Genomic DNA, 56,468 nt, shown 5'->3' with positions numbered 1-56,468 from the left:
TGGGTCGCCCTGGCCGCCATTGGCTTCTTCTTTGGGCGGGATTTCTTCGAGCGGGCGCTGCAGGGCAGGCCCATCCTCGAAGACCAGTTTGCGGGCCGGGCGCCCATCCTGCTCGCCGGGGGCGGCGTGCTGCTGCTCATCGCGGTGCTGAGCTTCATCCTCACCTGGTACTTCACCAAGTACCAGGTGTCGGGAGGCTACGTCCGGGTCAACACCGGTTTCATCTTCCGGCAGCAGCGGCAGGCGCGGCTGGACCGCGTCCAGGCCATCGACATCGTCCAGCCACTGCTGGCCCGGATTTTCGGCCTGGCCGAGCTCAAGTTCGAGGTGGCCGATGCCGGGGAGTCGGCCGTCCGGCTGGCCTACCTGAAGATGGACGACGCGCGGCAGCTCCGCGCCACCATCCTGGCCCGGGCGGCAGGGGTAACCCTGGACCCGTCCCGCCCTGAGGAGCCGGCACCCGAGGCGCCGGAATATCCGGTACTGTCCGTGCCGCCGTCGCGCCTTGTCGGTTCCCTGCTGCTCAGCGAGCAGAGCATTTTCGTGGTGGCCGGCGGGGTAGCTTCAGTGGTCCTTTCCGCCACCACCGGCAACGCCGCGTTCTACCTTTACCTGATACCGGCCGCCCTCGGCCTGGCAGCCAGCTACTGGGGCCTTTTCAACAAGGGGTACAACTTCACCGCCGCCATCTCGCCCGATGGCATCCGGCTGCGGTACGGACTGCTGGATACGCAGGCGCAAACACTTCCGCCCGGCCGGATCCAGGCACTGAAAGTGGCCCAGCCGCCGATGTGGCGGGCGCTGGGCTGGTACCGGATCCACGTGAATGTGGCCGGTTACGGCGCCCTGGAGGGTGCCGGCGAGGGCTCCGGCCGGACCACGCTCCTGCCGGTGGGCCGGCTCGAGGATGTGATGTCGATCCTCGCCCTGGTGCTTCCGGACCCGGGCACGCAGCAGCCCGCCGTCGTATTCGGTGCCGGGCTCCACGGGCTGGATGCCGACGGTGGATTCGTCACCACTCCGCGCAGTGCCCGCCTCCTGGCACCGCTGGGATGGCGCCGGAACGCATTCGGTGCCACGGACACCGCCCTGCTGATCCGCTCCGGCCGCTGGTGGCGCGAGCTTGTGGTGGTGCCCCACCAGCGGACCCAGTCCATGGCACTGCACCAGGGCCCGCTGGCGCGCCGGTTCCAAGTCGCAGACCTGGTGCTCCACACCACCGCCGGGCCCGTCGTGCCGCGTCTCCGGCAGGCAGGCGTGGAACAGGCGCTGGCGCTCTTTGACGAACAGTCCGCCCGGGCCCGGCGGGCGCGGAAGCGTCAGACCACCGAACAGTGGCTGGCCCAGGTGGCACCCGGCGCTCCGGAGCTGATGCCCGGGGACACCCCGGCTCACACGCAGGAAAGCCCGGCCCCAATGCAGGAAACCACGGCTCCAACCCAGGAAGGCCAGCAGCATGGCTAAACCCGGACGCCTCGGCGTCGGAATCATCGGTGCCGGAAAGGTGGGGGCGGTGCTCGGTGCGGCCCTGCGCGCGGCCGAACACGCCGTCGTCGGAGTGTCAGCTGTTTCCGAAGCAAGCCGTGAACGGGCAGAGACCCTGCTCCCCGGCGTGCCCGTTTTGGAGGTCCAGGAGATTGTGGAGCGCTCCGCGCTGGTGCTGCTGGCGGTGCCGGACGACGCCCTGCCGGGCCTGGTGGATGGCCTTGCAAAACTGGGCTCCTGGCAGCCGGGCCAACTGGTGGCGCACACGTCCGGCCGGTTTGGGGTGGGAGTGCTGCATCCGGTGCGTGCCGCGGGGGCGGTCCCGCTGGCCCTGCATCCGGCGATGACGTTCACCGGGATGAGCCTGGACCTGACCCGACTGCTGGACTGCACGTTCGGTGTCACCGCGGATGCGGCCATGCTGCCCATCGCCCAGGCACTGGTGGTGGAGATGGGTGCGGAGCCGGTGGCCATCGCCGAAGCTGACAGGACGCTCTATCATGCAGCCCTGGCTCACGGCTCCAACCACCTCGTGACCCTCGTGGCGCAGGCTTCCGAGCTGCTCCGTGAGGTTGGGGTGGAGGCGCCGGAGCGGATGCTGGGTCCCCTGCTGCGGGCAACGCTTGAGAACGCGCTGGCCTCCGGGGAATCGGCCCTGACCGGACCCGTGGCCCGCGGCGATACGGGAACCGTTAAGGCCCACGCCCAGGCACTGCGGGAATTCGACGCCGGCGGGCAGGGGGACGTCCTCGCTGCCTACCTGGCGATGGCGAGTGCCACGGCCCTGCGCGCCGAGGGCCGCGGGCTGCTGAAACCGAACCAGCTGGGGGAGCTGCGCAAGGCCCTGGACCCGGAGGAAGACTGACAATGGCCATCAAAACCGTCACTACCGTTGCCGAGCTGCAGGCAGAAAGCGCGCGGCTCCTGACGTCAAAAGGCGGCACTTCCCAGGGCCTCGTCCCCACCATGGGTGCGCTGCACCAGGGGCACGCAGCACTGGCCCGCACCGCCGTCAAGCATAATGACGTTGTGGTGGCCACGATCTTCGTCAACCCGCTGCAGTTCGGCGACGCCACGGACCTGGACCGCTACCCGCGGACCCTGGACGCGGATATTGCCCTGTTGGAAGAGCAGGGCGTGGACCTGGTCTTTGCCCCCACGGTGGACGAGGTTTACCCGGACGGAGAGCCGCTGGTGCGGGTCACATCCGGGGTCCTTGGTGAGAAGTGGGAGGGTGCTTCGCGGCCCGGCCACTTCGACGGCGCCCTCACCGTTGTGGCCAAGCTGCTGCACTATGGAATCCCGGGGGCCGGACTGCCGGCTTCCGGAAAGTCACAGGGCGGGTTGCCTGCCTACCGGGCCTACTTCGGCCAGAAGGACGCCCAGCAGCTGGCGCTTGTGCGGCGGATGGTGGCCGACCTGAACTTCCCGGTGAAAATCGAGGCGGTGCCCACCGTCCGTGCGGCGGACGGGCTGGCCCTCTCCAGCCGCAACCGCTTCCTCGACGAGGCCGAGCGGGAGGCTGCGCTGGTGCTGTCCCGCGCCCTGCGTTTGCTGGAGGAGCGTGCAATGTCCCGCCAACCGCTTGACTTGGACTCTGCACGGGCGATGGTTGAATCCCAGCCGCTGGTGGCATTGGACTACTTTGACGTGGTGGATCCGGGCACGCTGGATCCGCTGGCCGAAAACTGCCGCGAGACCCCGTTCCGCGGGGAAGCCCTGGCGATAATAGCTGCCAAGGTGGGGCCGGTGCGGTTGATCGACAACATGCCTCTAGCTTCATAGCCTGCGGGAGACCGTGGGCCCCTGGGCGTTGACTGCAGCGGACGCTCAACATGGGGTGCTGATGGAACAGGCGAAGAAAGCCATCGCGAACACCGCAGGGATGGACATGAACGAGGCTCTCCGGCTCCTGCGGGATCACGCCCGTATGCACAACGAGGGACTGCACCCTACCGCTGGCCGCATCGGTGGCTCAGCCTGATCTTTCAACCAGGCTCATCGAATCGGCCCTCCAGCCGACCTTATCCGCGGTGGGATTCTGGATCCGGCTCGCGCCTTGGGCACTGGAATCTTTAGGCTGGCAGATCCCGGTTGTACGAGAGCTGCTCCAACAACGCCTGCTCCGGCTCACCCGGATGCCTTGCTACGCAGCGGCGCAGCCTTGCCCGTGCCAGCTCTTCGCCGGGGGACTTGTCACAGAGGACCTCGTCAATGATTTCCTGTGCTTGCCACCGCAGTGACTCGAGGGCGAGCTGGCGAATTTCGGCAGGCGTATCGCTGGACATCCAGGGGTCCGGGTCCGAGGGCACACTCTGGAACATCCGCTCTGCTGACATAGGGGCCTCCTTGCACCAATCCGATGCGGCCCTTTCGGACCGCTGCGGCGTCGTAAGCACTGCTCTAGGAGAAACATTACAGGGGGAAAGACCGGTCTGTCTCTCCCGGCGGCGGTAAACTGGAGTTGCAATGAGTTCAGAAGCGGAATTTCCACCGGCCCCGGTGCGTCTTGAACCTTCAGCCCCGCCCTCCGCGGTGGCTCCTTCACCCATGGTTTCCGAAGCGCCCGCGTCGGAAACCATGGCAGCCAAATCCGTCGCCAGGATTATGGCCGTTGCCTACGAGCTCTTCTCGCGCCGCGGCGTGCGTGACGTTGGCGTCAATGAGTTGATTGAACGGTCCGGCGTGGCCAAGGCAACTTTTTACCGGCACTTCCCGTCCAAGGACTCCCTGGTCCTGGCCTTCCTGGAACAGCGGGACAAGCAGTGGACGGTTGATGCGATCGTCTCGGAGGCGCGCCGTCGGGGAGAGACGCCCACTGAACAGCTGCTGGCCATCTTCGACGTCTTCGGGGACTGGTTCCTGCGCGAGGATTTCGAAGCCTGTTCCTTCATCAATGTCCTCCTTGAGATGGGGCCGGCCCATCCTCTGGGCCAGGCGAGCATCGATTACCTGGCCAGGATCCGTGGGCACGTCCAGGCTCTGGCTGAAGAAGCAGGGCTCGAGCGGCCGGAGGAGTTTGCCCGGTCCTGGCACATCCTCATGAAGGGCTCGATCATTTCTGCCACGGAGGGCGACATGCAGGCGGCCAAGCGGGCCCAACGGATGGCCGGCTGGCTGATCGAGCACCACCGGAGCTAGTCAGCCGAACTTCCTGGCACCACATCCTGCCCGCAGGGCTCCGCATCTCAGCCGGTAAACAGGTCCACGAGAGCGACTTCCAGAAGGCTCTTTTTCCGTTGGCTTGAACCGCGGCGCTGGGGCGCCAACACCCCGCCCGGTACGGCCCAACAGTTTCGAGCGCACAACAGCAATCTCAGCCGGATAGGTACTCCACGAGGACCTCTTCAACGAGACTCCTTTCCGCCGGTAAGGACCCGGCTGGCCAGTGGGGTGGTTCCCAGTGGTGGTGTTCGGCTTTGTAGTGTCTGCCGGTGGGTGAGGTCCAGCCGGGTGGTTCGTTCCGGGTGGCTGGTGTGGGTTTCCAGCCGCTGTGGTGTTTGAGGTGGTGGTGTTTGGGGCAGAGTTGGGCCAGGTTGCTGATGCCTGTGGTCCCGCCGTGTTGCCAGGCTTTGAGGTGGTCGGTGTCGTTGTCGGGGGAGTGGTTGTTGCATCCGGGGAAGGTGCATTTGCCGTCCCGAAGGTGCAACGCCTTTTTCATGGCGGTGGTGAGGCGGTAGTTGGTTCTTCCGATTTCCAGTGGTGCGCCGTCGCGGGGGTCGACGAGTACCCGGTAGAACGAGCTTGCGCCGTCCGCGACGAGTTTGCGGGCCATGGAGGCCGGGATGGGTCCGTAGCCGTCGAGGAGGGCGGGTTCGTCGGTGCGGCCGAGGAGTGCGAAGACCGGGACGGTGACGAGCACGTCGGCCTTGGGCGCCGGGATGTTTCCCAGGGTTGCGATTCCGTCGGTTGCCGGGGTCCGTTGGCCGCCGCCCTCTCTGCACTTTCCCCTTCGGCACTGTCCCTTTCCGGATTGTTCCTTGCTGCGGTGGCGCCTGTGTCCGTGTCGCCGACGCCGTCTCCGGTCCCGGTGCCGGCGCTACCTGCGGCCGGTGCGCTAAGGAGGAGCCTGGCGGCGATGTCGGGGCGTAGTTGGGTCATGGTCCGGGGCTCGTTCGGGCTTTGGAGGCCGCGGGCGAGGGCGGTGGTGCGGTTCCAGATGGCGCAGGCGGTGTCGCCGGGCAGGTGGAGCGAGATCCAGGCCATGCCGTCGCGGTCGGGGGTGTATTCCATCCGCCGGTCGGCGGCGCTTTTGGTGTGGCGTTTTTCGAGGGTTTCGGGGTGGTGGCGTTCGCGCCAGGTGCGGACTTTGGCGCGGAACCGGGCGGGGACGAGTTCCCCGGCCGCGGCTCCGCGGGCCGGGTTGGGTGCGTCCGGGTCGAAGAAGTGCGCTACCAGGGCCTTGGCGCCGGCGGGGTCGAGGGATTCGGTTTCGTCGGCGATGATTTTGGCGTGCTGCCAGGTGATGGTCCCGGCCGACAGGGCGGCCCTGGCCAGGGGCAGTGCGCAGAGTTGGCGGGATTGGCTGATGAACGCGCTGGCGGCGCCGGAACTGATGGTGAGGACCCCGGCGATTTCCTCGACCGCTGACATCTCGGCGTAGGTGCGCTCGTGCACGGGCGCGTCCGGTGGGGTGATGGCGTGCTGGATGTCGAGGGCCTCTGCCGCGTCCCGGGCCTTGGCCGCGGCGAGTTGTGCTTCCAGCTGCTTCACTGCCGTCATCCGTTCCAGGCGGATCTCGTACTGGCGCTGCAGCACATCCACCGCGTCACCGGCACCGGAATCCAGGGCGGCCTCTTCGAGGAACAGCACATCGAGGCCCGCGACAGAAGCATGTATGCCCTCCATCGCTGCCGGTGCGCCTCCGCCGTTTCCCATACCAACATCATCCATCGAGGCACTGACAATCTGAGTGGTTCGGTTGAGCCAGGCGAAGGCGTCGCCCAGCTACACCAGAAAAAGGCCGTGCCGGCCAGGCGAGCGGGAAGGAACAGATTCTCCGCCATCGTCGGGGGCTGCGTCCTGCGCACTCCTTTGCCCGGGAACCCAAGGTTCGCAGGCGCCGTTGTAGGCTGCCCTCCCTGCCCTCCCTGCCCTCCCTGCCCTGCCTGCGCTGCCCGCCCTGTCCTGCCCGCCTTCCGCGGAGGGCACGCCAAATAATACTCAGCTTGCTTATTACTTTCCGCTTTCCTAGGCTGGAAGCTGCCAGGCAAACAACTCCAAGCGGTCCCGGCGTGCGCCACAGGCGACGCGCGGGAATCCGTTTCAAGCGAGGAGGAAGAATGTCAGAACACAGCATCGCAGGCAAGAAGGTCGCATTCCTTTTGACCGACGGCGTCGAGCAGGTCGAGCTCACCAGCCCGTGGCAGGCAGTCAAAGATGCCGGCGGCCAACCCACCCTGGTTGCCCTCAAGAGCGGCAAGTTGCAGGGATTCAAAGGGAGTGAAAAGGGCGACACGTTCGACGTCGACCTGACAGTCGCAGAAGCAAATGCCTCGGACTTTGACGCACTGGTGCTCCCCGGCGGCGTCGTGAACGCCGACCACCTCCGCGTGGATAAGGAAGCCCAGAGCTTCACCAGGAGCTTCTTCGAACAGCACAAGCCGGTGGCTTCCATCTGCCACGGACCGTGGCTGCTCATCGAAGCCGGCGTGGTTCGGGGGCGGAACCTCACGTCCTACCACACGCTCCAAACGGACCTGAAGAATGCCGGCGCCAACTGGACGGACGAGGAAGTGGTGGTGGACCAGGGCCTGGTCACCAGCCGCAACCCGGACGATCTCCCTGCCTTTAATAACAAGCTGGTGGAAGAAATTTCCGAGGGCGAGCACGCCGGCCAAACGGCCTAGACAGCTTCGAGGGGCGGCCCGGGCTGCCCCTCCTGGCACCCACTGTTCCCTCAGGGTTAAAGAAAAATCCCGCGCGGAGGAATTACTCCAAGCGGTAGAGTGTTGGAGTCTGCAGCGGCACTGACCGCGCACCACTCACTTACACAACTCCCTGAGGGAACACGCATGTCTACAGAAGTCTCTCCGAACGCCAGCGGCCAGTCCGTGCAAGCTCCCGGAACCAAGCCCGCCGCACCGGAGAAGATGTCCCGCGAGTCGGTGACCGTCATCAGCACGCTGCTGGTGGCGACGTTTGTGGTGATCCTCAACGAAACCATCATGAACGTCGCCCTGCAGCGCCTCATGGTGGAACTCCAGGTGGACGCGCCCACGGTCCAGTGGCTCTCCACCGGCTTTATGCTCACCATGGCAGTGGTCATTCCCACCACCGGCTTCATCCTGCAGAGCCTGTCCACGCGTGCCGTGTTTATGCTGGCCATGGGCCTCTTTGCCGGCGGTACAGCCCTCGCGGCAGTGGCTCCCGGGTTTGAGATCCTGTTGCTGGCCCGCATCGTCCAGGCCGCCGGCACCGCCATCATGCTGCCATTGCTGATGACCACCATCCTCACGCTGGTGCCTTTGGCCAAACGCGGTGCCGTGATGGGCAATGTCAGCATCGCCATTTCCGTAGCGCCGGCCATGGGCCCCACGGTCTCCGGACTGATCCTCGAGCACTTCACGTGGCGCTTTATGTTTGTGTTCGTCCTCCCGGTGGCCCTCGCAGCCCTCGCCATCGGCGCGAAGTACCTCACCAACATCGGCGAGGCGGAGAAGACAAAACTTGATGCGCTCTCCGTGGTCCTCACCGTCCCGGCGTTCGGCGGCCTGGTCTACGGCCTGAGCCAGATCGGCGGCGGCCACGGCGGCCAGGCCGGCCCGGGTGCCACCGCGATTACCGCGCTGGTCATCGGCGTTGCCGGTCTCACGGCCTTTGTCCTGCGCCAGTTGCGGCTGCAGAAGGCCGAGGCCCCGCTGCTGGACCTGCGCGCGTTCAACTTCCGCATGTTCACAGTCTCAGTGCTGCTGATGGTGGTGGCCATGATGGCGCTGTTCGGCGGCGTCATCCTGTTGCCCCTCTACCTGCAGGAAGTGCGCGGCCTGGGCTCCCTGGAGACCGGCCTGGCGCTCCTTCCCGGCGGCCTGGCGATGGGCCTGCTGGGCCCGGTGATCGGCCGGCTGTTCGACAAGGTAGGTCCCTTGCCTCTTACCGTCACCGGCTCCATCCTGATGGTGGCGGCGCTCTGGCAGTTTTCAATGCTGGACGCCGGCACCTCCGTGGCATGGATCGTCACCCTTCACGTGGGCTTGAGCTTCGGCCTGGCGTTGCTGTTCACTCCGGCGTTCACCACTGGCCTGAACCCGCTTCCGCCGCACCTCTACTCGCACGGGTCTGCGATCATGAGCACCACGCAGCAGGTTGCCGGCGCCGCCGGCACCGCACTCCTGGTGTCCATCTTCGCGGTTGTTTCCGCGACGTCCGGACTTGTCGCCGGGATGAGCGCCGCGTTCCTGACGGCGACAGTCATAGCCCTCGCCGCCGTCGTACTTTCAGCGATGATGCGCAAGACCGAAGGCGACGCCGCCGCCCTCGGCGGTCACTAGCCCAACTGACTGGCAGTTAACGTCGTGAAAAACCCTTTTCGCGACGTTAACTGCGGGCTACATTCTGGGTTCAGCCAGCGTAAAAGTCCGCGAGCTCCTTGATGAGCCGGTCCGGGGCTTTGATGACGCCGTCATGTCCGTACCCGGGCAGGATGGTGTAGCTGGAGCCGGAGAGGACATCGTGGATCTGGCCGCAGGCCACCCCGAAGTAGGCCGGGCTCTTTTCGCCCACCACAATCAGGGTTTCGAGCGGCAGTTCCAGGAAGGGCTCCGCCGGCATGTCCGCGGCAATGATGGCCTTGATTTCCCGGACCCCGGTCCTCATCAGTTCGCGCTGCTGCTTGCCCTCTGATGTGCCGGCTGTGAGTTTGTTGGCAAGGGTCAGCATCGAAAGCGGCATGCGGGACGAGAAGGCACCGCCTGCTTCGAGGCCACGCTGCAGGACTGCCAGGGCGCGGTCGTCATCGCCGGCAGCGGTGGCGCGCTCGTACTCGGTGGTCCAGTCGGCTTTGACGCTGTGGTTCACGGAGACGGCAGGATCGTAGACAGCGAGCCGCTCCACCGGAAGCGTGCGGGCGGCATGGAGGGCGACGGCGCCGCCGAAGCTGTGACCGAAGACGTCCGTGCTGGACGTGTGTTTCATGACGGTGTCCAGGTCGCGGATGTCCACGTCGAGGGTGTAGTCCTCCGGCTGGGGGGAAGAAGATCCGCGGCCCCGCCGGTTGAACGTGTGGACCGGGCGGCCCAGCGCGGCGCTGAGCTTTTGGGCGAACCTGGTGTAGTCCGCAGCGGTCACCAAGGAGGGCGGCACAATAACAACGCCCGAACCGGCGGGAGCGAATTCCGCACCCGTGGAAAAGAGCTCCAGAGTGCCGCCGTCGGGGGTCCTGATGTTCTCACGCGTCATGTTCCGAGCCTAGCCGAGCAACCTGAACACGGGCACCATGACGCCGCCTGCGGCCGTGGCTGTGCGCGGTGGTTCAGCTGAGGTTCTTGATGAGCGCCGCGCTTTGTTCGCGGATGGCTTGGAGTCCGGCACCAAGACCGCACAGGATAAGCCCGGCATCCGCCGCCTGCAGCGGCGAGCCGGGTGTGGCCATCCCGTCCGCCCGAAGGTTGATCAGGGATTCGACAAGGCGGAAGGCCAGGTCGCCGGGGTTGGCTCCCAACGCGGCTGCCGGGCCGGAGGCAGGCAGCTCCGCGCCGAGCCTTCCGTACAGGTTGCGCAGGTCCTGCCGGCCCGCGAGGAAACGGGCAAAGCGTTCGCTGCGCGCTTCCGGCAGGTGGTACAGAACGCCGAGGTTCCAGCGTGCGCTGCATAGCTGCGTTCCGTCATAGAGGGCGACGGCGTGAAGCCGGCTCCCGGCCGGCCCTTCAGCTGGGGGCAGGGCTGCTACCGCCCGCGCAAAGGTCAGCCCGCTGGCCACCGTGCCCTCAAGGAGGTCTTCGAGGATGTCGTCCTTGGTCCTGAAGTGGTGATAAAGCGATGACTGCCGGATCCCCACGGCATCAGCAATGGAGCGGGTGGAGGTGTTGGCGAAGCCCTGGGTGGTAAAAAGCTCGGCAGCTGCGTCCAAAATTTCGTCGCGGGCGGTGGCGCCCGGCCGTGAGGGCTGCTGGCTGCGGGGTCGCCCTGGTCCGGCTGAAGTCACCGGTTCATTCTTGCACTCTCCGCAGAGCCGCTAATGCCTCACCGGCACGGTGAGGGGACGGAAATGAAGCCGAAACAAGATGTCTATGTGCCTTTTACAGAGGCGAAACGGTTTGGGGACATGGCGCTGGAAAACTATCACTTGACCGGTATTCCGCAGCAGGTGCTGCATTATCGGCAGGCTCCACCCCAATGCCGTTCCAGCCCCCGGAGAATCCGATGTCCTCAACCGTTCTTCCCACCGTCCATGCGGACGATGCAGACCTGACGTCCCTTGGCTACGAGCCAACCCTCCACCGGAAGCTCGGCCGCTACGCTTCCTTTGCCGCGGGCTTTTCCTTCGTCTCCATCCTCACCACCATCTTCCAGTTGTTCGCCTTCGGCTACTCGTTTGCCGGGCCTGCCTTCTTCTGGACTTGGCCGGTAGTGCTGGTGGGCCAGCTGCTTGTGGCCCTGAACTTCGCCGAACTCGCGGCCCGCTACCCGCTTTCCGGAGCGGTATACCAGTGGGCGCGGCGCGTCGGGGGCGAGGGTGTGGGCTGGTTCGCAGGATGGTTCATGGCCATCGCCCAAGTGGTCACCGCCGCTGCCGCCGCCATTGCCCTTCAGGTGGTGCTGCCCCAACTGTGGGACGGCTTCCAGGTCATGGGCGGTGACCCGGCGCTGAACACCGTCACTGGAGCGGGCAACGCGGTGATCCTCGGTGCTGTGCTCCTGGTGGCCACCACCATCATCAACTCGCTCGGTGTGAAGCTGATGGCCCACGTGAATTCGGTGGGGGTCACCTGCGAGATCGTGGGCGTTGTGGCTGTCATCCTGGCACTTATCAGCGCCGCCCAGCGTGGGCCGGAGGTTGTTGCGGACATTACGGTGCTGCAGTCTTCGGACCTCGGTGCCGTGGGAGCGTTCCTGGTGTCCGGGCTGATGGCCGCCTACGTCATGGTGGGCTTCAACTCCGCCGGTGAGCTGTCCGAAGAAACCAAGGACCCCCGCCGGACCGCCCCCCGCACCATCCTGTCCGCCCTGCTCATCTCCGGCATCGGCGGGGCGCTGATGATCATCACCGCCCTGATGGCCGCACCCAGCCTCGACGACGGCCGGCTCGCCGCCGAGGGCCTGCCCTACGTCCTTACCGCCGTCCTGGGTACCTTCTGGGGCAAGGTCCTGCTGGTGGACGTTGCCATCGCCATCTTCGTCTGCACCCTGGCCATCCAGACGGCCGGTTCACGGCTGGTGTTCTCGATGGCGCGGGACGGCAAGCTTCCTGCTTCCGCCTTACTGTCCTCTGTGCACCCCACCCGCGGCACGCCCATGTGGCCCTCGATTGTTATCGGCGCATTGGCTGTAGGCGTTCTCGCCATCAACGTGGGCAACGCGGCCCTGTTCACCACCCTGACCAGCGTCTGCATCGTGATGGTCTACCTCGCCTACCTCCTGGTCACGGTGCCGCAGCTGCTCAACCGGCTCCGGGGGGACTGGAACCGGGTTGGGCAGACCCTTCCGGCCGGACTCTTTTCGCTGGGGCGGTGGGGCTTGCCGGTCAACGTCCTGGCCGTTCTTTACGGAGCCGTGATGGTGGTCAACCTCGCGTGGCCGCGGCCCGAGGTCTATGACCCGTCCGGCGAAAACGGAATCCTCCTCTACTCCGCCCCGCTCATGGTCACCGTGGTCCTGCTCGTTGGCCTCTGGGTCCGGCGCCGGAACCTCGCAGCCAACGCCTGAGCTACTACCGCACAACAGCTTCGAAAACCCCGCTTCCGAAACAACACAGGATCGACATGACTCAAGTAACCGAGAGCCCAGTAACAGCCGGTACCGCCACGACGGCGGGCGCCCGTGCCCACGCCAGGGAGCAGCACGGCAGGACGGTGGACACCATGCGTTACGTCATGGTCGCCTCCGCCCCGGCGCACCTCACGGCAGGCCTCACTGAAAACGCCATCGCCCAGCTCACCTGGGCTGAATCCCTCGCCTTCGGCCGGTACACCACACTGAATCTGTCCCGCGGGACCAGGCTCAGGCTCACGGATACTTCCGGCGATGCCTGTGTCCACACCCTCCTCTACCGCGCCGGGTCGCTGCACGAGCGGCTCAACATCGCGGACACCGTCAAGGTCCCCTGGCAGGCATACCCAGCCGCCGGGCACCCGCTGATTTCCGACGCCGGACGCCTGATGGCCACGATCGTCGCCGACACGTCCTCCCGCCACGACGCCCTGACCGGTGCCACCACCCTCGAGGGAAATGCGGCGAAGTACGGTGCCGGCACCGCGCACAGCGGATCACCTGCTGCCCGCGAACTGCTCACTCTCGGAGCACTGAAGAGCGGCCTGGGGCCCCGTGACGTGGCGCCGTCGCTGTCTTTGTTCAAGGGCATCAATGTTGACCCGGCCGGAAGCATCACCTTCACCGGGAGCGCAGGGCCGGGTGCCGCCGTCGAGCTCCTCCTCCAGATGGACACCGTGCTGGTCCTCGCCAACACAGCGCACCCGCTGGACCTCCGCGCAGGCTTCACCGGCACCGCTGTTGACATCGTTGCCTGGCAGGCTCCGGAGGACCTCGCCGCACTGGAAGCTGGCGCCCACACGGGCCCCCTGGCTCCGGAACACCTGCAGGCGCTGAAAAACACCGAACACGACCTCACCGCTAGGAACGCCCGATGAACACCGCCATGTACACCCCGCCTGCGGCGGACGCCCGCACACTTGCCCTGGCCCCCGGCGAGGTGGTCCTTGACGAATTCGTCGAGGCCCGCGGCCCATGGTCCGCCGTCGTGGCCGCCGGAGAGGTGCTGACCATCGTGGACCTCGAAGGCAACCAGGCCGTGGACTGCCTGCTGTACGCCGCGGGCGACACCGCCGTGCGCTACTCGGCAGCCGTCACCATCGCCCGGCAGCAGTCGATCGTCCTGACCACCGGTTCCATCCTGCGGGCGGAAACGGGGGCTCCCCTGATGACAGTGGTGGCCGACGAGGTGGGCGTGCACGACACCATCGGCGGGGCCTGCTCGCAGGAGTCCAACACCCTCCGCTACGGACAGCACACCCGGGAACAGCACGCCTGCGTGGAGAACTTCCTGATCGAGGGCTCGCGCTGGGGCCTCGGCAAGCGGGACCTGGTGTCCAACATCAACTGGTTCATGAACGTCCCCGTGGACCCGGACGGCGCCCTGGGGATCGTGGACGGCCTCTCCGCGCCCGGCAAGCGCGTGGCACTGCGGGCCGAGGTGGACACCCTGGTGCTCGTCTCCAACTGCCCGCAGATCAACAACCCCTGCAACGGCTTCAACCCCACCCCCGTTCGTATGATCATCACCCGGCCGGAGGCTGACCAGTGAGCACTTTTGAAACGCAGAACCGCTTCGACACCCTGCTGATCGCCAACCGCGGCGAGATCGCCTGCCGCATCATCGAATCGGCCAGGAAGGTTGGCCTGCGCACGGTTGCCGTGTTCTCCGAAGCGGACCGGGGCGCCAAGCACGTCCGGCTGGCAGATGAGGCCGTGCTGCTGGGACCCGCTCCGGCGAAGGAGTCCTACCTCCGCGTTGAAGCGCTGTTGGAGGCGGCGAAATCCACCGGCGCGGGCGCCATCCACCCCGGCTACGGCTTCCTGTCCGAGGACGCCGCCTTCGCCGAGGCCGTCGAGGCCGCCGGGCTGGTCTTTGTGGGGCCCACCGCCGGGCAGCTGCGCATCTTCGGCACCAAGCACACAGCGCGCGACGCCGCCCGGGCGGCCGGGGTGCCGATGATCGCCGGTTCCGGGCTGCTTGAGGACGTGGACGACGCCGTTGCGGCCAGCACAGCGATCGGCTTCCCGCTGATGCTCAAAGCCACCGGCGGTGGCGGCGGCATCGGCATGACGGTCTGCCGCACCGAGGCCGAACTCGTGGAAAGCTTCCCCCGCGTTGCCCGCCTGGCAGGGGCCAGCTTCGGCACTGCCGGTGTCTTCGCCGAGCGGTATGTCGAGAACGCCCGTCACATCGAAGTCCAGATCTTCGGCGACGGCGAAGGCCGCGTTGTCAGCCTCGGCGACCGGGACTGCTCCCTTCAGCGCCGCCACCAGAAGGTGCTCGAAGAGGCGCCTGCTCCGGACCTGCCGGACGGGCTCCGCGAAGAGCTTCACCGCAGCTCCCGCGCCCTCTGCGCATCACTGAACTACCGCTCCGCCGGCACCGTCGAGTTCGTTTACGACTCCGCCCGCCAGGAAGCCTCCTTCCTCGAGGTCAACGCCCGGCTCCAGGTGGAGCACCCCGTCACCGAGGCCGTCACCGGTGTGGACCTGGTGGAGTGGATGCTCCGCCTGGCCCAGGGCGGCAGCGAAGCCGGCAGTGTTCTCACGGGAGTACCTGACAGCCTGCCGGTTTCGGGCCACGCCGTGGAAGCGCGCGTTTACGCCGAGGACCCTGCCCGCGGCTTCCAGCCCAGCGCCGGCACCATCACCAACGCCGCGTACCCGTCCGCGGAGGATGTCCGTGTAGACGCTTGGGCCGAAACCGGAACCGAAGTCTCCACCAACTACGATCCCCTCCTGGGCAAAATCATCACCTCAGGTGCAAGCCGCAACGAGGCCCTTGACCGGCTGGCCGCTGCGCTCGCCGGCACCCGGATCGACGGGATCGAAACGAACCTCGGGATGCTCCGGGCCGCCACCGGTTTGGACGTGGTCCGCAGCGTGGAACACTCCACCAGCACGCTGGACAACGTGGGCGACCCCGAACCGCGCATCACCGTGGGCCGTCCCGGCCTTCAGACCAGCGTGCAGGACTTCCCCGGCAGGACCGGCCTGTGGCAGATCGGGGTACCGCCAAGCGGCCCCATGGACGATCTTTCCTTCCGGCTCGGCAACACCGCCCTCGGCAACCCGGAAGGCGCTCCGGGCCTGGAATTCACCATGACCGGCCCCAGCCTGACGTTCACCCATGCCACCATCGTCTGCGTCACCGGAGCCGAGGTGACAGTGACAGTTGACGGGACGAAGGTACCCGCCTGGGCACCTGTCCTGGTCCCGGCGGGAGGGACGCTCGACGTCGGTACTGCCGGCGGCAGCGGGCTCCGCGGCTACATCCTGTTCCAGGGCGGCCTGGACATCCCCCAATACTTGGGCAGTGCCTCCACCTTCACGCTGGGCCAGTTCGGCGGACATGCCGGACGGGTCCTCCGCGCCGGCGACGTGCTGCGGGCACTTGCCCCGGCCACGGACAACAATGAGGCCCGGACGGCAGCAGTCCCCCTGGACAGCCGCCCCGTCCTGACCTCCGAGTGGGAACTGAGCGTGGCGGAAGGGCCGCACGGCGCCCCGGAATTTTTCCAGCGTGAAGACATCGAGGAGCTCTACGCCTCCGAGTACGAGGTCCACTTCAACTCCGCCCGTACCGGCGTCCGACTCATCGGCCCCAAGCCGCGCTGGGCAAGGACCGACGGCGGCGAGGCCGGCCTGCACCCGTCCAACATCCACGACACCGCCTACTCGGTGGGAGCGCTGGACTTCACGGGTGACACGCCCATCCTGCTCGGTCCCGACGGGCCCAGCCTCGGCGGCTTCGTCTGCCCCGTGACCGTCGTAACGGCCGACCGCTGGAAGCTCGGCCAGCTCCGGCCGGGGGACAAGGTCCGGTTCGTTCCCATCCGCGTCAGTCAGGCGCCGTCCGCCAAGGACCTCGGACCGGGCCGTCAGTTGGTGTTGCCGGGTGACGCCGGGTGGTCCGGTGGCATCTCCGGTGCCACTGCGGCAGCAGCGCCGGCATCGACTTCCGCAATCAGGGCTGCACGGGGGGATGGCGACGACGGCGTGCTGGGCCGGGTGCCGGAAAGCACCGGAAGGCCTGCGGTCACCTACCGCCGCTCCGGCGACGACAATCTGCTCGTGGAGTACGGGGAGATGGTGCTGGACCTTGGGCTCCGTGCGCGTGTCCACGCCCTGCACCAGCACATTGAACAGCTCCGGGTGCCCGGAATCGTGGACCTCACCCCGGGCATCCGCTCCCTGCAGATCAAGGTGGATCCCTCTGTTCTGTCCACCAAGCGCCTGCTGGGCCTTGTGCAGGACATTGAGGCGGCACTGCCGGCTAGCTCCGAACTGGTGGTCCCCAGCCGCACTGTCCGGCTGCCGCTGTCCTGGGACGACCCCGCCACCCGTGAAGCGATCGAGCGTTACATGGCAGGTGTCCGCGACGACGCCCCGTGGTGCCCCTGGAACATCGAATTCATCCGGCGGATCAACGGGCTGGACTCGGTGAACGACGTGTTCGACACCGTCTTTAATGCCGAATACCTCGTTCTGGGACTGGGCGATGTGTACCTGGGCGCCCCGGTGGCCACCCCACTGGATCCGCGCCACCGCCTGGTCACCACCAAGTACAACCCGGCCCGCACCTGGACTCCGGAGAACGCGGTGGGCATCGGCGGCGCGTACATGTGCATCTACGGCATGGAAGGGCCCGGTGGCTACCAGTTCGTGGGCCGCACCACCCAGGTCTGGTCGCGCTACGCGGACAGCGCCCCGTTCGAGCCCAGCTCACCGTGGCTGCTCCGGTTCTTTGACCGGATCTCCTGGTACCCCGTCAGCCCCGAGGAACTCCTGGACCTCCGCGCCGACATGGCCGCCGGACGGGGCCGCGGGGTGGAAATCGAGGACGGCACCTTCTCGCTCGCCGAGCATGAGGTTTTCCTCGAGGACAACCGCGGGTCCATCGCGGCATTCCGGGAGAAGCAGGGTGCGGCATTCGCCGTAGAACGGCAGGCATGGGCCGACGCCGGCGAGTTTGACCGCGCGGACGCGCTGGCCGCCGTCGTGTCACCGGTTGCAGACGAGGTAACGGTTCCCGAAGGCGGCTCCCTCGTGGCCGCTCCGTTCGCGGCGAGCGTCTGGAAAGTCGACGTCAAGGCCGGTGACCGGGTAGTGCAGGGGCAGCCGCTGGTCTCCCTGGAGGCAATGAAGATGGAAACAGTGCTCGAAGCGCCCTGTGACGGCGTGGTCCTGCAGGTCCTGCCGGTTGCCGGCTCCCAGGTAGTGGCAGGAGAAGCGGTGGTGGTCCTCGGGGGCCTGGATACGGACCTTGAACTGGTGCGCCAAACACAGGAACTGGAAGAGGCAGCAGTATGAACAACGTCACCACCCAGCGCGTTCAAGCCGCCCTCGCCGCCCTGGAAACCATTGACCGCCCGGAAATCTGGATCACCCTCCGCGGCGCGGAGGAGCTCCTCACGGAAGCAGCGGCCATTGACGCAGCTGCTGCCGGCGGCACTAACCTGCCGCTCGCGGGGCTCCTGCTGGCCGTCAAGAACAACGTTGACGTTGCCGCAATTCCGACGACGGCGGGGTGCCCCGGCTTCGCCTACCTCCCCGAAAGGGACGCCGAAGCTGTGGCACGGCTCCGCGCCGCCGGGGCTTTGGTCCTCGGTGTCACTAACCTGGACCAGTTCGCCACAGGCCTGGTAGGCACCCGCAGCCCGCACGGCGCCGTCCGTGACTCCCGCCGCCCGGACCATATCTCTGGCGGCTCGAGTTCCGGCTCCGCGGTTGCCGTGGCACTGGGCCTGGTGGACATCGCCATCGGGACGGACACGGCCGGTTCGGGGCGTGTGCCGGCCGGACTGCAGGGCATCGTGGGCATCAAGCCCACCCTGCATGTTGTGTCCACCGAGGGCGTGGTCCCGGCCTGCCGGTCGTGGGACGCGGTCACCATCTTTGCCCGCCACCTGTCCACCGCGGAGCTGGCCATGGGCGTGATGGCAGGAGGAGCGCGGGCATGGCCCGCCGACATCCGCCTGGCGGCGCCGGAAAAGCCCCGCATCGCGTACCCGGCAACCCTGCCGGCACTCCCGGAAGCCTGGGCCGCGGAATTCCACCGGCACGTTGGCAGGCTCAAAGCGTCGGGCGTGGATGCCCAGCCAATCGAATTTGATGCCTTCCTCGACGCCGCCCGGCTGCTGTACGACGGCGGCCTGGTGGCGGAGCGGTACGCTGCGGTCGGGGACTTCATTGAAACTGCCGACGGCGGTGCGCAGACACAGGCGGGCGTCGACCCCACAGTGGGAGGTATCATCAGGGCAGCAGGCAAGGTGCCCGCCCACGGCTACCTTGCTGACACGGCGAAGCTCGAGGCGCTGAAACAAGAGGCGATGGCGCGGGTGGAAGGTTTCGACGCCCTGCTGATCCCCACCACCCCCTTCCACCCCACCCTCGCCGAGGTGGCCGCGGACCCGGTGGGAGTGAACTCCCTGATGGGCACCTACACGAACTTCTGCAACCTGTTCGACCTGTGCGCCGTCGCTGTCCCGGCAGGTGAAGTGGACGGCGCCCAGTTTGGCCTGACCGTGGTGGGCCGGACCTTCCACGACGCCGTCGCGGCGGACATCGCACGCCTGCTCGAGGTCACCCCGGACTCTCCGGCGCTCTTCGCCGAAGGGGCGGCACAGGAAGCCCCGCACGCAGGCGACCGGCCATCGTCGTCATCCCCCTGGCCCGTGGCAGCGGGCGCAACCGCAGTCCCGCTGGTGGTGGTGGGCGCGCACCGCAAGGGCCAGCCGCTGGCGCCGCAGCTTGAAGAGCTGGGCGCCGCCTGGGACGGTCCCGTGCGGACGGCTGCCCGCTACCGGATGGTCTCACTCGACACCGTGCCGCCAAAGCCCGGGGTGTACCGCTCGGACGACGACGGCGCGGAGCTGGTGGGGGAGCGGTGGCTCGTGTCCGAAGCGGGGCTGGGGTCGTTCCTGGCCGCGCTTCCCGAACCAATGCTGCTGGGTTCGATAGAGCTTGCCGACGGTTCCAGGGCTGTTGGGTTCGCCTGCGACGCTGTGGCGGCCTCCCGCGGGGAAGACATCACCAGCTACGGCGACTGGCTGGCAGCCAAGGATGACCAGGGCCAGTCCAAGAGCCTGTGGCAGAACCTGGGGGATGCTGCGCTCGCCGGCTTCAGCCGCGGCGGGCACGCCTGACCCATCCCGTGGAGTTTTTGGGCAGTACCGTGGTGCTCCGGCGGGCGGAGGCCACGGTATCTGCCCGGAAAATCCGCCGGCTGCCCGGATGCTCAGTCCTTGAAGTACTCGGAGATGTCCGTCACCAGTTCGTTCACGGCAGCGGGGATGGAGCCATGGAACCCCTTGGGGGAGAGCTCGTAAGTACTGCCGGGGACGGCCGCGTGAAGTCGCTCCGCCGTGGCTTTGTAGTAGCTGGGGCTTTTGCCGCCGGCCATAAAATGCGTGTTTGCGGGCAGCACGCTGAAATCCCTGGCGTGGTCCGCCTCGTTGTAGGCGGCCCGCAGTTCACCAACGCCGCTGGGCATCACCTCGCGGAACATCCTGTTGACCTTTGTTCTGGACAGCAATGCCATCAACCCGGCAAGGACAGGCTCGGGGATCTTCGCCATCGCCGAACCGGGACTCGTTGCCTTTTTCATGTGGGCAAGGGCGTGGCCCACCCGGCCCTCGTTCACGGCGTCCTCGAAGCCGTCCAGCCAGTCGGTGTCGATGCTGCCATCGATGTTGACGGCGGCGTCGTACACAGCGAGCTTGTCCGGGACATAAGGCGTCCCGGTGAACTCCTGCACTGCGTTGAGGGCGACTGAGCCGCCCAGGCTGTGTCCCAGAATGTTCCTCGCACCCGTACTGTCAAGAACAGTGCGGACGTCCGCAATCTCGGTGGCCATGGAGTAATCGGCGGGCTGCTCGGAGGAGCTCCCGCGCCCGCGGCGGTCGTAGACGTCCACCGCCCACCCCTTGCCCAGGCCCTTGGCGAGCGCCACCGAAAACGGGCGGTAGATCAAGGCAGTCAGGAACGCGCCGCCGATCAGCAGCACCCGGCGTTCCCCGGGCGCGTCCTCGGTGCCGTAACTGTATAAGGCCAGGCGGCCGCCGTCGTGCGTTGGAAGTACCTGTTCTTTCACCACCCCATCCTAGGCAGCCGACCGCGACCGCCTGCGAAGCCGGGCGTGGCCAACTCCCGGTAAACTTGATGATTGTGACTTCCCAAAACACTTCCACGCCCAAGAACGCCCCGGAGCCGCTTGATGCCAGCGAGCAGATGCGGATCCGCATGGAGAAGCGCGCCAAGCTGATCGAACGCGGCGCCGAGGCGTACCCGGTGGGTGTTGAGCGGACGCATTCCCTGGCGGAGGTCCGCGAAAAGTACGCCCACCTTGAGGCGGACGACACCACTGGCGACATTGTCGGCGTCACCGGCCGCGTCGTGTTCGTGCGCAACACCGGAAAGCTGTGCTTCGCTACGCTCCAGGAGGGCGGCACCGACGGCAAGGGAACCCGGCTGCAGGCCATGCTCAGCCTCGCCAACGTGGGGGAGGAAGCGCTCGCCGACTGGAAGGCGCTGGTAGACCTCGGCGACCACGTGTTCATCAAGGGCGAGGTCATCTCCTCACGCCGCGGCGAGCTCTCGGTCATGGCCGAATCCTGGTCCATGGCTTCCAAAGCGCTCCGCCCGCTGCCGGTCCTCCACGCGGAGCTGAACGAAGAGACCCGCGTCCGCCAGCGTTACGTGGACCTCATGGTCCGCGACGAGGCACGCGAAATGGTTTACACCCGCGCCGCCATCACGCGCTCCATCCGCGAATCGCTCTTCCGCCACAACTATGTGGAAGTTGAAACGCCTATCCTCCAACTGGTCCACGGCGGTGCGCTGGCACGCCCGTTCGAAACCCACATGAACGCGTTCGACCAAAAGATGACCCTGCGCATTGCCACCGAGCTCTACCTCAAGCGTGCCGTGGTCGGCGGCATCGACCGCGTCTACGACATGGGGCGCGTGTTCCGTAATGAGGGCGTGGACTCCACCCACAGCCCCGAGTTCACCACCCTGGAGTGCTACGAGGCGTGGGCGGACCAGTTCGTGATGGCGCAGCGCATCAAGGAGATCATCCTCGACGCCGCGGACGCCGTGGGTGCCGGCCGCGTCCTGCAGACCGAGGCGGGGGAGATAAACCTCGACGGCGAATGGGCTTGGGTTTCTGTCTACCCCGGGTTGTCCGACGCCGTTGGCCAGGAGGTCACGCCGGAGACTTCGCTGGAGGTGCTGCGGGAGATCGCCGAAAAGCACGAGGTCAAGGTTGATCCCAAGTGGGACGCCGAGAAGCTGGCTGTGGAGCTCTTCGGCGAAATCGTGGAGCCCACCCTGCTGAATCCCACTTTTGTCTACGACTATCCGCCCTCTGCCCAGCCGCTGGCCCGCCCGCACCGCGAGGATGGACGGCTCATCGAGGCCTGGGACCTCATCATCGGCGGCATGGAGCGCGGCACCGCTTTCTCCGAACTGATCGATCCTGTTATCCAGCGCGAACGGCTTACCGAGCAGTCACGCCATGCAGCCGCCGGCGATGATGAGGCTATGCAGCTGGACGAGGACTTCCTGCGCGCACTGGAATACGGCGCCCCTCCCATGGGCGGCATCGGGCTCGGGATTGACCGGCTGGTAATGCTGTTCACCGGTGCGGGGATCCGCGAAACCATCCTCTTCCCGCTGCTGAAGCCTGAGGGGCACTGACCATGGAATATGTAGCAGTACTCCTGCCTTCCCTTGTGGTGGGCCTGCTCTTCTGGTTTGCCATGAAATCAATCTTCAACGCGGATAAATCCGAACGCCAGGCAGAGGCCCGGGCCCAGGCGGAAGCCGAAGCGCGTAATGCCCGGCCTGCGGACCGCCCGGGCCCGGAATCGAATAGATAAACTTCCGAACCCTACGTTTTTATCCCCAGGATCCAATTGACGCTTTGACGCGTTGCCATAAAGAGAGTCATACTTTTAGGGAAACATCCTGCTTTTCTGAAAACCGAACCCTTTCCAAAGGAAGACTTTAAATGGCACAGAAAGTAAACATCATCCTCGTTGATGATTTGGATGGGGGATCCGCAGACGAGAATGTTAAGTTTGGCCTTGACGGGGTCAACTACGAGATTGACCTATCGGCGGCCAATGCCGCCGAACTCCGTTCCTCACTGGAACGGTTTATCGGGGCTTCGCGCAAGGCTTCCGGCAGCAGCGGTCGGGCAACCCGCACCAAAGCGTCCGGCGGCAGCCGCAGCCACGATTCGGCACAGATTCGCCAATGGGCGCGGGAAAACGGCTACACGGTTAACAGCCGCGGCCGAATTCAGGCCGAAATCCAGGAAGCCTACCAAAAGGCCAATTCCTAGTTTCAGCCACAGTGTGCCAAAAGCCCTGCTTCCCGCTTTGGGAGGCGGGGCCTTTTCCGTTTCCGGCCCTGCAAAGCCGGCAGTGCCCGCAATAACGCTGCCCGGAAGCGACGTCAGGGGGCGGGGCGGATTAACGGCATAGAGGCTCTCCCTGTGCAGGCAGTCCAACCAATACAGGCGGTGCCACCAATATAGGCAGTGCGACGGCGGAGGTGCCGGCAAGGGTAGTTCGAGCCTCCCGTCAATTTCCCAACTGTTTGTCCTGTTTATCGCCGCCCCACGGCCACCCAGGCGGCGATAAGCGCGACGAGGGGGACAGGAACGCACCCAAAAACGTCAGCCGCGGGCGCGGCCAACTCCGGTGCAGGCGGCCCGTTCCCGCGGCGCGCGAAGCCCTCCTGGCCGATGATTGATACACGCGAATAAGTCACCCGGTTTCCCCCGTGGCGAACACGCTCCACAAGTATGGGCAGGCCACGTAGCATCAAAGTACGTCGTAGCTAGGAGTGTGGCGAAATGTTTGAGCGATTTACGGACCGTGCCCGTCGCGTAGTTGTGCTTGCCCAAGAAGAGGCACGCATGCTGAACCACAATTACATTGGTACCGAACACATCCTCTTGGGTCTTATCCATGAGGGTGAAGGTGTTGCCGCCAAAGCTCTTGAGTCCTTGAGCATTTCGCTCGACGGCGTTCGCGAGCAGGTGCAGGAGATTATCGGGCAGGGCCAGCAGGCGCCGTCCGGCCACATCCCCTTCACCCCACGTGCCAAGAAGGTGCTGGAACTCTCGCTGCGCGAAGCCCTCCAGCTGGGACACAACTACATCGGCACGGAGCACATCCTGCTGGGACTCATCCGCGAGGGTGAGGGTGTTGCCGCCCAGGTGCTGGTCAAGCTCGGCGCCGACCTTAACCGGGTCCGCCAGCAGGTCATCCAGCTCCTGTCGGGCTACCAGGGCAAGGAAACCACCGGCGCAGGCGTCGGCTCCGGCCAGCCCGAGGGCACGCCGGCGGGATCCGTTGTCCTGGACCAGTTCGGCCGCAACCTGACCCAGGCTGCCCGCGAGAACAAACTGGACCCGGTCATCGGACGCGAGCAGGAGATGGAACGCGTTATGCAGGTCCTCTCCCGGCGCACCAAGAACAACCCGGTGCTGATTGGCGAGCCCGGCGTCGGCAAGACCGCCGTCGTCGAGGGCCTCGCCCAGTCGATTGTCCGGGGCGACGTGCCGGAGACCATCAAGGACAAGCAGCTGTACACCCTGGACCTCGGTTCCCTGGTGGCAGGCTCCCGGTACCGCGGTGACTTCGAAGAGCGCCTGAAGAAGGTCCTCAAGGAGATCCGCACCCGCGGCGATATCATCCTCTTCATCGACGAGATCCACACCCTTGTGGGTGCCGGTGCCGCCGAGGGTGCCATCGATGCCGCGTCCATCCTGAAGCCCATGCTTGCCCGCGGTGAACTCCAGACCATTGGTGCCACCACCTTGGACGAGTACCGCAAGCACATCGAGAAGGACGCCGCGCTGGAGCGCCGCTTCCAGCCGATCCAGGTGAAGGAACCCTCCGTGGCGCACGCCATCGAGATCCTCAAGGGCCTGCGTGACCGCTACGAGGCACACCACCGCGTCACCATAACCGACGGCGCCCTCGCTTCCGCTGCCAGCCTCGCCGAGCGCTACATCTCCGACCGCTTCCTGCCGGACAAGGCGATCGACCTGATCGACGAAGCCGGCGCGCGGCTGCGCATCCGCCGCATGACCGCTCCGCCGGAGCTCAAGGCCATGGACGAGCGCATCGCCAAGCTGAAGATGGAAAAGGAGTCCGCGATTGACGCGCAGGACTTCGAAGGTGCAGCTGCGCTCCGTGACAAGGAGCAGAAGATGATCACCGAGCGTTCCGAGAAGGAACGCCACTGGAAGTCCGGCGGCATGGACGACATCTCCGAGGTGGATGAGGATCTCATCGCCGAGGTGCTGGCCAACTCCACCGGCATTCCCGTGTTCAAGCTGACCGAGGAAGAGTCCTCACGACTCCTGAAGATGGAAGACGAACTGCACAAGCGCGTGGTGGGCCAGGACGAGGCCATCAAGGCCCTGTCCCAGGCAATCCGGCGCACCCGTGCAGGACTCAAGGACCCCAAGCGTCCGGGTGGCTCGTTCATCTTCGCCGGCCCCACCGGCGTCGGCAAGACCGAGCTCGCCAAGGCACTTGCGGAGTTCCTGTTCGGTGAAGAGGACGCCCTCATCACCCTGGACATGTCGGAGTACTCCGAGAAGCACACCGTCTCGCGGCTCTTCGGTGCCCCTCCGGGCTACGTGGGCTACGAGGAAGGCGGCCAGCTGACCGAGAAGGTCCGGCGCCGTCCGTTCTCCGTGGTGCTGTTCGACGAAGTGGAGAAGGCCCACGCGGACCTCTTCAACTCGCTGCTGCAGATCCTGGAAGACGGCCGCCTGACCGACTCCCAGGGCCGGGTGGTGGACTTCAAGAACACCGTGATCATCATGACCACCAACCTGGGCACCCGGGACATCTCCAAGAGTGTGGCCACGGGGTTCCAGTCCGGCACCGACACGCAAACCGGCTACAACCGTATGCGCGCCCGTGTCACCGAGGAGCTCAAGCAGCACTTCCGCCCCGAGTTCCTGAACCGTGTGGATGACGTTGTGGTGTTCCCGCAGCTCACCCAGGACGAGATCATCGAGATCGTGGACATGTTCGTTGGACGTCTGGAAAAGCGCCTCAAGGACAAGGACATGGGCATCGAACTCACGCCCAAGGCCAAGGTGCTCCTCGCGACCCGCGGATACGATCCCGCCATGGGTGCCCGGCCGTTGCGCCGCACCATCCAGCGCGAGATCGAGGACCAGCTGTCAGAGAAGATCCTCTTCGGCGAGATCCACGCCGGCGATATCGTCGTAGTGGACGTGGAAGGCGACGGCGACGACGCCAAGTTCACGTTCGCCGGTAACGCCAAGCCGCGCATCCCGGAAATCGCCCCGAGCGTCTAGGTACCACCACGAAGGCCCCGCCCGTTCCTTGGAGCAGGCGGGGCCTTCGTTTTGCCCGCAGTCCCGTCCAAAGGCAGCCGCGGCCTCAACCAGGAACGTTGCTTTTGCCCTGTCGCCGGACAGGTGGTTGTGAGGCGGGACACACTTCGGGTTGAATCGGGGGCATGGCTAATCAGAACCCGGTGATCCCGGACGAGCAACCTTTGACCCCCTTCCATGATCTGGACCACTACCTCTCCATCCCCCGGGTGAGTGGGCTGGCGATGAGCCCCGATGGCCGTCGGCTGGTCACTACCGTTGCCACTCTCAACGGCAAGGGAACCGAATTCGGTACGGCCCTGTGGGAACTCGATCCTGCAGGGCAGAAGCACGCGCGCCGCATCACCCGCAGCGCCAAGGGTGAGGCGGGGGCGGCGTTTGCGGCCAACGGTGACGTCTACTTCACCTCCGCCCGGCCCGATCCCGACAGTCCCGAGGGCGAGCCCGTCAGCGCCCTCTGGCTCCTGCCCGCCGATGGCGGCGAGGCGCGGGTGGTGCTGAACCGGCCCGGCGGCATCAGTGCCGTACGGACAGCCATAACGGCCGGCGCCACCTTCGTTGTCGCGGACGTCCTGGCGGGCTCTGCCAACGAAGATGACGACGCCGAACGGCGGAAGTCACGCAAGGACAACAAAGTTTCCGCAATCCTGCACAGCGAATATCCGGTGCGGTACTGGGATGCGGACCTTGGGCCCGGCCAGCCGCGGATCTTCGCGGTCGAGCCCGGGGAGGAGAAGGATCCCGGCAAACCCGTTACCGTGGACGCCACGGCGCCCCTGGCCCTCCGGAACCTCACTCCTGATGCGGGTGCGCGGCTGCGGGAGGCGGAAATTGCCGTCAGCCCCGACGGCCGGACCATATACGCGAGCTACACCAAACCGCTTGCCAAAGCGGACAGCAGATCCGTCCTGGTGGCCATCGATGTGGCCACCGGCGACACCAGGGTGCTCCTGGACCACGAGGACATGAGCTACTTCCCCGGTCCGGTCAGTCCGGACGGCAACACCCTGCTGGTGGCGAGCGAGAGCGACACCACCCCGCACCAGGCGCCGCAGGTCAAGCTGCACCTCCTCGATGTCTCCTCGGCGTCCACGTCCGGCGCTGGCCAATTGACACCCCTGGCACACGACTGGGACCGCTGGGCCAAGCCGGCGGCCTGGCTGCCCGACGGTTCCGCCGTCCTGGTCACGGCGGACGACGACGGCGCGTCGCCGGTCTTCCGCATCAGCGTTCCGGCATCTGCCGCGGAGGTGAGCGTCACCCGGGTGACGCAGGACGCTGCGGCCTACACCGACGTCGTGGTGTCGCCTGAGGGGCGCAGCGCCTACGCGCTGCGCAGTTCCTATGAGTTCCCACCGGAAGTTGTACGCATAGACTTCCACACCGGGGAAGCCACCCGGCTGCCGGCCCCGGCGGAACGGCCCACCCGTCCGGGCAGGCTGGAGCGGATTGCGGCGACTGCGGCGGACGGCTCACGCGTCCCGGCGTACCTTGCGCTCCCGGAGGGGGCGTCCGCGGACTCCCCGGCACCCATGCTGCTTTGGATCCATGGCGGACCGCTGGCATCCTGGAACGCCTGGACCTGGCGCTGGAACCCCTGGCTGCTGACCGCCAAGGGGTACGCCGTCCTGCTGCCCGATCCTGCCCTCTCCACCGGCTACGGCCAAAATTACCTCCAACGCGGCTGGGGCGCCTGGGGTAGAGCTCCGTTCACCGACCTGATGGCCGTGACTGATGCCGCCGTCGACCGCCCTGATATTGACGCGGACCGGACCGCAGCCATGGGCGGCTCCTTCGGCGGCTACATGGCCAACTGGGTCGCCGGGCAGACTGACAGGTTCAAAGCCATAGTGACGCACGCGAGCCTATGGGCGCTGGACCAGTTCGGCCCCACCACGGATGTTTCGCAGTACTGGCTGAAGGAAATGACAGAGGAGATGGCTCTGGAGAACTCGCCGCATCTCCACGTCGAAAAAATCAGCACGCCCATGCTCGTGATCCACGGGGACAAGGATTACCGGGTACCCATCGGCGAAGGCCTGCGCCTCTGGTTCGAACTGCTGTCCAAATCGCAGCTGGCCGCCGACCAGGACGGCCGGACCCCGCACCGGTTCCTGTACTTCCCGGACGAGAACCACTGGGTCCTCCAGCCGCAGCACGCAAAGGTCTGGTACGGCGTGGTGGAGAGCTTCCTGGCCCGGAATGTCCTCGACCAAGACCTGCCTGTCCCGGGTGAGTTGGGGCTGTAGGGCGGACGGCTTGGCGCCGTCGGCCGAGACATTTGCCGGCGCCTGCTCGTTACTCGCTTTGACGGCGCCTACACAAATGCCTGACCGCCGCCACCTGCGTGCTGCACACCTTTAGCGAAGCGAGGGTGCCGGGGTCATTTGTGTAGCTTGCGTCAGAGCGACGAAGGAGCAGCAAGCGGCAAATGGCGCCGGTGCCGGAGCGCCCCAACCTGGCGCCGTCACGCGTCCAGACTGCGGCGCCTCGTAGGATTGAACCTGTGACTGACTCCTTCCATATCCGTCCTGCACGCACCGGCGATGTTTCCGCGATCAAGAGACTGGTGGCGCCGCTGGCGGAGCAGCGGATTCTGATGGCCAAGGAGACGGTGGCCTATTACGAGAGCCTGCAGGAGTTCCGGATCGCCGAATCCCCGGACGGCGAAGTTATCGGCTGTGGCGCCCTCCACGTCATGTGGGAAGACCTGGCCGAAGTGCGGACCCTTGCCGCTTCTGCAGACTGGCGGGGACAAGGCGTAGGGCACGTGCTGGTGGAAAGCCTGCTTGAGGAGGCGCGCGCCCTGGGCGTTGCCCGGGTGTTCTGCCTGACATTCGAAGTGGATTTCTTCAAGCGTCACGGCTTCGAGGTCATGGCAGACCAGTCAGCCGTGGATCCCGTGGTGTATTCGGAACTGCTTCGATCCCACGACGAAGGCGTTGCTGAATTCCTGGACCTGGCACGGGTGAAGCCGAACACGCTCGGGAACACCCGCATGATCAAGTTCCTCTAGCCCTTCGTTACAACAGAGCGCCGCCCGAGGACTGCCTGAACTGCGCTTTCTTTTACTCGATTTGATGGATAAACTGGCTGAGGCCGGGATTGGGGGCCCATGGAAAGGGACAGTCATTGGGGGCTGTCCCTTTTCTATATTCGCTGGAGTGCCAGCCCTACCGCCGCTGAGCTTGCCGGTAGTAGGGTCGGAAATGTCACCCTCCAGGAAGCAACCCAGGAGTACCGCCATGAAAAAGCTCATCAACGATCCAAAGTCGGTAGTTGACGAATCCGTGCAGGGCTTTGGCCAGGCGCATGCCGACCTCGTCACTGTCAGCGCCGATCCCACCTACATCACGCGCAAAGACGCGCCTGTCAGTGGGAAAGTAGGCCTCGTCTCCGGCGGCGGCAGCGGCCATGAGCCGCTGCACGCCGGATTTGTGGGGCACGGCATGCTCGACGCCGCCGTGCCCGGCGCGGTGTTCACCTCTCCAACGCCGGACCAGATCCTCCCGGCGACACTCGCCGTTAACTCGGGCGCCGGCGTCGTGCATATCGTCAAGAACTACACCGGCGACGTCCTGAACTTCGAGACTGCAGCCGAACTCGCCGAAGCGGAAGGCGTTGACGTCCGCACCGTCCTGGTTAACGACGACGTTGCCGTGGAGGACTCGCTGTACACGGCAGGACGGCGCGGAGTGGGCGGGACTGTACTGGTGGAAAAGATCGCCGGAGCCGCTGCGGAGCGCGGCGACGGCCTCGACGCCGTGGCCGCCATCGGTGAACGCGTCAACAGCAACGTCCGCACCATGGGGGTCGCGCTCACGGCCTGCACCGTACCCCATGCGGGCACACCGAGCTTCGACCTGGCCGAGGATGAAATCGAGATCGGCATTGGCATCCACGGCGAGCCGGGCAGGCACCGGATCGCGATGGAAAACGCGGACGGCATCACGGACCGCCTGCTGGAACCTGTGCTGACTGACCTGGGTATCACGTCGGGGGACCGCGTCCTGCTGTTTGTGAACGGAATGGGCGGCACTCCCCTGAGTGAGCTGTACATCGTCTACCGGCGGGCGGCGCAGGTGCTCGCGGACAGGGGAGCCGCCGTCGAACGCTCCCTGGTGGGGAATTACATCACCTCCCTGGAGATGCAGGGATGCTCCATCTCCGTGCTGCGGCTGGATGACGAACTGACCGAACTGTGGGGCGCGCCGGTGCACACCGCGGCGCTGCGCTGGGGCGTGTAGTTGTGGTCCTGGACGTGAACTGGACCGTCAAGTGGCTGACCCTGTGCGCGCAGGCAATGGCGGAGCACAGGGTGGAGCTGATCGAGCTTGACAGGGCCATCGGGGATTCCGACCACGGCGAGAACATGGACCGCGGCTTCCAGGCTGTCTTGGACAAGCTGTCCGACTCCCCGCCGGAAACGCCCGGCGCTGCCCTGAAGCTGACCGCAATGACGCTGATGTCAAAAGTGGGCGGCGCGGCTGGCCCGTTGTATGGCACGGCGTTCCTTCGCGCGGCCACTTCCCTCGGGGACGTACCGGAAATAGCGCCCGCCGCCTGGGCAGGGGCCTTGACGGCTGCGCGGGACGGGATAGTGGCCCGCGGAAAAGCGGAACCAGGGGACAAAACCATGGTGGATGCCTGGACGCCCGCGGCAGAGGCAGCAAGCCAGGCCGCCGCAGACGGCAGTCCGGATCCCTTGACAGTTCTGATTGCCGCGGCGGAGGCCGCGGAAGCCGGAGCCGTGGCGACTGATCCGCTCGTGGCACGGAAAGGACGCGCAAGCTACCTCGGGGAACGAAGCGCCGGCCACCGCGACCCCGGTGCCGCCTCCAGCGCCCTGATCCTCCGTGCCGCCGTAAAGGCTGCTGCGTGACCGTCAGCATCGTGGTGGTTTCCCATAGCGAAAAGATCGCCGACGGCGCCGTGGAACTGGCCGCGCAGATGGCGCCCGACGTCGTGCTTCTGGCAGCGGGCGGCACCATGGACGGAAGGATCGGCACCAGCCTGGAAAAAGTCCTGGCCGCGCTGGACAAGGCCGGCGGTGGCGGGACGGTGATCATGACCGACCTGGGCTCGGCCGTGATGACCGCCGAATCGGCGCTGGAATTTGCGGAGGACGCCTCGGAAGTGGTGCTGGCGGACGCGCCCCTGGTGGAGGGACTGGTGGCCGCCGCCGTCGCTGCACAGGGTGGCGGTGACGTCCAGGCGGTTAAACAGGCGGCGGAAGCTGCGGGCGGCCCTGCCCGGCGGACCGGGGGCCCGGCGTTGCAGGAGGTCGGGGAAGGCTCCGTCACCGGTTCCGGTCCGGATTACACGGGGGACTTTGAACTCGTGAACCAGGCCGGCATGCACGCCCGCCCCGCAGCGAAGATCGCCGGTGGGCTGTCGTCGCTGAACGCCGAGGTGCAGGTGAACGGGGTTGACGGTGCTTCCATGACGGCCCTGATGACGCTCGCGGCCGGCAAGGGATCAGTGCTGCACGTTGAAGCGTGGGGGGCGGACGCGGAGCGGGCGGTCAACTACGTCGGCGGGCTGGTGCAGGCTGGCTTCGGCGAACCCTGAGGCAACCCGGACAATCCGAATGACGGCCGGGCGGTGTGTTCCCGGCACCGCTGGCCGCTCCTGCGAATAAGCTCGATGCCATGGAACGGCTCGACCTCGAAGACAACTCCCCGGCTATTGAAGTGCTGGAGGGGCAAATGTCCGTTGAGGAGATTCTGGCCGACCTCGGTTTCGAATGGCGGCCTGAGCCAGGGGCCGGGGGACGCGCGGACCAGGCTGCGCAGGGGGAAAGCTTCGCCCAACCCGCGCTGTTCTGAACATTCAGGTCCGCTCGTGCAGACCCTCGGCGTCAAGCAGCACCGATGCCGTGATGAACCGGGCGCACTGCTCACCGTAGGGATAATGGCCGCTCGGGCGGAAGTCCAGGATTCGCACGGGCAGGGGTGATCCGTCCGCGGAAGTTCCCGAGGCGGTCACCGACATGGGCGCCTCGGTGAGGGTCTGCAGGAACAGGGTGGAGAATTTCGTGCCGTCCGGGGAAACGGTGGCGGAGCAGCCGCCCTCCGGGCTGCAGCCCTGGTCGATCGAGGCGCTGCCCGGGTGTAGTTCCAGGTCATCCTGGGTGCACGTTCCATCCTGGCAGGCCTTGAGGTGCAGCGTTGCCACCTTCGGTGCGTAGCCGGCCGGAACCGTGACGGACACAGCCGTGGCCTGTGCGATGTCCGGGCAGGCGGCCGCGCCGGGGCCGGGACCGCAGGCAGAGGTGAGTCCCGCCGTCGTGATCAACGCCAAAAGCAGCCCTGGCTTGCCCATACTTCAGGGTACGGCCGTGGGTTGTGCGGCGATACCTGGAGCGATAAATGGGGCATGGCGCGGTTGTACGCCACCTCGACCAGCGTGGCCGGCGCTTAGGCGGGTAGCCGGAATCCGCCGTCGTGCAGTTCGGCGAGGCCATCGGCGAGCAGTCCTGCGAGGGCGCGTTCCAGCTGTTCGGGAGCGGAATTCAACCTGTGCAGGACACCCAGCGGCACGCCAATCCCTGCCGGCGCGAAACCAAGGTCGGCGGGCTCCTGCTGGAACATCTCCGGCGGCACGGGCGCCTCGGCCTCGCGAAGGACGGCCATCACGGCACCGCGGACCTGGCGGTCGGTGCCGTGCCAGGCCTGGCCCTTCGGGACGTACGACGGCGGCGGCTCACCTGCCGCCCGCCACGCACAGGAGTCGCTGACCGGGCAGTCGCTGCACTTGGGTGCCCGGGCCGTGCAGACGAGCGCGCCGAGCTCCATGACCGCGGCATTCCAGCGCACGGACGAGCCGGCGTCGTCCGGCAGGAGCTGCGCGGCGAGCCGCATCTCCGCGGCGGTCAAGGCCGGAGCGGGAAGCGCAGCCCCGGAAACCAGCCTGGCGTGGACCCGCCTGATGTTCGTGTCCACCACCGTTTCCCGGCGCCCATACGCAAAAGCAGCAACCGCCGCAGCCGTGTAACTGCCCACGCCGGGCAGCGCCAGAAGTTCCGTGTAATTGTCCGGGACCTTGCCGCCGTGGTTTTGCACGATGGCAACCGCCGCCGCATGCAGCCGCAACGCACGGCGGGGGTAGCCCAGCCTGCCCCAGGAACGGACTGCCTCTCCGGCGGGTTCACCCGCCAGTCCTGCGGGAGTGGGCCAGCGCTTCAGCCATTCCCGCCAGACGGGCAGCACCCTGACCACCGGCGTTTGCTGCAGCATGATCTCGCTGACCAGCACACCCCAGGGCGAGCATTCCGTCTTCCGCCAGGGAAGGTCCCGGGCGATCTCCCCGAACCAGCTGTTGATGCGGCTGTGCAGCAGCTGCAGTTCTGCTCCGGCCGGAAGGAGGGCAGGCGAAGCTGTGGTGGGGGCTTGAGTGTCGATCCCAACACTGTAATTGATCCGCAGGCGGGCCCGGAAACGGGAGGTGTGACCAGAGCGTTGTCAGGGCGGCGGCGTGGTGGCCCAACAGATCCGCGCCCGGTCTCTAGCCTAGAAGGATGGGCAGGCAAGGCGATTCAGCATCACGTGGCAGGGCAACGGCATCCGGCTCCAGTACGGTCCGTAAGCTGAGCCCTGCTGTATACCGCCGGCGCCGGCTGTTCCTCGGCGCCGCACTGCTGATGGCCATCGTGCTGGTGGCCGGCGGCTTCTCCCTGGCCGGGGCCTTCAGCGGCAAGTCCGAGCAGACGTCGTCCACCGACCCTGCCGCGGGCGCGACGGCGTCCGCTGATCCCTCCACCCAGGCGTCGCCGTCGGCCTCGGCTCCGGAACCCACACCAACGCCGTCGGCCACGCCCACCTGCAACCAGAACCTGGTCACAGTTTCCGCGTCCACGGACAAGGCCGCCTATGGGCCCGGGGAAAACCCGATGCTCACGCTCAAGGTGACCAACGGCGGCACCATGCCATGCGAGGTCAACATCGGGACCTCCCAGATGGAGTACCTGGTGACGAGCGGGCCGGACCGCATCTTTTCGTCCCGGGACTGCCAGGCCAAGAGCGAGGACCTGGAAAAAATCATCGCACCCGGCGCCAGCGAGACAGCCAACTTTCCGTGGTCCAGGAACCGCAGCGTTGAAGGCTGCCAGCCTGTGGAAGCCCAGCCCGGAGGCGGCGGGGCGTACTACATCTTCACCGCGAAGCTCGGCTCCAAAGCCAGCCCCAAGGCCGTTTTCCAGCTGAACTGACTCTCAGCGCCATCCGTCGCTCCGTAAGTGCCTTTTGACCGCTCATTAGGGCAGTTTCGGAGCGCGATGGTGTTTAGAGGAAGCGGTCCAGCAGGCTTGCTTCCGCCATCCGGCTGAGGCCCTCGCGCACTGTCCGGGCGCGCTGGTCGCCGATGCCGTCCACCGTCATCAGATCGTCGATGGTGGCGGCCATCAGGAACTGCAGGCCGCCGAAGTGGTCCACCAGGCGGTCCGCCACAGCCTTCGGAACGGCCTTCAGCCCCGAGAGCAGGCGGTAGCCGCGCGGCTGCACCACGGCGTCGAGGTTTGCCTCGCCGCCCGCGAAGCCGACGATTCCCGAAATCTTGCCGAGGTCGATCAGCTCGGTGGGCCCCAGGTTCACCAGGGCGCTGACGGCTTTTTCGATGTCATCAGGGGAGGCATGGGGCGAGGCGTAGTCGCGGATGATGACGTCGCTTCCGGGGCCCCGCCCAACGGTGAGCTCATCGAGCTGGAGCGAGAGGAGGCGGCCGTCCTCGCCCAGTTCCAGGACGTACTGGGAGATCTCCTCCGAGATACGGCGGACCATTTCCTGCCGTTGCAGCGTGACGGCCACATCCCGCACCGTCACCATCGCTTCGATCTCCAACGCAGACAGGGAGCTGGTGACCTGGTCCAGGCGTGAACGGTAGCGCTCGAGGGTGGCGAGGGCCTGGTTGGCGCGCGCCAGGACCTTCTCAGAACCTTCGAGGACGTGGCGCAGGCCGTTGACGTACAGGGCGATGATTTGCATCGACTGGCTAACCGAGATGACCGGCACGCCGGTCTGGATGGCAACACGCTCGGCAGTGCGGTGCCTGGTGCCCGATTCCTGCGTTTCGATGCTGGAGTCCGGGACGAGCTGTACAGCGGCGCGAAGAATGTTGCCGGCGTCCTTGTCGCAGATAATGGCGCCGTCCATCTTGGCCAGCTCGCGCAGGCGGGTGGGGGAAAAGTCGATGCCGATGTCGAAGCCGCCCGAGCAGATGGAGTCGATGGTCCGGTCCGAGCCCAGCACGATCAGCGCGCCGGTCCGCCCCCGGAGGATGCGCTCAAGGCCGTCCCGGAGCGGGGTTCCGGGTGCCACCCTGCCCAAAGTTGCCCTCAGAGATTCTTCGGGGCTCCGAGCCATATGGTGTTCTCCTTCAAAGGTGCGGCACTGGCGTCCGCAGATATGCCGGCTTTGGCGCTTGACCGGGCAGGAACAAAAGTACGCATTTTTCCCGCAAGCTCAATGATAGGGGCAAGGACGCCAACTTCCGCACATTCAAGCCGTAAAGTGCCCCGTTGGGGGACGTCCGGAAATGGGTCGAAACGTGTTCGACGGCGGGTGGCCGGGTGGGTCTTTTCGCTTCCGCTTCTGTTTCTGCTTCAGTGGGAGGCCGGCGGGAGTTGCCGGAATATCTGCCCGGGTGAGTGGCTTGTCGCTATTGGACCGACGACGGCTTTACCGCCGCCGTGCCCGCAGATTTTCGTCCGCGCCGCCGGAGCCCCGGTTGCCCGGCCTGTCTGCGGGCATGGGCAGCACCGACCAGTAGGAGCACCATGGATTTTGGCACAGGAACAACCGCACCCGGGCAGCGCACGGCTCTCGTCGTGGGGGCCACCGGCATCGCAGGGTCCGCCCTCGTGGACAATTTGGCGGCCGAAGGGTGGGCCGTCCTGGCCCTGTCCCGCAACCCGGGAGCGGAGCGCCCTGGAGTCCGGTGGCTCTCCGCAGACCTGACCTCGGCGGCATCGCTGGCTTCTGTGCTCGGGCCGGAGAAACCCTCGCATGTCTTCTTTACGGCCTGGTCGCGGCGCGACACCGAGGAGGAGAACATCACCGTTAACGCCGGCATGCTGCGCGATCTCCTCAAGGCACTCCGCGGCAAGGACGTAGCCCACGTGGCCCTGATGACCGGGCTTAAGCACTACCTCGGACCCTTCGAGGCATATGCGGCCGGCGAGATGGCGGACACGCCCTTCCACGAGGAGGAGCCGCGCCTGCCGGTGGAAAACTTTTACTACGCGCAGGAGGATGAGCTCTGGGCCGCAGCAGCTGAGCAGGGTTTCACCTGGTCCGTGCACCGGGCCCATACGGTTATCGGGCATGCGGTGGGCAACGCCATGAACATGGGCCTCACGCTCGCCGCCCAGGCAACCCTTTGCCGGGAGAAGGGCGAGCCGTTCGTATTTCCGGGATCCGAGACGCAGTGGAACGGCCTGACCGATATGACGGAAGCGGGCCTGCTCGCTGAACATATGATCTGGGCGGCCACCACACCGAATGCGGCCAACGAGGCTTTCAACATTGTTAACGGCGATGTGTTCCGCTGGCGTTGGCTGTGGCCGAAGCTCGCAGCCTACTTCGGCGTGGAGTGGGAAGGTTACGAAGGGGAGCCCCGGCCCCTCGAACAATCCATGGCAGGGCGCGGGGACCAGTGGCGTGAACTTGCCGTACGGCACAACCTCAGCGAGCCCGAGCTGGGTCGCCTGGCGTCCTGGTGGCACACGGACAGCGATTTGGGCCGCAACATTGAGGTAGTGACGGACATGGGCAAGAGCCGGGATGCCGGATTCACAGGGTACCGGCGGACGCTGGACGCAATTATCGCCCTCTTCGACCGATACCGGGCCGAGAAGCTTATCCCCTGACCAAGGTGCGGGCCCGGGACCCTATGGTTGGCACCGGGGCGGGAGTAACTCTTCGGCGGTGAAGCAGTAACGCTTTGCCGCTGCCGGTTGCAGCCCTGCGATAAACTGGAACTTGGCTGATTGCCAGCCCGTTCCTCCGGCCCCCGGCCGCAGCGCCTGATGAGGCAGTGCCCGGGGTAGCCCAAACCGCAGCGAAAGTAGCACCGTGTCCCAAGATGTCCTCACCCCCGCCCGGATCTCGGAGATTCACAAAGAAGCGGGCCGGCGTCGGACCTTTGCTGTTATTTCGCACCCCGACGCCGGCAAGTCCACGCTGACCGAGGCGCTTGCGCTGCATGCCAAGGTGATCGGCACCGCCGGTGCATCCAGCGGCAAGGCCAACCGCAAGGAAACGGTCTCGGACTGGATGCAGATGGAAAAGGACCGCGGCATTTCCATCAGCTCGGCGGCGCTGCAGTTTTCCTACCGGGACACAGTCATCAACCTCCTGGACACTCCCGGCCACGCAGACTTCTCCGAGGACACCTACCGGGTGCTGGCCGCCGTCGACTGCGCCGTGATGCTCGTGGACGCCGCGAAGGGCCTGGAAACCCAGACCATGAAGCTGTTCGAGGTCTGCAAGCAGCGGAACCTGCCCATCATCACCGTCATCAACAAATGGGACCGCCCGGGCCTGGATGCGCTGGCACTGATGGACGAGATCACCGAGCGCACCGGGCTGCAGCCCATGCCGCTGACGTGGGCAGTGGGCATCTCCGGCGACTTCCGCGGTGTCTGGGACCTGCGCAATGACCGCTTCGCCCGGTTCCAGCGCAACAACGCCGGCGCACAGATCGCCCTCACTGAGTACTTCACGCCTGAGGAAGCGGCAGAAAGCCAGGGCAACAACTGGTCCGACGCCGTGGACGAGGCCGGCCTGGTCATCGAGTCGAACCTTGAGTTCGACGTCGAAAGCTTCCACGCCGGCAAGGCCACCCCCATCCTGTTCAGCTCCGCCGCGCTCAACTTCGGCGTCAAGGAACTGCTGGACGCACTGGTGGACTTCGCCCCGCCGGCAGCTCCGCGGCCGGATGTGGAGGGCACCCCGCGTCCGGTGGCGTCCCCGTTCTCCGGCTTCGTCTTCAAGGTCCAGGCCGGCATGAACAAGGCCCACCGCGACCACGTGGCCTTCATCCGCGTCTGCTCCGGCGTCTTCGAGCGGGGAATGGTGGTCACCCAGACCCGCACCGGAAAGTCCTTCGCCACCAAGTATGCACAGCAGGTGTTCGGGCGGGAACGCGAAGTCATCGACGAGGCCTACCCCGGGGACGTGGTGGGCCTGGTCAACGCCTCCTCGCTGCGCGTGGGTGACAGCCTCTTCCTCGAGGACGCCGTGGAATACCCGGCCATTCCGCTGTTCGCCCCCGAGCACTTCCAGGTGGCCCGCTCCAAGGACCCCAGCAAGTTCAAGCAGTTCCGCCGCGGCATCGAGCAGCTTGAACACGAAGGCGTGATCCAGGTGCTCCGCTCCGACGTCCGCGGGGACCAGGCGCCGGTGCTCGCCGCCGTTGGCCCCATGCAGTTCGAAGTGGTGGAGGACCGGATGGCGCATGACTTCAGTGCGCCCATGCGGCTGGAACGGCTGTCCTACTCCCTGGCCAGGATTTCGACGGCGGATGCCATGCCGGCGCTCGCTAACGTACCGGGCGCCGAGGTGCTGCTGCGGTCCGATGGCGAGTACCTTGCCCTGTTCACCGACGTCTGGGCCCTGCGCCGCATTGAAAAGAACCACCCGGACCTCACCCTCGTGCCGATCGGCACGCACAACCCCGCAAAGTAGGAACCGTGAACGCAGTGCAACACAGCACAGCCCAACCCCGCGCCCTGGTCACCGGCGCCGGCACCATCAACCCGCTCGGTTCCTCAGTGGCCGAAACCTGGTCCGCGCTGGTGGCCGGGAAGTCCGGCATTGCGCCTCTCGAGGAGGAATGGGCGGAACAGCTGCCCGTGAAGATCGCAGGGCAGGTCACCACCGATCTGTCCGCGCACCTCAGCACGCGTGAAATGAAGCGCATGGACCGCTGCGGGCAGCTCGCGCTCATTGCTGCCCGTGAAGCCTGGGAACAGGCCGGCGCCCCCGACGTGGATCCCGAGCGTTTCGCCGTGGTGATCGGCTCCGCGTACGGCGGCCTCGGCTCCACCCTGGAGCAGGACAGGGCCCTCGCCGCATCCGGTCCCCGCAAGGTCTCACCGCACACGCTTACGCGCCTGATGGTCAACGGGCCTGCAGCATGGGTTTCCATCGACCTCGGTGCCCGCGGCGGCGCCCGGACACCGGTCAGCGCGTGTGCGTCCGGGGCTGAGGCAATTGTCCAGGCAGCCGAAATGATCCGCTCGGGCGCTGCCGACGTCGTTATTGCCGGCGGCGTGGACGCATCTGTCAACGACCTGGTGATCACCGGTTTTTCCCAAATCCGCGCGCTGTCCACGCACGCCGGGGATCCCCAGCTTGCGTCACGTCCATTCGACGGCGGCCGTGACGGCTTTGTCCTCGCGGAGGGTGCCGGCGTGGTGGTGCTGGAGAGCGAAGAGCACGCCCATGCCCGCGGCGCGGCAGTACTGGGCGCCGTGGCAGGCGGAGCGGTGACATCCGACGCGAACGACATTGTGGCCGCCGATCCTGCCATGCAGCGGCGGGTGATGCAGAAGGCTCTTGAGTCTGCGGGACTGGCTGCGGAGGACATCGGATTTATTCACGCCCACGCCACCTCCACGCCCGTGGGGGACAGGCTGGAGGGCCAGGCGATCAACGCGATCTTCGGTGCGGACATCCCGGTCACGTCCACCAAGGGGCATACCGGCCACCTGCTGGGCGGCGCAGGGGCACTCGCCGCCGTCGTGGTGGTTGAGGCCTTGCGCACCGGTCTGCTCCCGGGGACCCTCAACGTAGATAACCTGGACCCCGAAGTAGAGCTTAACGTCGTCACCGAAGCCGCCCGCCAACTCCAACCGGATAATGCTCCGGCCGGTCTGGTGAACGCCTTCGGTTTCGGTGGGCACAGCGTTGCCCTGGTGATTACGGGCTCCTAGCCCAAAACTCCCGGGCCGGTTTTCGCCCGGGACGCTGGAACAGTGCGGGGACGCCCGAACGCTACGGCGTCCCCGCACTGTTCCGGCGATTCCGGCGCAGGAGTGCTGTCAGGCCCGGCTGGGTTCGGGGGCCTGCGCTGTGACCGGGTTGTCCCCGGCCTCGACGGCAGGTTCGTTTCCGCTGCGGCGTTCCTTCAGGAAGTACACCAGGCCGGCGGCGATGGTGGAGGCGGCGGCGAGCGCAAACAGTCCGGGGATGACGCTTCCGGTCTGCTCCTTGATGATTCCGAAGCCGAACGGTGCAACGAATCCGCCCAGGTTCCCCAGGGAGTTGATGATGGCGATGGCCGGAGCCAAAACCAGCGGATGCAGCCCGGACTGCGGGATGGTCCAGAACAGCGGGGAAGCGCTTTTGAAGCCCATGGCAGCGACCGCGAGGAACACCAGCGCCATGACCGGTGACGCGATGGCGGCGGCGAACGTGCCCACGGCTGCGACCAGCAGCGCGGCTACGAGCAGCGGCTTCTTGGACCGGGCCTTGTCCTGCAGCTTTGCCGCGAAGTACATGGCGAACACGGCGCAGATCCACGGAATGGAGGACAGGAAGCCGACGGTGAGGTCGGTGGTGCCGGGGATCTGCTTGATGATGCTGGGGAGCCAGAAGGTGTTGGCGTAGATGGACAGCTGCACGGAGAAGTAGATGCCGCACAGGAGCAGGATCTGCGGATTCAGGAGCATCTTCCAGCGGTTGATCTTGCCGCCGTCGGCAGTGGCGTGCTGGGCGTCCTCATCGGCGATGGCCTGGGACAGGGCGTCCTTTTCCGTGGCGGTGAGCCACTTGGCATCCCTGATTTTTGCATCCAGCAGGAAGAACACGGTGAAGCCCACTACTACGGACAGGGCGCCTTCGAAGCCGAACAGCCACTGCCAGCCGCGCAGGCCCAGGGCGCCGTGGAGGCTGAGCAGCATGCCGGCGATGGGGCCGGACAGTGCTGCGGCGATGGAAGAGCCGGCGATGAAGATTGCTGTTGCCCTGCCGCGCTGGCCGGCGGGAACCCAGCGGGCGAAGTAGAAGATCACGGCGGGGAAGAACCCGGCCTCGGCGGCACCCAGCAGGAAGCGCAGGACGTAGAACATGGTTTCGTTCTGCACGAATGCCATCAGGAAGGAAACGATGCCCCAGCTGACCATAATCCTTGCCAGCCACACCTTGGCGCCGTACTTCTCCATCATCACGTTGCTGGGAAGCTCGAAAATGGCGTAGGCGATGAAGAACAGCCCGGCGCCGAAGCCGTAGGCGGCGGCACCGATGCCAACGTCGGCCTGGAGGTGGTCCTGGGCGTAACCGATGTTTGACCGGTTCAGCTGGTTGCAGACCAGCATGACCAGCATGATGGGCAGCACGCGCTTAAAGAACTTTTTCGTGGCCGAGGCCACATCCGCGACAGCATTGTCCACAGACGTCATTGAATGTTTCCTTTGGGGTAGATAACGCAGGCCGGCTGCGGGGCGTGGAAAAGCAGTGGGGCCGGCCACAGCGGCCCCACTACTTTACCGGACGGGTTGACGCCCCACAGCAGCTAGCGGACCAGGCAGGGCCGCTTCGGATCGAAGGACCAGCCGTCGATGTAGTACTGCATACCGATGCTGTCATCGCGGGCATCGAGGCCGTGCTGCAGGTACAGCTGGTGCGCCTTGTCCAGGGCTTCGCGGTCGAGTTCGATGCCGAGGCCGGGGGCGTCCGGTACCTCGATGGCGCCGTCCTTGATCTGCAGCGGTTCCTTGGTGAGGCCCTGGCCGTCCTGCCAGATCCAGTGCGTGTCCAGCGCCGTGATTTCACCCGGAGCCGCGGCGCCGGTGTGCGTGAACATGGCCAGCGAGATGTCGAAGTGGTTGTTCGAGTGCGAGCCCCAGGTGAGGCCGAACTCGTGGCACATCTGCGCCACCCGGACTGAGCCGTGCATGGTCCAGAAGTGCGGGTCTGCCAGCGGGATGTCCACGGCGTTGCTGCGGATGGCGTGCGACATCTCGCGCCAGTCCGTGGCGATCATGTTGGTGGCCGTCTTCAGCCCGGTAGCCCGGCGGAACTCCGCCATGACCTCGCGGCCGGAGAAGCGCCCTTCGGCGCCACAGGGGTCTTCGGCGTACGCCACGACGCCCTGCATCCGCTTGCCCAGCCGGATGGCTTCGTCCAACAGCCAGCCGCCGTTCGGGTCCAGGGTCACCCGGGCCTCGGGGAAGCGCTTGGCCAGCGCCGTCACAACGTCCACTTCATCGTCGCCGGAGAGCACGCCGCCCTTGAGTTTGAAGTCGCTGAAGCCGTAGCGTTCCTGCGCAGCTTCGGCCAGTGCGACGACGGCGTCCGTAGTCATTGCCTCCTGGCGTCGAAGCTTCTCCCACCGGTCCGCCGGTGCGTCCTCCACGAGGTAGGGCAGGTCGGTGCGGGCGTGGTCGCCGACGAAGAACAGGTAGCCGAGCATCGGGACGGACGACCGCTGCTGACCGTCGCCCAGCAGTTCCGCCACGGGTACGCCGAGGAACTGCCCGTGCAGGTCCAGCAGGGCTGACTCGACGGCGGTGACGGCGTGGACCGTGGTGCGCAGGTCGAAGGTCTGCAGGCCGCGGCCGCCGGCGTCACGGTCGGCAAACTCGGCCGCCACCTCGCGCAGCAGCGAGCGGTAGCGGGCCACCGGCTTGCCGTTGACCAGCGCCCCGGCCTCCTCAATGGTGGTGCGGATCTTCTCGCCGCCGGGGACCTCGCCCAGGCCGGTGCGGCCATCGGAGTCGGTGATGATAACGATGTTGCGGGTGAAGAAGGGGCCGTGTGCGCCGCTGAGGTTCATCAGCATACTGTCATGGCCGGCCACCGGCACTACTTCAACGCGGGCAATGGTGGGCTGGTTGCTCATGCTCCGACCCCAGCCTTCTCCGCAGCAGCTACCACTTCGCCGTCGATCCGGCGGTTCAGGTGCCAGGGGTTGGCGTCCTGCAGCGCCTGGGGAAGGAGCTCCTGGGGGAGGTTCTGGTAGGCGACGGGCCGCAGGAAGCGGTTGATGGCGAGGGTTCCCACCGAGGTGGTACGGGTGTCCGACGTGGCGGGGAAGGGGCCGCCGTGGACCATGGCGTGGCCTACTTCGACGCCGGTGGGCCAGCCATTGACGATGATGCGGCCTACCTTCTGCTCCAGAACCGGAAGGAGGCGTGCCGCCGTCGGGTAGTCCGCTTCGGTGAGCTGCAGCGAAGCGGTGAGCTGGCCCTCAATCCGGCCGGCAGCCTGGAGGAGGTCCTCGACGGACGTGTAGCGGATCACCAGGGACGCGGCGCCGAAGATTTCCTCGTGCAGCACGTGGTTACTGGTGAACTCGGTGACGCCGGTGCCGAAGATGGCGGGCGCCGGGGCGTTCTCGGTGGGACCGGGGGTGCCCTGGCCGATGAGCTGGACGCCCTCTGCGCCGCCGAGGTTTTCGGTTCCTGTATTCCAGGACTTGGCGATGCCTTCGGTAAGCATGGTCTGCCCGGCGCAGGCGGAAACGGCACGGCCGACGGCGGCTGCGAGTTTGTCCCCTGCCTCGCCTTCGGGGGCGAACAGCAGGCCGGGGGAGGTGCAGAGCTGGCCTGAGCTGCCCGTGACCGCGGTGACGTACTGCTGGGCCAGGGCGTCAATCTGTTCGGCTGAGCCGCTCAGGGCGCCTTCGAACACAAAGACGGGGTTCAGCGAGGACATTTCGGCGTAGACGGGAATAGGTTCCGGTCGGGCGGCAGCCGTGCGCATCAGGGCGACGCCGGCGGCCTGGGACCCGGTGAATCCGACGGCCTTGATGGCCGGATCTGCGACGAGGGCCTGGCCGATGCTGGCGCCCGGTCCGTAGATCAAGGAAAAGACGCCGGGGTGGAGGCCGCTGTCCTTGACCGCCTTCGTGATGGCGTGGCCTACGAGTTCGCTGGTTCCCGGGTGGGCGTTGTGGGCTTTGAAGACCACCGGGCAGCCGGCGGCGAGGGCCGAGGCGGTGTCGCCGCCCGCCGTCGAGAAGGCCAGCGGGAAGTTGCTGGCGCCGAACACGGCGACGGGGCCGAGCGGGATCTGGCGCTGGCGGATGTCCGCGCGGGGCAGGGGAGTGCGTTCGGGCAGGGCGGGGTCGATGCGGACGCCGCGGAAGTCACCCTGCCGGACGACGGCCGCAAAAAGGCGCAGCTGGCCGGTGGTGCGGGCACGCTCGCCCTGCAGGCGGGCGGCCGGCAGGCCGGTTTCCTGGCCGGCCCGGATGATCAGCTCATCGCCGATGGCCTCGATGTTGTCCGCGATCGCTTCCAGGAAGCCGGCGTGGGTTTCGGGGTCAAGGGTGCTGAAGGACGGGAAGGCTTCGGCGGCTGCGGCGGTGGCGGCGGTGAGCTGTTCTTCGGTGAGCAGCGTGTACGTAGGCTCAAGCGCCTGGTTGGTGGCCGGGTTGAGGCCGAAGGTGGTCTTGCCCTGGCCAACCACGGGCTGGCCGGCAATCAAAGAATGTCCGGTGAGTGTCATGGATTCCTCCTGTGTCTGGGGACGATTAGGAAACGCGGGCGATGAGGGCTTTGAGGTCCGCGAGGTCCTGCTCGGCGAGGTTCTGAAGCGGCGGGCGGACCGGACCTGCGGAACGGCCGATTGCGTCCAGGCCGCCCTTGACGATTGACACCGAGTAGCCTTTTACGCGGTCGCGGATGTCCAGGTACGGGATCACGAAGTCGTTGAGCTTCTTGTTAACGGCCACACGATCGTTGTTGCGCACATCCTGGTAGAAGTCCAGCGCGAACTGCGGGACGAAGTTGTACATGGCGCTGGAGTAGGTGCTCATGCCAAGCTGCAGCAGCGGAAGCGCGAATGTTTCCGCCGTGGGCAGGCCGCCCAGGTAGAAGAGCCGGTCGCCCAGCTTGGCGTAAACACGGGCATCATGCTCGAGGTCGCCCACGCCGTCCTTGAAGCCGATGAGGTTTTCGTGGCGGTCCGCAAGCGTGGCCACCGTGGTGTCCTTGTAGATGGCGTTGGCGCGGTTGTAGATGATGACGCCCAGGGAGGTGGCGCTGCAGATGGCGCTGACGTGGTCAACCAGGCCGGCCTGGTCAGCCTCGGTCAGGTAAGGGGGAAGGAGCAGGAGTCCGTCGGCACCGGCTGCTTCTGCAGCTTTCGCGTTTTCGATGGCCTGGGCGGTGGACCCGCCGGCGGAAGCGAGGACAGGAACCTGGCCGCCAACTTCTTCGACGGCGGTTCGGACTACGCGCTCCGACTCGGCCGGGGTCAGCGAGAAGCCCTCGCCGGTACCCCCGGCGGCGAACAGGCCGGCAACCGGGAAGCTCGCCTGCCACGCCAGGTGCTTGCGGTAGTTCTCCTCATCGAACTGCAGTTCGGCGTCGAACGCGGTGACAGGGAAAGACAGCAGGCCTTCCTTGAGAGTGTCCGCCAGTTCCTGGGGTGAGTACTTTGCCACGGTGTGGTCCTCCGGTGTGTGCGCCGCGGGTGCGGCGGGGTGATGGTTCCTTTCCAGAGTAGGAGTGCGGCTGATGCCTGTCTAAGTGCATTTTTGTATGTATTGATACCTTTGCGGCATGAGGAGTGGTGCGGGCCACGTTATTCCATCGAGAACTCCAGGTCCCGCAGCAGGCGTGCCAGCGCAGGGTTCGTAATCCTGCGGTTCCAGATAGCGTGCAGTTCCACCTGTTCGCTCTCGCCCACGGCCAGTGGCAGGAACTCCGCACCCTTGATTCCCAGCAGGGTGGCGGAGTGCGGCACAAACGCCACTCCGCGGTTTGCTGCAACCAGCGACACCATGGTCAGGATCTGGCTCACGGTGTGGACCACATTGGCATGGTTGAAGGGGAGCGTCCGGACCACCAGGTCGTAGAAATAGCGGGCCTGGGTGGCGGAATGCATAATGAGCGGCTCCTCCTTGAAGTCCTCCGGCGAGATGTCCCGCGCCAGCAGCGTCAAGGCATGGCCGGACGGGACGGCCAGGACCATGGACTCGCGGTAGAGCAGGTGGGAGTCGAAGGTTTCCTTGTCGAACGGAGGACGTGCCAGGCCGAGATCGAGTTCGCCTGTCAGCAGGCCGTTGAGCTGATCGCGCGTCACCAGTTCCTGCAGGTCTACGTCCACGTCGGGAATGATTCCGGACAACTCCTCCAGCAGCGGTCCCAGGATGCTGAAGCCGCTGGCTGCGGTGAACCCGATGCGGATCATGCCTGAGCGCCCCGAGGCGATCCGCCGGGCGGTTGCCGGTGCCCGTTCGGCAAGGGCCATCAAGCGGCGCGCCTCCTCCAGGAACGTCCGCCCGGCATTCGTCAGTTCCACTTTCCTGTTGTCCCGCTCCAGCAGTTCCGCCCCGACGATCTTCTCCAGCTTCTGGATCTGCCGGCTGAGCGGGGGCTGTGTCATGTTCAGGCGTTCGGCTGCCCGTCCGAAGTGGAGCTCCTCGGCTACGGCTATGAAGCCGGCCAGCTGGTCAAAAGTAAACATGATGCCTTCCAGGTATCAAATGATGCAGATTTGGGCTTAGACATGCATCATAACCACTCCCTACACTCGACAAAGCGAACGGGGTGACCCGCTTCACAGATGTTCCGGGCCCCAACGCCCGCCGTGCCAACTAGGAGTTCCAATGAAGCACTTCCCCACACGCCGCGCGATTCTCGGAGCGGCGTCCGCCGTCACACTCTTGGCCCTGACCGCGTGCGGCAACGTTGCCGGCGGCGGCACGGCCGATTCCGCCAAATACCCAACCGGCCCTGTGAACCTTTCGGTGGGCCAGGCCGCCGGCGGCAGTACAGACCTAATCGCCCGCGCCCTCGCCGAAGGCGCCTCCAAGACCCTCGGCCAGCCAATGCCCGTGGTCAACAAGCCCGGCGCGAACGGCGCGCTGGCTACCAAGGAAGTGGCCGGCAAGCCCGCCGACGGCCAGGAACTGGTCCTGCTCAACGCATCCCTGATCACCATCACCCCGCTGGCGGTCAGCGCCGATGAAGCCGTGAACATCGACGACCTGGACATCATCGCCGGCCTGTCGCAGGACGACTACGTGCTGGTGGCCAGCGCCGAGTCCGGGTTCAAGACCTTCCAGGACGTGACCGCAGCCGGGCGCAACGTCACCTTCGGCACTACCGGCGTCGGCACGGGAAGCCAGCTGGCCCAAACCGTGCTCTTCAAGCAGGCCGACGTCAAGGGCACAGACATCCCCTTCGACAGCGGCAAGCCCGCCCTGACGGCAGTCCTCGGCAACCAGGTTGAGCTCGCCACCATCCAGCTCGGCGAAGCCATGCCGCAGATCGAGGCCGGCAAGGTGAGCCCGCTCCTGGTCTTCTCGGAGGAGCGCACCAGCTTCCTTCCCGATACGCCCACGGCAAAGGAAGCCGGCTACGACGTTCCGGTCGCCCAGTACCGTGCAGTGGCTGCCCCGAAGGGCACCCCGCAGGAGGTCAAGGACAAGCTGCTCGCCGCGTTCCAGGAGTCGTTCAAGTCAGACGCCTACAAGGAGTTCAACACAAAGAACTCGCTGACCCCGAAGGAGATCTCCGGCGAGGAAGTCGTCACGGAATGGAAGGCCTACGCAGCGAAGTACAAGGAACTGGTGGAGAAGTACGACATCAGCCTGAGCGGAAATAAGTGATTCCTGTGAAAGGAACCCCTTCAGGACCCGCCGGAGGCAGCAGCGATACTGCTGCCTCCGGCGGGGACGCCCCCCATACCCTCCCCGATGAACTTCTGGACGACCTGACGCCCGAGCAACTGGCAGCACAGTGGGAGGAAGAAAAGCCTCCCGCAGCCGGGGCCCTCGCCAACGCCGCATCATCACTGGTGGTTCTCGGCGTCGGCGTTGCCGCAGCCATCCTCTCGATGGCCATGGGGTTGGGCACGCCGTCCGCCCCGCAGCCCGGCCTGTGGCCATTCATCATCAGCTGCGTCATGGTGGCCCTGGGATTGTTCCAGCTGATTGCCGGCCGCCACAACCGGGACGCGGAAAAGTTCACCCGAATGTCCGTCGCGCCGCTGACCGGCCTGGTGACCCTCGCCGCCATGGTGGCCCTGATGCCGCTGATCGGCTTCGAACTGCCGGCCCTGGTGCTGTGCGTCATCTGGATGCGCTTCCTCGGCGGCGAAACCTGGCGCTCCACCCTTGTGGTCAGCGCGAGCGTCGTTATTGGGTTTTATGCCATCTTCGTCCTCGCCCTGAAAACCTCCATTCCCCACCTCTTCTAGGAGACCTTCCGTGGATTTTCTTAATCCCGTTATCAACGGATTCGCGGTAGTCCTGGAGCCAACCAACCTCCTTTACTGCCTGATCGGCGTCGTGATCGGCATGCTGATCGGTGTGCTGCCCGGCCTGGGGCCCGCGGCAACCATTGCCATCCTGCTTCCGCTCACCTACAATGTGGAGCCGGTCACCGCCATCATCATGCTGGCCGGGATCTTCTACGGTGCCCAGTACGGCGGCACCATCACCTCCGTGCTCCTGCGGCTGCCGGGTGAAGCTTCCTCGGTGGTTACCGTGTTCGACGGCTACCAGATGGCGAAACAGGGCAGGGCCGGCACAGCGCTGGGCCTGGCATCCATCGGCTCCTTTGTCGGTGGCACCGCCGCCATTATCGGCCTGACGTTCCTCGCCCCCATCGTGGCGAGTTTCGCCCTGGACTTCGGGCCGCCGGAATACACCGCGCTGGCCATGCTCGGCATCCTCCTCGTGGCGACCATCAGCAGCGGGGCCAAAGCCAAGGCGCTCATCGCCGCGGCGCTCGGACTGCTTCTTGCCACGGTTGGCCGGGACATCTTTACCGGCGAAAGCCGGTTTACGTTCGGCAGCCTGCCGCTGGCTGACGGGCTCGACTTCGTGCCGATCGCCATGGGAATCTTTGGCCTGGGCGAGATCCTCTACAACCTGGAGGAGCGGCACCGGGCCGCCAAGGCGCCGTCGAAGGTGGCCAACGTCTGGCCCTCCCGCAAGGACCTCAAGCAGGCTTCCGGAGCCATCGGCCGGGGATCCGTTCTGGGCTTCTTCCTGGGCATCCTGCCCGGCGGTGGAGCCACTATCGCCTCCATGGCCTCCTACGCCATGGAGAAAAAACGGGCCAAGCAGCCCGAGCGTTTCGGCAAGGGGGCACCGGAGGGCGTCGCCGGACCGGAAACCGCCAATAACGCCGCGGCCACCTCGTCCTTCATCCCGCTGCTCACGCTCGGCATCCCCGCCAACGCCACCATGGCGCTGATGTTCGGTGCGCTGCTGATTCAGGGTGTCACCCCGGGTCCGCAGCTCGTGGAACAGAACCCCGAGCTGTTCTGGGGCGTAGTGAACTCCATGTACATCGGCAACATCCTGCTCCTGATCATGAGCCTGCCGCTGGTGGGAATCTTCGTGAAGATCCTGCGGGTCCGGGCCGCGATCCTGGCGCCGATCACGGCCCTGATCACGCTGTTGGGTGCCTACACCATCAACAACAGCATGTTCGACGTCACGCTCGTCGTGGTCTTCGGCATCATTGGCTACCTCATGAAGAAGTTCGGTTTCGAACCGGGTCCCCTGGTGCTGGCCTTTGTGCTCGGCGAACTGCTGGAAAGCTCCATGCGGCGCTCCCTGCTGGTATTCGGCGGCGATCCCCTCGGCTTCTTCGGCCGCCCGATTTCGGCGACCCTGCTGGTGGTCTTTGTCCTCGTAGCCGTGCTTCCGGCCATCCGCGCTGCCATCGCCAAGCGCAAGCGCACTTCAACTGCCTCAACATCGGTCACCACGCCGGACATCAAGGAGAAGGTATGAGCATCATCGTCGGATTCGTCCCAACGCCCGCAGGACAAGCGGCACTCACGGCAGGAATCGCCGAAGCGAAGCTCCGCAACGAGGACCTGGTGATCGTGAACTCAGCGCGGCAGGGTGCCCTGGTGGATAAATCAGTGGCAACTGAGGACGTCCTGGCGCAGGCCGCCAAGCGTGCTGCCGACGTCGGCGTCACGGCAAGGGTCATCCAGCCGCCCTACCAGCACGATCTGGCCGATGAGTTCCTCGACGTTGCCAGGGAGGTTGATGCCTCGCTCATCGTTATTGGCCTGCGGCACCGCACCAACGTAGGGAAGTTCATCCTGGGCAGCCACGCCCAGCAGATCCTGATGCAGGCTGACCGACCCGTCCTGGCCGTCAAGGCCGACGGCGGCAACTTCTAACGCCGGAAAGCAGCATGTACAAACACAACCCCACCCGCCGCGGCGCCACACGTTCACCTGCGCCTGTTCCTGTCCCTGACTGGTCCAGGCTGCACAGGAAGGACCATGTGGAAGTGCGGACGGCGGGTGGGGTTGTGATGTCCGGAACCATCGACATGATCGCCGCCGACCGCAGCGTCTTCTGGATGATCCGGAACGACGGCGCCGGGCGGACCATGCTCTTCGCCGGAGACAACGTGGCAGTCATCAAGCTGCCGCAGCGGGAACACGCCGCCGCCTGACTGGCGGTCCTGAAGGCCGGGGCCGTTGGAAGCTTCGTGGACGCCGCGTTCCTAAGCCTGCGGGCGGACGTGTTCCATCAGGGCATCAAGGACCGGCAACTGGCCCTTCACCAGCTTGAGCCGGGCTTCCGCCTCGGAAAACCAGCGGGCGTCGTCGATTTCCGGGTACTGCTGGATTCTTCCTGAGCCTTTGGGCCACTCCAGCTCGAAGGTGTTGCTGACGATCTTCCCGGGCCGGAAGTCCTGCTCCGCGGTGAAGACCGTGATGATCTTTCCGGACGGCTGCCGGAACTGTCCGAGATGTTGATACTCCACAGCCGGGGCAGGGGAGCCCATCTCTTCGGCGAACTCCCGGAGGGCCGCCGGGAGAGGCTCCTCGTCCCCGCCGTACTCGCCCTTGGGGATTGACCAGGCATGAGAGTCCTTGCGCGCCCAGAACGGACCGCCCATGTGGGCTATCCACACCTCCAGCCCGCCCGCGCCACTCTTCTTGTACAGCAGTATTCCTGCGCTTAAAACGGGCATCTGACCTCCACATGCTGAGTTTCACAACGAACGGAAACTGCCGTCCAACGTTAACCTGCAGTTCATGGCGCTGCTTTAGGTTATTCCTTCAGGCACTTTGCTCGAAGGGACCCGTTATGGCCAACATTGCTGAGGTTTTGGGACGGCTTACGCCGGATGAACTTGATGAGCTTCGCACTCTTGGTCCGCAGGGGCACCTGCCGCGGTACCTGGTTGACGCGCTGGACCGTGCGGCAGGCGGACCCGGTTCAGGCCGTGGCTACTACGTGCCCACCGGAAACGTCAGTGCTACCGGCGGCCCGCTCCTGGTGCTGCGCAGCGACGTTTCCGGCTGGCTCTTCAACGCGCACAAGGACGACCCCGATTCCTTGTCGCAGCACGGCTAGGGCCGGCACCTTCCGAACCCGGCACGGGCCCCCAGTCTTAGTCAGCACAGGGGATTGTGAATGTTGCGGTGGTACCCGCACCGGGGGTGCTGTCGAGGCGTATTGAACCGCCGTGCGCTTCGATAATGGTTTTGCTGACCGGCAACCCCAACCCGGCGCCCGGGATTGCTGTTTCCCGGGACCGCGCTGACCGGAAGAATTTCGTGAACGCCTGATCCAGCTCTTCGGCGCTCATGCCGACACCGGAGTCCGTAATCGAACAGACAAGTTCCGGCCCCTCCCTTCGTGCCCGCGCCGTGATCCGTCCCCCCTCCTGCGAGTACTTCAGGGCGTTGGAGAGGAGGTTGCCAAACACTTGGCGAATCCGGTTCGGGTCAACCCGGGCGGGCATGGGCTGCTCGACGTCGAGCGTCAGCTCGAGCCCGTTCGCTGCAGCTTTGGCAATGGTCGAGTCAACTACTTCGGTCAGCAGCTTGGCCAGGTCAGTGTCCTCCAGGGACAGCTCCATCCGCTCAGAGGCAACGGCGATGAGGTCGTTGACCAGGCCCAGCAGGTGCTGGGCATTCCGGTGCACCACCAGAAGCTCCGCCTGGATCTCCTCGTGGCCTGGCTCGTCCAGGACCAGTTCAAGGTAGCCGAGGATCGATGTCAGGGGTGTGCGCAGTTCGTGGGAAACGGTGGCGACGAAGTTGTCCTTTGCTTCCAGCGCGCTGATCAGGCCCGTCACGTCCACGAATGTCAGGACCGAACCTCCGTCCTTTCCTTCGCCGCCGCGTATGCCGTGGGCACCCACCGAATAGGCGCGCTGTTGTCCTTGGTCAGCCGGGTCCCCGACCCAGTACAGCTCATCCGAAATGGTGGCACCGCTGATGGCGCGGGCTACCGGCGATCGATGCGGGAGCACGGGGGAGGACCGGTCGGCGAGAAACAGCCCGCCGTCACCGGCCTCCCCGGTAAGGGCTGCCAGTGCCGGATCAGCCTGCATGGCCTTGTTTGTCAGGACGGTCCTGCCCTCGGCATCCACCACCCAGACGCCAATGCCCACCGCTGCCAGCACCGCGTCCAAAAGCCGCTGGCGCCGCACGTTTTCCGCGAGCGTCTGCGCCAGTTCACGTTCGCTGTGCAGAAGTCTTTGCCGTTGCCGGAGAACGATGCCGGCCACCGCATACGCCGTCACGGCGATGGCTGACATCACAAGGGGCAGGAATATTGTTCTGATCATTGCCCCCGGAGCCTGGGCCGCGGAACCGGCGACGGCGGTGGGAAGCACAGTGCTGAGCACCGCACCCACAACGGCCAGGAAAAGCATGTACCTGTGGCGGCGTACCGAAAGCCAAATGACGGGGAACACCAGCAAAAGGCTCAGGACGTTGAAGGCCGTCCCCCCTGCCTCCCTCGTGAAGCCGATCGCTACACAGTCAAGGACGGCAATGACAGCGGACGCGCCAGGGGGCAGCCGCTCCCATGGCACGGCGAGGCAGGCGGCAAAGACCGCGGTGTGGGCCAGGAGTGCCGTCCGGAACATGTCGCTTGCCAGGGTGGCGGGGCTGAACACTGCAGCAGCCGCCACCACAAGACACACGGTGATGGTGAGGGGCAGTTGGGCCAGGACAACCCGGCCCCGGACTCCGAGCCTTCCGTGCAGCGCGTCGATGCGGTCGGCAAGCGGGCCGTTGATGGCCAACTCCCCGCCCTTGCCCGGCCCAACAATGCCCGGTTCCTGCTGTTGCTTCACTAGTCTGGCCCCCAGCGCAGAAATAGAAACCCCCGGCTGCCTGAAGGTAGTCCCCAGAGTACCTGTGACGGCAGGACCTGGCCGGTCTTTTACGTCCGGCAGCAAGCCCCTGCGCCGCAGGCATCAGCCAATCAGCAGGCTCAGGGCCTCCGTCAGGTGCTCCACTTCCCGTACCGAGAAGCCGGCCGGCACCGGCCCCGGCCCGGTGTGGCTTGCGGGGACAACGGCGTGCGTGAATCCCAGCCGGTGGGCCTCCTGGATCCGCTGGTTGATGCCGGGAACCGGCCGGACTTCGCCGGCGAGCCCCACTTCGCCAAAGGCAATCAGCCGGATGGGCAGCGGTTTCCGGGCCTTGGCGGAAGCCACGGCAAGGGCAACAGCGAGGTCCGTGGCGGGCTCGCTCAGCTTCACGCCGCCCACCGTGGCCACGTAGGAATCGTCCTTGTGCAACATAGTGCCCGCCCGCTGCTGCAGGACGGCCAGCAGCATGGAAACCCGGGAACTGTCCAGGCCGCTGGTGGCCCGCCGCGGCTGCGAGTTGGGGCTTTCGGCGAGCAGTGACTGCACTTCGGCCAGCAGCGGACGCCGGCCCTCCATGGTCACGGTGATGCACGTTCCCGAGACCGGTTCCTTGGTGCGGCTGACAAACAGGCCGCTGGGATCGGTGAGTCCTTCGATGCCGTTCTCGTTCAGGTCGAAGCAGCCGACGTCGTCGGTGGGCCCATAGCGGTTCTTGACGGCGCGGAGCAGCCGCAACCGGGAATGCCGCTCGCCCTCGAACTGGCACACCACGTCCACCAAATGCTCCAGCAGGCGGGGCCCGGCAATGGAGCCGTCCTTGGTCACGTGGCCCACCAGCAGGGTGGTCATGTTCCGCCGCTTGGCCGCGGCAATGATGGACGCAGCCACTTCACGTACCTGTGAGACACCGCCGGCGCTGCCGTCCACGTCGGCACTGCTGAGGGTCTGTACGGAGTCCACGATCAACAGCCGGGGCTCGATTTTCTCGACCTGACCCAATGCCTGGCCCAAATCAGTTTCCGCGGAAAGGTACAGCGATTCGGCCACGGCGTCGATCCGCTCGGCACGGAGCTTCACCTGTGCGGCGGACTCTTCGCCGGTAACGTACAGGACGTCCTGCGCGGTGCGGGCGAACTTCGCGGCCACATCCAGCAGCAGCGTGGATTTGCCGACGCCGGGCTCGCCGGCCAGCAGGATGACGGCGCCCGGCACCAGGCCGCCGCCCAGCACCCGGTCCAGTTCATCAACGCCAGTGGGCAGGAACGCGGCCGTGGTTGCGTCCACCTCGGCGATCCGGCGGGCAGGCTCCAGGACCGTAGTGGCCGCGGTCGTACGCGCAACGGCGGTGCCCGTTTCCTCCACGGTTCCCCACGCCTGGCACTCGCCGCACCGGCCCACCCATTTGACGGTGGTCCAGCCGCACTCGGCGCACTTGTAGGCGGGCGCCTTGGACGCCCGGGAAGTCTTTGTTGCCATGGGTTCCACCCTAGTGGCGGGCCCGGACATTCCCGCCCCGCCCGCACCCTGGTGCCACCCGGAAAGCACTTGCCGGTGACCGCAGCCACCTGTATAGTCGAACGTCGAAGGCAATTTCGCCTACAGGATTGTTACCCGAACGGGGCAAGACCTGAGAAGCACACTACGTGCGTCTCGGGTCTTTTTTTGTGCCCAAAAATGGACAGAGAGGTCTGACATGCCCAGTGTTGACTACCGGTCGCTGGCCGGAGATATCCTGCAGGGAGTGGGCGGCGAGAAGAACATCGCCAGCGTCATGCACTGCGCAACACGGCTCCGGCTGAAGCTGCGGGACGAAGCGAAAGCCGACACGGCCGCCATTGAGAAGCTGCCCGGCGTCATCACCGTGATGAAGGCCGGCGGCCAGTACCAGGTGGTGATCGGCAACAACGTCCCCACGGTCTACGCCGAGCTGGGCAAGATCACCAAGCTCACCGGAGACGACGCCGGCGCCACCGACGAACCAGTCCAGCACGGCAACCTGTTCAACCGCTTCATCGACCTGATCTCCTCGATCTTCTCGCCGGTCATCTGGCCGCTGGCCGCGGCCGGCCTGCTCAAGGCGTTCCTGAGCATGGCCACCCAGTTCGGCTGGCTGGACCCCGCATCACAGACCAACGTGATCCTGGCAGCCACTGCCGACGCCATCTTCTACTTCCTGCCGGTCTTCCTGGCGGTTACCGCCGCGAAGCGGTTCAAAACCAACCAGTTCACCTCCATGGCCATCGCCGGCGCGCTGGTGTACCCGAGCATCGTGGCCCTCTCGGCGCAGGCCGAACCGGTCAGCTTCTTCGGAATTCCCGTGGTGATGATGAACTACACCAGCTCGGTCCTGCCGATCATCGTGGCCGTCTGGCTGCAGGGCTACGCGGAGCGCTTCCTCACCCGGGTGCTTCCCTCCGCCATCCGGAACTTCACCACCCCGCTGCTGACCCTCCTGGTTATGGTGCCCTTTGTCCTGCTGACCGTCGGCCCCATCACCACCTTGGCGGCGAACGGCCTTTCCACCGGCATTAACGCCGCCTTCACCTTTGCCCCCTGGCTGGCCGGTGCGATCATGGGCGGCTTCTGGCAGGTCTTTGTGCTCTTCGGCCTGCATTGGGGCCTGGTCCCGGGGATGCTGGGCGAGATCGCTTCCCAGGGCTACTCCCTCCTGCTCGGCCCGCTGCTGGCCGCCGTGCTGAGCCAGGCCGGCGCAACCCTCGCTGTGATGGTCCGCACGCGCAACAAGGCCCGCCGCGCAGTGGCCGGTCCTGCCGCCCTGTCCGGATTCCTCGCCGGCATCACTGAACCCGCCATTTACGGCGTCAACCTGCCCCTGAAGAAGCCGTTCTACTTCGGCATCGCGGGCGGCGTCATCGGCGGCGCCATCGCAGCAGCCGGCGGCAGCGGCGCCACGGCGTTCGTCTTTCCGTCCCTCCTTGGCCTCCCCGCCTTCAGCACGGTAGGCAACTTCAGCCTGCAGCTTTTGGGCACTGGCACTGCCATCGTCATCGCGTTCCTGCTGACCTTCTTCTTCGGTCCCCGCGAAGAGGCAGCTGCAGCGTCCGACGCCGGCACTTCCGTTCCCGAAGCCGCTGCGGAGGCGCAGGCGGCAGCTGTGCCCGTCCCGGCTTCCGCCGCAACCGGCACCGCGGCCGCCGGCGCCGAGGCCCCCGGCACTGCCTCGACCACCGGCACCGGCACTTCTACCGGCACCGTCGAGATCCTCGCGCCGGTCGCCGGTCAGGCAGTGGCCCTGGCCGACGTCCAGGACAAGGTGTTTGCCTCCGGCGCCATGGGCAAGGGCCTGGGCATCATCCCGGCCGACGGCCGCATCTACTCGCCCATTTCCGGCTCCATCAAGGCGGCCATGAAGACCGGGCACGCCTTCGGCATCAAGTCCGAGGACGGCGTGGAGGTCCTGGTCCACATCGGCATCGACACCGTCCAGCTGCAGGGCCGCGGCTTTGAATCTGCCGTCACCCGCGGCCAGCAGGTCCGTGCAGGCGATCTGCTCGCCGTCGTCGACCTGGACGTGGTGACCGAAGCGGGCTACGACACCACCACCCTGGTGATGGTCACCAACACCGCCCAGCTGGGCGGCGT

Annotated in this window: 50 protein-coding genes (2 of these 50 cut by a window edge); 33 read left to right on the top strand and 17 right to left on the bottom strand. The window is 66.1% G+C overall.

Annotated features, from left to right (window positions below):
- The 4 genes from ACFVYC_RS06850 to ACFVYC_RS06835 form a co-directional block, all read left to right on the top strand.
- On the top strand, positions 1–1,464 hold the 3' portion of the coding sequence (locus ACFVYC_RS06850; protein WP_387548285.1) for a PH domain-containing protein. 144 nt of this gene lie to the left of the window's left edge; 1,464 of the gene's 1,608 nt are visible here — the last part of the coding sequence; its start codon lies off the left edge, out of view; its stop codon occupies positions 1,462–1,464.
- Positions 1,457–2,350 carry a Rossmann-like and DUF2520 domain-containing protein gene (locus ACFVYC_RS06845; protein ID WP_387548283.1) on the top strand — a complete coding sequence of 298 codons (894 nt, stop codon included), beginning with the start codon at positions 1,457–1,459 and terminating at the stop codon, positions 2,348–2,350. The genes ACFVYC_RS06850 and ACFVYC_RS06845 overlap by 8 nt, the downstream gene beginning before the upstream one ends.
- Before the next feature lie 2 nt (positions 2,351–2,352).
- Entirely contained in the window at positions 2,353–3,270 is a 918-nt protein-coding gene (panC, locus tag ACFVYC_RS06840; protein ID WP_387548281.1) for a pantoate--beta-alanine ligase, read from the top strand.
- A 61-nt stretch (positions 3,271–3,331) separates the two neighbouring features.
- On the top strand, positions 3,332–3,469 hold the full coding sequence (locus ACFVYC_RS06835) for a hypothetical protein (protein WP_387548278.1): 138 nt from the start codon (positions 3,332–3,334) through the stop codon (positions 3,467–3,469).
- Between the two features lie 91 nt (positions 3,470–3,560).
- On the opposite strand, the gene ACFVYC_RS06830 is transcribed toward ACFVYC_RS06835, so the two are convergent.
- The gene (locus tag ACFVYC_RS06830; protein WP_387548275.1) at positions 3,561–3,824 is read right to left on the bottom strand and encodes a hypothetical protein; all 264 of its coding nucleotides are present in this window, start codon (positions 3,822–3,824) and stop codon (positions 3,561–3,563) included.
- 211 nt (positions 3,825–4,035) lie between these two features.
- On the opposite strand from ACFVYC_RS06830, the gene ACFVYC_RS06825 reads away from it, so the two are divergent.
- A complete protein-coding gene (locus ACFVYC_RS06825) occupies positions 4,036–4,626 on the top strand; it encodes a TetR/AcrR family transcriptional regulator (protein WP_387548272.1) in 591 nt (196 codons plus the stop codon).
- Between the two features lie 175 nt (positions 4,627–4,801).
- Here ACFVYC_RS06825 and ACFVYC_RS06820 read toward each other — a convergent pair whose 3' ends face one another.
- Positions 4,802–5,146, bottom strand: coding sequence for an HNH endonuclease signature motif containing protein (locus tag ACFVYC_RS06820; RefSeq protein WP_387548270.1), 345 nt, complete (start codon positions 5,144–5,146; stop codon positions 4,802–4,804).
- Positions 5,143–6,363, bottom strand: coding sequence for a hypothetical protein (locus ACFVYC_RS06815; RefSeq protein ID WP_387548268.1), 1,221 nt, complete (start codon positions 6,361–6,363; stop codon positions 5,143–5,145). Before ACFVYC_RS06815 ends, ACFVYC_RS06820 begins: the two co-directional genes overlap by 4 nt.
- 404 nt (positions 6,364–6,767) lie before the next feature.
- On the opposite strand from ACFVYC_RS06815, the gene ACFVYC_RS06810 reads away from it, so the two are divergent.
- The gene (locus tag ACFVYC_RS06810; RefSeq protein ID WP_387548265.1) at positions 6,768–7,334 is read left to right on the top strand and encodes a type 1 glutamine amidotransferase domain-containing protein; all 567 of its coding nucleotides are present in this window, start codon (positions 6,768–6,770) and stop codon (positions 7,332–7,334) included.
- Positions 7,335–7,499: 165 nt separating this feature from the next.
- Complete coding sequence (locus tag ACFVYC_RS06805) at positions 7,500–8,975, top strand: DHA2 family efflux MFS transporter permease subunit (RefSeq protein WP_387548262.1); 1,476 nt, start codon at positions 7,500–7,502, stop codon at positions 8,973–8,975.
- 70 nt (positions 8,976–9,045) lie between these two features.
- Here the strand turns inward: ACFVYC_RS06805 and ACFVYC_RS06800 are convergent, their stop codons facing one another.
- Together ACFVYC_RS06800 and ACFVYC_RS06795 are read right to left on the bottom strand one after the other, a co-directional pair.
- Entirely contained in the window at positions 9,046–9,882 is an 837-nt protein-coding gene (locus ACFVYC_RS06800) for an alpha/beta fold hydrolase (protein ID WP_387548259.1), read from the bottom strand.
- A gap of 73 nt (positions 9,883–9,955) precedes the next feature.
- Positions 9,956–10,627: a TetR/AcrR family transcriptional regulator gene (locus tag ACFVYC_RS06795; RefSeq protein ID WP_387548257.1), complete on the bottom strand. Its 672-nt coding sequence runs from the start codon at positions 10,625–10,627 to the stop codon at positions 9,956–9,958.
- Between the two features lie 218 nt (positions 10,628–10,845).
- Here ACFVYC_RS06795 and ACFVYC_RS06790 point away from each other — a divergent pair, with 218 nt between their 5' ends.
- From ACFVYC_RS06790 to atzF, 5 genes are read left to right on the top strand one after another with little or no spacing between them, the layout of a single operon-like run.
- The gene (locus ACFVYC_RS06790; RefSeq protein ID WP_387548255.1) at positions 10,846–12,348 is read left to right on the top strand and encodes an amino acid permease; all 1,503 of its coding nucleotides are present in this window, start codon (positions 10,846–10,848) and stop codon (positions 12,346–12,348) included.
- Between the two features lie 56 nt (positions 12,349–12,404).
- The gene (locus ACFVYC_RS06785) at positions 12,405–13,289 is read left to right on the top strand and encodes an urea amidolyase associated protein UAAP1 (RefSeq protein WP_387548252.1); all 885 of its coding nucleotides are present in this window, start codon (positions 12,405–12,407) and stop codon (positions 13,287–13,289) included.
- Positions 13,286–13,963, top strand: a complete 678-nt coding sequence (locus ACFVYC_RS06780) for an urea amidolyase associated protein UAAP2 (protein WP_387548250.1) — start codon at positions 13,286–13,288, stop codon at positions 13,961–13,963. The genes ACFVYC_RS06785 and ACFVYC_RS06780 overlap by 4 nt, the downstream gene beginning before the upstream one ends.
- Positions 13,960–17,727: an urea carboxylase gene (uca, locus tag ACFVYC_RS06775; RefSeq protein WP_387548248.1), complete on the top strand. Its 3,768-nt coding sequence runs from the start codon at positions 13,960–13,962 to the stop codon at positions 17,725–17,727. The genes ACFVYC_RS06780 and uca overlap by 4 nt, the downstream gene beginning before the upstream one ends.
- On the top strand, positions 17,724–19,562 hold the full coding sequence (atzF, locus tag ACFVYC_RS06770) for an allophanate hydrolase (protein ID WP_387548245.1): 1,839 nt from the start codon (positions 17,724–17,726) through the stop codon (positions 19,560–19,562). Before uca ends, atzF begins: the two co-directional genes overlap by 4 nt.
- Before the next feature lie 92 nt (positions 19,563–19,654).
- On the opposite strand, the gene ACFVYC_RS06765 is transcribed toward atzF, so the two are convergent.
- On the bottom strand, positions 19,655–20,509 hold the full coding sequence (locus ACFVYC_RS06765) for an alpha/beta fold hydrolase (RefSeq protein WP_387548242.1): 855 nt from the start codon (positions 20,507–20,509) through the stop codon (positions 19,655–19,657).
- A gap of 68 nt (positions 20,510–20,577) precedes the next feature.
- Here ACFVYC_RS06765 and lysS point away from each other — a divergent pair, with 68 nt between their 5' ends.
- From lysS to ACFVYC_RS06715, 10 genes are all read left to right on the top strand, one after another.
- On the top strand, positions 20,578–22,116 hold the full coding sequence (lysS, locus tag ACFVYC_RS06760; protein WP_387548239.1) for a lysine--tRNA ligase: 1,539 nt from the start codon (positions 20,578–20,580) through the stop codon (positions 22,114–22,116).
- A gap of 2 nt (positions 22,117–22,118) precedes the next feature.
- Entirely contained in the window at positions 22,119–22,298 is a 180-nt protein-coding gene (locus ACFVYC_RS06755; RefSeq protein ID WP_387548236.1) for a hypothetical protein, read from the top strand.
- A 131-nt stretch (positions 22,299–22,429) separates the two neighbouring features.
- Positions 22,430–22,765: an Lsr2 family protein gene (locus ACFVYC_RS06750; RefSeq protein ID WP_387548234.1), complete on the top strand. Its 336-nt coding sequence runs from the start codon at positions 22,430–22,432 to the stop codon at positions 22,763–22,765.
- Positions 22,766–23,281: 516 nt separating this feature from the next.
- Positions 23,282–25,774 carry an ATP-dependent Clp protease ATP-binding subunit gene (locus ACFVYC_RS06745; RefSeq protein ID WP_387548231.1) on the top strand — a complete coding sequence of 831 codons (2,493 nt, stop codon included), beginning with the start codon at positions 23,282–23,284 and terminating at the stop codon, positions 25,772–25,774.
- Positions 25,775–25,938: 164 nt separating this feature from the next.
- Positions 25,939–28,062, top strand: a complete 2,124-nt coding sequence (locus tag ACFVYC_RS06740; protein WP_387548228.1) for a prolyl oligopeptidase family serine peptidase — start codon at positions 25,939–25,941, stop codon at positions 28,060–28,062.
- 257 nt (positions 28,063–28,319) lie between these two features.
- Positions 28,320–28,829, top strand: a complete 510-nt coding sequence (locus ACFVYC_RS06735) for an amino-acid N-acetyltransferase (protein ID WP_387548226.1) — start codon at positions 28,320–28,322, stop codon at positions 28,827–28,829.
- Between the two features lie 229 nt (positions 28,830–29,058).
- Complete coding sequence (dhaK, locus tag ACFVYC_RS06730; RefSeq protein ID WP_387548224.1) at positions 29,059–30,060, top strand: dihydroxyacetone kinase subunit DhaK; 1,002 nt, start codon at positions 29,059–29,061, stop codon at positions 30,058–30,060.
- Between the two features lie 2 nt (positions 30,061–30,062).
- On the top strand, positions 30,063–30,695 hold the full coding sequence (dhaL, locus tag ACFVYC_RS06725; protein ID WP_387548221.1) for a dihydroxyacetone kinase subunit DhaL: 633 nt from the start codon (positions 30,063–30,065) through the stop codon (positions 30,693–30,695).
- Positions 30,692–31,384 carry a dihydroxyacetone kinase phosphoryl donor subunit DhaM gene (gene dhaM, locus ACFVYC_RS06720; RefSeq protein ID WP_387548218.1) on the top strand — a complete coding sequence of 231 codons (693 nt, stop codon included), beginning with the start codon at positions 30,692–30,694 and terminating at the stop codon, positions 31,382–31,384. Before dhaL ends, dhaM begins: the two co-directional genes overlap by 4 nt.
- Before the next feature lie 80 nt (positions 31,385–31,464).
- A complete protein-coding gene (locus ACFVYC_RS06715; protein ID WP_387548215.1) occupies positions 31,465–31,641 on the top strand; it encodes a hypothetical protein in 177 nt (58 codons plus the stop codon).
- A gap of 4 nt (positions 31,642–31,645) precedes the next feature.
- Here ACFVYC_RS06715 and ACFVYC_RS06710 read toward each other — a convergent pair whose 3' ends face one another.
- Together ACFVYC_RS06710 and ACFVYC_RS06705 are read right to left on the bottom strand one after the other, a co-directional pair.
- Positions 31,646–32,137: a hypothetical protein gene (locus ACFVYC_RS06710; RefSeq protein WP_387548214.1), complete on the bottom strand. Its 492-nt coding sequence runs from the start codon at positions 32,135–32,137 to the stop codon at positions 31,646–31,648.
- Between the two features lie 95 nt (positions 32,138–32,232).
- On the bottom strand, positions 32,233–33,069 hold the full coding sequence (locus tag ACFVYC_RS06705) for an A/G-specific adenine glycosylase (RefSeq protein WP_387548211.1): 837 nt from the start codon (positions 33,067–33,069) through the stop codon (positions 32,233–32,235).
- Positions 33,070–33,332: 263 nt separating this feature from the next.
- Between ACFVYC_RS06705 and ACFVYC_RS06700 the strand changes: the two genes are divergently transcribed.
- The gene (locus tag ACFVYC_RS06700) at positions 33,333–34,022 is read left to right on the top strand and encodes a hypothetical protein (protein WP_387548208.1); all 690 of its coding nucleotides are present in this window, start codon (positions 33,333–33,335) and stop codon (positions 34,020–34,022) included.
- 73 nt (positions 34,023–34,095) lie between these two features.
- Here ACFVYC_RS06700 and disA read toward each other — a convergent pair whose 3' ends face one another.
- A complete protein-coding gene (disA, locus tag ACFVYC_RS06695) occupies positions 34,096–35,172 on the bottom strand; it encodes a DNA integrity scanning diadenylate cyclase DisA (protein ID WP_387548206.1) in 1,077 nt (358 codons plus the stop codon).
- Between the two features lie 413 nt (positions 35,173–35,585).
- Here disA and ACFVYC_RS06690 point away from each other — a divergent pair, with 413 nt between their 5' ends.
- The 3 genes from ACFVYC_RS06690 to ACFVYC_RS06680 all read left to right on the top strand — a co-directional run bounded on the left by ACFVYC_RS06690 (position 35,586) and on the right by ACFVYC_RS06680 (position 39,746).
- Positions 35,586–36,677: an SDR family oxidoreductase gene (locus ACFVYC_RS06690; RefSeq protein WP_387548204.1), complete on the top strand. Its 1,092-nt coding sequence runs from the start codon at positions 35,586–35,588 to the stop codon at positions 36,675–36,677.
- Between the two features lie 205 nt (positions 36,678–36,882).
- Positions 36,883–38,496, top strand: coding sequence for a peptide chain release factor 3 (locus ACFVYC_RS06685; RefSeq protein ID WP_387548201.1), 1,614 nt, complete (start codon positions 36,883–36,885; stop codon positions 38,494–38,496).
- A gap of 5 nt (positions 38,497–38,501) precedes the next feature.
- A complete protein-coding gene (locus tag ACFVYC_RS06680) occupies positions 38,502–39,746 on the top strand; it encodes a beta-ketoacyl-[acyl-carrier-protein] synthase family protein (RefSeq protein ID WP_387548198.1) in 1,245 nt (414 codons plus the stop codon).
- Positions 39,747–39,854: 108 nt separating this feature from the next.
- Here the strand turns inward: ACFVYC_RS06680 and ACFVYC_RS06675 are convergent, their stop codons facing one another.
- From ACFVYC_RS06675 to ACFVYC_RS06655, 5 genes are all read right to left on the bottom strand, one after another.
- On the bottom strand, positions 39,855–41,213 hold the full coding sequence (locus ACFVYC_RS06675) for an MFS transporter (protein WP_387548195.1): 1,359 nt from the start codon (positions 41,211–41,213) through the stop codon (positions 39,855–39,857).
- Between the two features lie 113 nt (positions 41,214–41,326).
- Positions 41,327–42,655 (bottom strand): enolase C-terminal domain-like protein, encoded by a 1,329-nt coding sequence (locus ACFVYC_RS06670; protein WP_387548194.1) that lies wholly within the window; start codon positions 42,653–42,655, stop codon positions 41,327–41,329.
- Positions 42,652–44,265 (bottom strand): aldehyde dehydrogenase (NADP(+)), encoded by a 1,614-nt coding sequence (locus tag ACFVYC_RS06665; RefSeq protein WP_387548192.1) that lies wholly within the window; start codon positions 44,263–44,265, stop codon positions 42,652–42,654. The genes ACFVYC_RS06670 and ACFVYC_RS06665 overlap by 4 nt, the downstream gene beginning before the upstream one ends.
- Positions 44,266–44,290: 25 nt before the next feature.
- Positions 44,291–45,205, bottom strand: coding sequence for a 5-dehydro-4-deoxyglucarate dehydratase (gene kdgD, locus ACFVYC_RS06660; protein WP_387548189.1), 915 nt, complete (start codon positions 45,203–45,205; stop codon positions 44,291–44,293).
- Between the two features lie 140 nt (positions 45,206–45,345).
- Positions 45,346–46,230 (bottom strand): LysR substrate-binding domain-containing protein, encoded by an 885-nt coding sequence (locus tag ACFVYC_RS06655; protein WP_387548186.1) that lies wholly within the window; start codon positions 46,228–46,230, stop codon positions 45,346–45,348.
- A gap of 142 nt (positions 46,231–46,372) precedes the next feature.
- Between ACFVYC_RS06655 and ACFVYC_RS06650 the strand changes: the two genes are divergently transcribed.
- From ACFVYC_RS06650 to ACFVYC_RS06630, 5 genes are read left to right on the top strand one after another with little or no spacing between them, the layout of a single operon-like run.
- Positions 46,373–47,377 (top strand): Bug family tripartite tricarboxylate transporter substrate binding protein, encoded by a 1,005-nt coding sequence (locus tag ACFVYC_RS06650; protein WP_387548184.1) that lies wholly within the window; start codon positions 46,373–46,375, stop codon positions 47,375–47,377.
- Between the two features lie 5 nt (positions 47,378–47,382).
- Positions 47,383–47,967: a tripartite tricarboxylate transporter TctB family protein gene (locus ACFVYC_RS06645; protein WP_387548181.1), complete on the top strand. Its 585-nt coding sequence runs from the start codon at positions 47,383–47,385 to the stop codon at positions 47,965–47,967.
- A gap of 10 nt (positions 47,968–47,977) precedes the next feature.
- Positions 47,978–49,516 (top strand): tripartite tricarboxylate transporter permease, encoded by a 1,539-nt coding sequence (locus ACFVYC_RS06640; protein WP_387548178.1) that lies wholly within the window; start codon positions 47,978–47,980, stop codon positions 49,514–49,516.
- A complete protein-coding gene (locus tag ACFVYC_RS06635) occupies positions 49,513–49,917 on the top strand; it encodes a universal stress protein (protein WP_387548176.1) in 405 nt (134 codons plus the stop codon). Before ACFVYC_RS06640 ends, ACFVYC_RS06635 begins: the two co-directional genes overlap by 4 nt.
- A 14-nt stretch (positions 49,918–49,931) precedes the next feature.
- Positions 49,932–50,198: a hypothetical protein gene (locus ACFVYC_RS06630; protein WP_387548174.1), complete on the top strand. Its 267-nt coding sequence runs from the start codon at positions 49,932–49,934 to the stop codon at positions 50,196–50,198.
- Positions 50,199–50,249: 51 nt separating this feature from the next.
- Here ACFVYC_RS06630 and ACFVYC_RS06625 read toward each other — a convergent pair whose 3' ends face one another.
- Positions 50,250–50,723 carry an NUDIX domain-containing protein gene (locus ACFVYC_RS06625; RefSeq protein WP_387548173.1) on the bottom strand — a complete coding sequence of 158 codons (474 nt, stop codon included), beginning with the start codon at positions 50,721–50,723 and terminating at the stop codon, positions 50,250–50,252.
- Positions 50,724–50,839: 116 nt separating this feature from the next.
- Between ACFVYC_RS06625 and ACFVYC_RS06620 the strand changes: the two genes are divergently transcribed.
- On the top strand, positions 50,840–51,109 hold the full coding sequence (locus ACFVYC_RS06620; RefSeq protein WP_387548172.1) for a hypothetical protein: 270 nt from the start codon (positions 50,840–50,842) through the stop codon (positions 51,107–51,109).
- Positions 51,110–51,146: 37 nt separating this feature from the next.
- On the opposite strand, the gene ACFVYC_RS06615 is transcribed toward ACFVYC_RS06620, so the two are convergent.
- Positions 51,147–52,844: a sensor histidine kinase gene (locus ACFVYC_RS06615; RefSeq protein ID WP_387548170.1), complete on the bottom strand. Its 1,698-nt coding sequence runs from the start codon at positions 52,842–52,844 to the stop codon at positions 51,147–51,149.
- A 123-nt stretch (positions 52,845–52,967) separates the two neighbouring features.
- A complete protein-coding gene (radA, locus tag ACFVYC_RS06610) occupies positions 52,968–54,341 on the bottom strand; it encodes a DNA repair protein RadA (RefSeq protein ID WP_387548167.1) in 1,374 nt (457 codons plus the stop codon).
- Between the two features lie 217 nt (positions 54,342–54,558).
- Between radA and ACFVYC_RS06605 the strand changes: the two genes are divergently transcribed.
- Positions 54,559–56,468, top strand: the 5' portion of a protein-coding gene (locus tag ACFVYC_RS06605; protein WP_387548164.1) for a beta-glucoside-specific PTS transporter subunit IIABC. 61 nt of this gene lie beyond the right edge of the window; the window shows 1,910 of its 1,971 coding nt (coding positions 1–1,910); its start codon is at positions 54,559–54,561; its stop codon lies beyond the right edge, outside the window.

This window comes from Pseudarthrobacter sp. NPDC058329 (assembly GCF_042879835.1).
Taxonomy (GTDB): domain Bacteria; phylum Actinomycetota; class Actinomycetes; order Actinomycetales; family Micrococcaceae; genus Arthrobacter.
Note: the sequence above shows the minus strand (reverse complement) of the source record. Positions and strands in the feature narration are given on the sequence as shown.

Excerpts from the sequence above, each read along its gene's own strand:
- ACFVYC_RS06845 (WP_387548283.1), top strand. The coding sequence starts at position 1,457 with ATGGCTAAACCCGGACGCCTCGGCGTCGGAATCATCGGTGCCGGAAAG.
- panC (WP_387548281.1), top strand. The coding sequence starts at position 2,353 with ATGGCCATCAAAACCGTCACTACCGTTGCCGAGCTGCAGGCAGAAAGC.
- ACFVYC_RS06835 (WP_387548278.1), top strand. The coding sequence starts at position 3,332 with ATGGAACAGGCGAAGAAAGCCATCGCGAACACCGCAGGGATGGACATG.
- ACFVYC_RS06830 (WP_387548275.1), bottom strand. The coding sequence starts at position 3,824 with ATGTCAGCAGAGCGGATGTTCCAGAGTGTGCCCTCGGACCCGGACCCC.
- ACFVYC_RS06825 (WP_387548272.1), top strand. The coding sequence starts at position 4,036 with ATGGTTTCCGAAGCGCCCGCGTCGGAAACCATGGCAGCCAAATCCGTC.
- ACFVYC_RS06820 (WP_387548270.1), bottom strand. The coding sequence starts at position 5,146 with ATGAAAAAGGCGTTGCACCTTCGGGACGGCAAATGCACCTTCCCCGGA.
- ACFVYC_RS06815 (WP_387548268.1), bottom strand. The coding sequence starts at position 6,363 with ATGGGAAACGGCGGAGGCGCACCGGCAGCGATGGAGGGCATACATGCT.
- ACFVYC_RS06810 (WP_387548265.1), top strand. The coding sequence starts at position 6,768 with ATGTCAGAACACAGCATCGCAGGCAAGAAGGTCGCATTCCTTTTGACC.
- ACFVYC_RS06805 (WP_387548262.1), top strand. The coding sequence starts at position 7,500 with ATGTCTACAGAAGTCTCTCCGAACGCCAGCGGCCAGTCCGTGCAAGCT.
- ACFVYC_RS06800 (WP_387548259.1), bottom strand. The coding sequence starts at position 9,882 with ATGACGCGTGAGAACATCAGGACCCCCGACGGCGGCACTCTGGAGCTC.
- ACFVYC_RS06790 (WP_387548255.1), top strand. The coding sequence starts at position 10,846 with ATGTCCTCAACCGTTCTTCCCACCGTCCATGCGGACGATGCAGACCTG.
- ACFVYC_RS06785 (WP_387548252.1), top strand. The coding sequence starts at position 12,405 with ATGACTCAAGTAACCGAGAGCCCAGTAACAGCCGGTACCGCCACGACG.
- ACFVYC_RS06780 (WP_387548250.1), top strand. The coding sequence starts at position 13,286 with ATGAACACCGCCATGTACACCCCGCCTGCGGCGGACGCCCGCACACTT.
- atzF (WP_387548245.1), top strand. The coding sequence starts at position 17,724 with ATGAACAACGTCACCACCCAGCGCGTTCAAGCCGCCCTCGCCGCCCTG.
- lysS (WP_387548239.1), top strand. The coding sequence starts at position 20,578 with ATGATTGTGACTTCCCAAAACACTTCCACGCCCAAGAACGCCCCGGAG.
- ACFVYC_RS06755 (WP_387548236.1), top strand. The coding sequence starts at position 22,119 with ATGGAATATGTAGCAGTACTCCTGCCTTCCCTTGTGGTGGGCCTGCTC.
- ACFVYC_RS06750 (WP_387548234.1), top strand. The coding sequence starts at position 22,430 with ATGGCACAGAAAGTAAACATCATCCTCGTTGATGATTTGGATGGGGGA.
- ACFVYC_RS06745 (WP_387548231.1), top strand. The coding sequence starts at position 23,282 with ATGTTTGAGCGATTTACGGACCGTGCCCGTCGCGTAGTTGTGCTTGCC.
- ACFVYC_RS06740 (WP_387548228.1), top strand. The coding sequence starts at position 25,939 with ATGGCTAATCAGAACCCGGTGATCCCGGACGAGCAACCTTTGACCCCC.
- dhaK (WP_387548224.1), top strand. The coding sequence starts at position 29,059 with ATGAAAAAGCTCATCAACGATCCAAAGTCGGTAGTTGACGAATCCGTG.
- ACFVYC_RS06715 (WP_387548215.1), top strand. The coding sequence starts at position 31,465 with ATGGAACGGCTCGACCTCGAAGACAACTCCCCGGCTATTGAAGTGCTG.
- ACFVYC_RS06710 (WP_387548214.1), bottom strand. The coding sequence starts at position 32,137 with ATGGGCAAGCCAGGGCTGCTTTTGGCGTTGATCACGACGGCGGGACTC.
- ACFVYC_RS06700 (WP_387548208.1), top strand. The coding sequence starts at position 33,333 with ATGGGCAGGCAAGGCGATTCAGCATCACGTGGCAGGGCAACGGCATCC.
- disA (WP_387548206.1), bottom strand. The coding sequence starts at position 35,172 with ATGGCTCGGAGCCCCGAAGAATCTCTGAGGGCAACTTTGGGCAGGGTG.
- ACFVYC_RS06690 (WP_387548204.1), top strand. The coding sequence starts at position 35,586 with ATGGATTTTGGCACAGGAACAACCGCACCCGGGCAGCGCACGGCTCTC.
- ACFVYC_RS06675 (WP_387548195.1), bottom strand. The coding sequence starts at position 41,213 with ATGACGTCTGTGGACAATGCTGTCGCGGATGTGGCCTCGGCCACGAAA.
- ACFVYC_RS06670 (WP_387548194.1), bottom strand. The coding sequence starts at position 42,655 with ATGAGCAACCAGCCCACCATTGCCCGCGTTGAAGTAGTGCCGGTGGCC.
- ACFVYC_RS06665 (WP_387548192.1), bottom strand. The coding sequence starts at position 44,265 with ATGACACTCACCGGACATTCTTTGATTGCCGGCCAGCCCGTGGTTGGC.
- ACFVYC_RS06655 (WP_387548186.1), bottom strand. The coding sequence starts at position 46,230 with ATGTTTACTTTTGACCAGCTGGCCGGCTTCATAGCCGTAGCCGAGGAG.
- ACFVYC_RS06650 (WP_387548184.1), top strand. The coding sequence starts at position 46,373 with ATGAAGCACTTCCCCACACGCCGCGCGATTCTCGGAGCGGCGTCCGCC.
- ACFVYC_RS06635 (WP_387548176.1), top strand. The coding sequence starts at position 49,513 with ATGAGCATCATCGTCGGATTCGTCCCAACGCCCGCAGGACAAGCGGCA.
- ACFVYC_RS06630 (WP_387548174.1), top strand. The coding sequence starts at position 49,932 with ATGTACAAACACAACCCCACCCGCCGCGGCGCCACACGTTCACCTGCG.
- ACFVYC_RS06625 (WP_387548173.1), bottom strand. The coding sequence starts at position 50,723 with ATGCCCGTTTTAAGCGCAGGAATACTGCTGTACAAGAAGAGTGGCGCG.
- ACFVYC_RS06620 (WP_387548172.1), top strand. The coding sequence starts at position 50,840 with ATGGCCAACATTGCTGAGGTTTTGGGACGGCTTACGCCGGATGAACTT.
- radA (WP_387548167.1), bottom strand. The coding sequence starts at position 54,341 with ATGGCAACAAAGACTTCCCGGGCGTCCAAGGCGCCCGCCTACAAGTGC.